The sequence below is a fragment of the Citrobacter sp. Marseille-Q5395 genome (genome assembly GCF_947057495.1).
GTDB lineage: Bacteria > Pseudomonadota > Gammaproteobacteria > Enterobacterales > Enterobacteriaceae > Citrobacter > Citrobacter murliniae.
In genome coordinates this window covers 57,672-115,342 of record NZ_CAMSEL010000015.1, presented here as the reverse complement: position 1 = coordinate 115,342, position 57,671 = coordinate 57,672, and the positions used below count along the sequence as shown (strand labels likewise).

The following is a 57,671-nucleotide window of genomic DNA, read 5'->3' as shown; positions in this document are numbered from 1 at the left end:
CATTAAATGCAGCACAATCAGTTGTGGCTGGGTGCGCTCGGTTGCCAATACCTGAGCGGTCATCTTCAACAGCGCTTCATCACGGGTGTTTTTATCGGCTTCGAAGTCACCGTTTTTGAGGAAATGTACTTCGTCGGCCCGCTTCGCGATGCTTGCTATCGCTGTATCATATTCTCCAATCTGCCCCTGATTAGAGAACCACCATGTCTGGAAGCCAGCGCGGTTAGCCAGGGTGACAAAGTTGTCCTGGAACTGAGGCTTATTATCGACCACCCGATTCAGTGTTAAGCCAAGTGACTTCTGCGTTGAACCGCTCGCGGCAATGTAATCGGCAAAGATATAGCCATTAACGCTACTGGCAAATGGGGTATTATCCCAGTGACCGCCAAACGCACCTAGCGCATCGCGTCGGGCGCTCTCACCAATCACCACGACATAGGTATGGTATTTGGGTTTTACCCCTGTCACTGTCCAGCTATCTTTGACGCTTGCCAGTTTCGCCATCCGCTCCTGTTCATCGAGCACTTCGTTGTTGTTAACGATGACGTCTTTAGCAAAACGAAATACCGGGTAGCCAGTGTCTTTCAGTTTAAATACACCACCCCAGGCCAGGTTTTGCACGGGAGTAACAAAGAACGCCACGATGCTAAACAGCAAGCACAGGCTATCGAGCTTATTCCAGCGTGGTCTGTTCATCTCTTTTTTACGGCGAACGGCGATAACGCCAAGCGCAAAAATAAATACCCCAACCAGGTAGTTGTACCAGGGGAAGATCGTCAGGATCTCGGTGGACTCTTCCATGTTGGTCGAGTGCAGCGCCAGCAAGGTATTAAAGTTTGGCGAGCCGTAAGCCTGGCCGAACGGAAAGTACATCGCCGCAATCAATGAGCAACTGCCAATCAGCACTTTCTGCGTGCGCGGCGCATAACGCCAAAGTAGCAGCAATATACAGGTAAAAGCGGCGCTATAGAGCAGGCTAAGCGGGTAGCCCAGTGCAAGGTTGATCAGCAGAGACTGTAAGAAATAAAGGCCAGTCCACGGGCTAATAGCCCGGCTACGAGCAATAAGTGAGTCTTTGAGGGTTAAATTCATATGTCACTGTTGCAAAAACGCCATGTGCTTACCCTGGCGCAAAGGGTCATTGCCTGCCTGAGAGAGCGAGAAGAGGGATGAGGTCCGCATCTGCGAGCCGCAATATACGCAGGGCTGCGAAAAGATAGAGTGTGCGCAGGAGAAGGTCAACTACTACAAAGAAATTGTTTTGGGATGGCAGTGGCAAAACGGACAAAAAGAAGGGTTATTGGGGCGTAATCTGTCACCGTAACTACGTTACAGCAGGAAAATGAAGCGGCGTACCGCGACGCCGCATTATTTACTTGAAGGTTTTTCCTGCTCTGGTTTGCTGTTAATCATGTCGCACAGCATAGAGATCAGCATCAACCGTACTTTAAAGGGAGAATGGCTAAACACGCGTATACACCTCTTGAATTCATTCATATGAACCTCCTGACTTCACGATCCCATCAGTCCTTGAGGGATGTCTTTATTATATACAGATATAGCACAGGCTATATTATATAGCTATTGCTAAAACGTTAATTTTTTGTGCCCACGCAACTCTGGTTTACAATGAGCGCTCTCTAATCAGATGCCGTTAACGCGTCACAGTAACGAGGAAGCAGAATGAGTCGTCGCGCAGGTACGCCAACAACAAAAAAAGTGACGCAATTGGTGAATGTTGAAGAACACGTTGAAGGGTTTCGCCAGGTCAGGGAGGCGCATCGACGCGAACTGATTGATGACTACGTTGAGCTGATTTCCGATCTCATTATCGAAGTCGGTGAAGCGCGCCAGGTGGATATGGCGGCACGTCTTGGGGTTTCCCAGCCCACCGTTGCCAAAATGCTGAAGCGCCTGGCGTCAGTAGGATTGATTGAAATGATCCCCTGGCGCGGTGTGTTTTTAACCGCAGAGGGCGAGAAGCTGGCTCAGGAGAGTCGCGAGCGTCATCAGATTGTGGAAAATTTTCTGCTGATGTTAGGGATCAGTCCAGAAATTGCCCGTCGTGATGCGGAGGGCATGGAACACCACGTGAGCAAGGAAACGCTGGAGGCTTTTAGCCGATTTACGCAACAACATGGAACAGGCTCTGAATGAGTTTTCCTTTACTACGCGCTTTGCAGCGCGATCGCTTTTTCCAGTTGCTAATCATCGTCGGGATTATTCTAAGTCTGTTGACGCCGTTTGCGCCCCGGAGCTGGCCGGGGGTAATTGACTGGCACACGATCATTACGCTCAGTGGTCTGATGCTACTCACCAAAGGCGTGGAGTTAAGCGGTTACTTTGACGTGTTAGGGCGAAAAATGACTCGCCGTTTCAACACGGAACGTCAGCTGGCAATATTTATGGTGCTGGCTGCGGCGTCACTGTCGACGTTTTTGACCAACGATGTTGCTTTATTTATTGTCGTTCCGCTGACGATTACCCTGAAAAAACTGTGCGCTATCCCGGTTAACCGCCTCATCATCTTTGAGGCGCTGGCGGTTAACGCCGGATCGTTGCTGACGCCGATAGGAAATCCGCAGAACATCCTGATGTGGGGACGCTCTGGCCTTTCATTTGCGGCGTTTACCTGGCAAATGGCACCGCTTGCTGGCGCCATGATGCTGACGCTGGTGGTGCTCTGCTGGTTCAGTTTTCCGCATAAAGCCTTGCATTATCATACCGGTACATCTGCGCCTGACTGGCAACCTCGGCTGGTGTGGAGTTGTCTGGTGTTCTATATCGTCTTTTTGACGGCTCTGGAATTGAAGCAGGAACTCTGGGGGTTGGCGATTGTGGCTGCGGGGTTCACGGTCCTGGCTCGTCGCGTGATACTCAGCGTGGACTGGACGTTATTGCTGGTGTTTATGGCGATGTTCATTGATGTACATTTGCTGACGCAATTACCCCTGTTGCAAGGGATAGCTAACCAGATTGGGGCGCTCTCAGCGCCGGGGCTATGGTTGACGGCAATCGGCTTGTCACAGTTTATCAGTAATGTTCCCGGTACGATTTTGCTGTTGAACTATGTGCAACCGACGCAGTTGCTGGCCTGGGCTGTTAATATTGGCGGTTTTGGCCTGTTGCAGGGATCGCTGGCGAATATTATTGCATTACGGATGGCAAACGACCGGCGTATCTGGTGGCGTTTTCATCTGTACTCGGTGCCGATGCTGATATGGGCGATGCTGGTAGGATATGGATTGTTGTTGCTGATGTGATAGCGGCAAAGAGGCAATAAAAAAGGCGGATGATTCATCCGCCTTTTTCGTTTCTGGTCTGCTTAGTTCAGACGAACCGGCATACCGGAACGGTTTTGTACTGCCTGCTCAACGACGGACTGATCAACATCAGACTGACCGGTGATGCTGGTAATGCTCTTGTTCAGGGTAATCGGAACAATTTCCCCGCCTTCGAACTGCGCTTCAGTGGTTGACAGTGGGTTATGCACCTCAATGTAACGGCTACCATCTGGTTCAGTGGTGGCTTTCACTGGTTCATCGATAAACTGTACGCGAGTGCCGACCGGAACATTTTCAAACAGGAATTTGATGTCTTCGTTACGCAGACGCACGCAGCCGTGGCTGACGCGTAGGCCGACGCCGAAGTTAGCGTTGGTCCCGTGGATAGCGTACAGACGACCGATATACAGTGCGTACAAGCCCATCGGGTTATCCGGGCCTGCCGGAACTACGGCTGGCAGAGGTTCACCCGCAGCGCGGTACTCAGCGTGCATTTTCGCCGTTGGCGTCCAGGTTGGGCCCGCTTTCTTACGTTCCACTTTGGTGGTCCAGTTGATAGGCGTGTCTTTGCCTAACTGGCCGATACCAATTGGTAAAACGATCACGGTATTGGTGCCTTTTGGATAGTAGTACAGACGCATTTCAGCGCTGTTGATAACAATACCTTCATGTACGGTATCCGGCAGAATCAACTGCTGCGGAATGTTCAGTACGGTACCGCCTTTCGGCAGGAAGGTGTCCACGCCTGGGTTTGCTTCCAGCATGTTGGACAGACCCATCTGGTATTCAGCCGCATAATACTCCAGCGGTTGGGTATTACCTTCAGGGATGGTGATGACCTGGTTCTGGCCAATCAAGCGACTACCATCGGTAGGCAGCGGATACGTGACGGCTGAAGCGGTATTACAAAAACCAACTACCGCGAGCGCCGCCGCGAAAAGCGTTGTCAATTTCATATTCATTTTTGCGAGATTCTGAAGCCAAGCAGGCTAGTGGGTTGAGATTTATGTAGTGTTGGGCACGCATTATATGTGCATTCTGAGCAACAAGGAATTCGGATGTGTACTAAATCACATTTTTTTCCGTTTGCTTTCACTTTATCCCTTCAGCACGAAGGCGCGATCTTATTTTAGAGTTATGGCATAATAAGCGGTTTGTCACATATTTCTTTCAGGATACGCCAGTGTTAGTTTCCAGCAACGTCACCATGCAGTTCGGCAGTAAGCCGCTGTTTGAAAATATTTCCGTCAAATTTGGCGGCGGCAACCGTTACGGCCTGATTGGCGCGAACGGTAGCGGTAAATCCACTTTTATGAAAATTCTCGGCGGCGATCTTGAGCCGACGCTGGGTAACGTTTCACTCGATCCGAATGAACGCATCGGTAAGCTGCGTCAGGATCAGTTTGCTTTTGAAGAGTTCACTGTGCTGGACACCGTTATTATGGGGCACGCTGAACTGTGGGAAGTGAAGCAGGAACGCGATCGTATCTATGCGCTGCCGGAAATGAGCGAAGAAGACGGCTATAAAGTTGCCGACCTCGAAGTGAAATACGGCGAGATGGACGGTTACTCCGCAGAAGCACGTGCGGGCGAATTGCTGCTGGGTGTGGGTATTCCGGTAGAACAACATTACGGACCGATGAGCGAAGTCGCTCCTGGCTGGAAACTGCGTGTGCTTCTGGCACAGGCGCTGTTCTCTAACCCGGATATTCTGTTGCTCGACGAACCAACGAACAACCTGGATATTGATACCATCCGCTGGCTGGAGCAGACGCTGAACGAGCGTGACAGCACCATGATCATCATTTCGCACGACCGTCACTTCCTGAACATGGTCTGTACGCACATGGCGGATCTGGACTACGGCGAGCTGCGTGTTTACCCGGGCAACTACGACGAATATATGACGGCGGCAACGCAGGCTCGCGAGCGTCTGTTGGCAGATAACGCCAAGAAAAAAGCGCAGATTGCCGATCTGCAATCTTTCGTCAGCCGCTTCAGTGCTAACGCGTCGAAATCTCGTCAGGCGACCTCTCGTGCGCGCCAGATTGATAAGATCAAACTCGACGAAGTGAAGGCCTCCAGCCGCCAGAACCCATTCATCCGTTTCGAGCAGGATAAGAAACTGTTCCGTAACGCGCTGGAAGTGGAAGCGCTGGCTAAAGGCTTTGATGAAGGCCCACTGTTTAAAAACTTCAACCTGCTTTTGGAAGTGGGCGAGAAGATTGCCATCCTGGGCGCTAACGGCGTGGGTAAATCAACCATGCTGAAAACGCTGGTGGGTGAACTGCAGCCGGATAACGGTACGGTGAAGTGGTCTGAAAACGCGCAAGTAGGTTACTACGCGCAGGATCACGAATATGAGTTTGAAAACGATCTGACCGTATTCGAGTGGATGAGCCAGTGGAAACAGGAAGGGGACGATGAGCAAGTTGTACGTAGCTTCCTCGGTCGCCTGCTGTTCAGCCAGGACGATATCAAAAAGCCTGCGAAGGTGCTGTCCGGTGGTGAAAAAGGGCGCATGCTGTTCGGTAAGCTGATGATGCAGAAACCGAATATTCTGGTGATGGATGAACCAACCAACCACCTGGATATGGAATCGATTGAATCGCTGAACATGGCGCTGGAAATGTATCAGGGCACGCTGATCTTCGTTTCTCACGACCGCGAGTTCGTGAGTTCGCTGGCAACTCGCGTGATTGAAATTACGCCGGAACGCGTAATCGACTTCACCGGTAACTACGAAGATTATCTGCGTAGTAAAGGGATCGACGGCTAAACATTGTGGCCCGGTGGCGCTACGCTGACCGGGCCAATAGTCTGCCTTGTAAGCCGGGTAAGGCGAAGTTGCCACCCGGCATTCAATTACACCACCCACTCACTCCCGTCTTTACCATTCACCAACAGTTGGCGTTGTTCCCCTATCGGTAACGAAACTTTCAGCGCTTTCCACGCCGGACGATAATCGCCACGGGATTTAACCTTGAGGTTAATGGTTGAACTGTCACATATCATCTCCCATTCAACCCACAAGGCATTACCGTTCTGATAGCCCCAGCTTTCACCATCGTCTTCAAACAGCAGACCTGTTGCCGTTCCCACACCTTTGACTGGGAACAACTTCAGCTCACGCTTATTGTCTTCCTCTACACTGACGTGACTGATACGTTCGCTGACTGGCAAACCGGCACCTGCACGCACCAGTAGCGGCAGTTTTTCCAGCGGGGCATCGCGGGTGATCCACTGACCGCCGGAGAACCATTCGTGGGTGTAGAAATCGTACCAGCCGGTTTCATTGTCCGGTAACCAGACGCGACGCTGGCGTTGGCCCGCCTCAACCACGCTGGCGACTAAAATATCGCGGCCAAGCAGAAAGTCATCGCACTCTTCGAATGTCTGCTCATCGTGTTCATGGTCGAGGAACGTAGGACGCAGCATTGGTTCGTCGTCGGCATGCGCCTGCCAGAGCAGCGTATAAAAGTAGGGCAGCAGACGGTAACGTAGTTCAATCGCGCTGCGAATGGCCGGGGTGACGGCTGGGTACATCCAGGGTTCATTGACTGTATGGTCATCATTCCAGGAATGGATAGTAAAGCGTGGGTGCATCACGCCGTTTTGTATCCAGCGTACAAACAGTTCGGCATCTGGTTTGTTGCCTGAAAAACCGCCAACGTCGTGACCGACGTTATACAGCCCGGAAAGACTCATCCCCAGCCCCATCCGCGTGTTATAGCGCAGTGTGTCCCAACTGGTACGGTTATCGCCGCTCCAGGTTTGCACGTAGCGTTGCATTCCGGCGCAGCCTGAACGCGAGATCAGATAGGGACGTTTTTCCGGGGCAAATCGCTGTTGTGCTTCCAGCGAGGCGCGCATCATGAGCAGTGGCATCACTGGTCGAATGTGCTTGATAGCAATCTCCTGACCAAAGCCGTTGCAGCGTGCTTCACCGTCCCAGACTTCAAACTCGTTGTTGTCGTTCCAGGTCGAGTCGATGCCCATTTCCAGCAGTTGGGTAGTAACTCCTTCCTGCCACCACTGAATGGTTTGTGGGTTGGTAAAGTCGAGGTTAGACCCTTCGTCATCCCAGAAACTTGAGCGTTCCGGCGTATTCGTTTCTGAATCACGAATGAACAGGCCCTTTTCGGCGACTTCGTTATAGCGTGGGTGGTCTTGCAATAAGCACGGTTTGATGTTTGCCGCGAGTTTCAGTCCAGCTTCATGGAAGGCGCGGGACATCACTTTCGGCTGCGGCACTTTATCGTAGTTCCAGTTGAAGACGTAGCGCTTACCATTGATCGAGGTATAGCCGGAAGAGAGCTGGAATGAATCGCACGGTATTGCATGCTTATCGCACAGGCGAATGAAGTTCATTAGCTGATTCTGTGCATCCGGGGCGTCAGTGTAATGCATCGTCGAGCCGCTATACCCCAGGCTCCACTTAGGTCCGAACAGGGTTTTTCCGGTCAAACGTACAAACGCTTTGGTGACGTCCAGGACGCGTTTTCCGGTAAACATGTAGTAATCAATATCACCAGCTTCTGCCTGCCAGCGGCGATACGCGGTGTGATAGTTGTCGATTTCATTTCCCAGATCCAGCCAGCAACTGCTCAGATTGTCATAAAACAGACCGTAGCTCACATCATCACGACGGGTAATAGTAAACGGAATATGTTTGTACAACGGGTCGGTGCTGACAGCGTTATAACCCATTGCATCAAGATTACGCATTTCATAGCGTTTGCCATTGCGCTGCAAATTACCTGCTTTTTCACCTAAGCCATAAAAACGCTCATCTTTGCGACGACTCAGGTAGTGTGCCACGCCATCTCCGTGCGCATTTAGCAGGTAGGCACTGGTTGCGCGATCGCTGGCAAGCGGTTGCCATTCTCCGGCGTCATTACGATAGTGCCATTCCAGCCACAGGGGGTGATGTACAGTGACCCGTAGCTGTTTAGTGCTGATTGTCACCGTTTCATCCTGTTGTTCCAGAGTCCACGCAGGGCAGGTAAAACCGCTTAAATCATCGCGATGACGCCCCTCCCAGGGGACATCTTGCTGCGGGGCGATGCTCCAGGTTCTGTCCAGCGCCAGTTCACCTTTGCGTCTAATCAGTACGCGGAACAGATTGTCTTCCAGTACGTACAGGCACAGGTGGTGCTGGTTATCCACCAGCAGTTCCAGATGATGAGCCGACTGCTTATTAACGGTCCAGGTCTTCAGGGTTTTCATATGCAATACATCCACTATCAAGCGCGCTTGGCGCGACGTTCAGCAATAAATGCCACCAGGAAAATAGCGCCAATCAGGTCGAAGAAACCCATGGCGATGAATAGCGGGTTAAAGCCGATTTTGTCAGCGGTAACCCCAATTAAAAGGGAGAACAGGAAGCTGGCGATCCATGCCGCCGAACCACGCATGCCGTTCACGGTCGCCATCTGGCCTTTATCAAACGACTCTACGACCAGCGCACTTAACATGCAGGAGATGATCTGATGCCCGAAGCCGCCAATGGACATCAGGATCACGGCAATAATCGGATCCCGGGTGAGCGCTACCACGGCAAGTGAAATCATCAGGAATGCGCCGGTGACAGAACTGGCGATGGTTGAGTTAACTCGTGAACAGCCGAACAGGCGGGTATAGAGTTTGGTCAGATAACCACTTGCTACGCTACCCAGGTCGGCGGCGAGAAACGGTAGCCAGGCGAATAAGGCAATCTGCTTCAGATCCATATCGTATTCTTTGGCGAAGTAGAGCGGCATCCAAAAACTGAACACTGCCCAGGCCGGTTCGGCCATAAAAGCAGGGATGGCAATACCGTAAAAACGTTTGTTTTTAGCGACATCTTTCAGAGAGGTGAAAAAGGGCAGTTTTACCGGGGCGGCTTCATTATCCTGCTTGATCCAGGCCAGCTCGTCTTTGCTAAGATTCGGGTGCTGTTCCGGATTATGGTAGAACACCCACCACAGAATGACCCACAGCAGCGCCAGCACACCAGTGAACATGAATGCGCCCTGCCAGCCAAATGAGGCGTGCGCGAAATAAATAATTGGTGGAGCCAGCATTGCGCCAATCGAGAAACCCACACCAGCCCAACCGGCAGCAACAGGACGTTCAGCTTTCGGGAACCATTCGCCAAGGGTTTTGGCGTTGGCTGGGGTGGCGGCGGCTTCCGCACCGCCCATAAAGAAGCGCAGGATCGCCAAATGCAGCCAGCTACCAGCACCCGCGTGAGCGATACAAGCAATAGCCCACAAGCATGCGCAGACCATAAAGCCGAGCTTCAGACCGATTACATCAATTAACCAGCCGCACAGAGGTTGAAAAAGTGTATAGGCAAGCTGGAAGGCACCGACAATCCAGGAATATTGTTCGGTGGTAATACCCAGGCTCAGTTTTAGCTCCGGAGCCAGAATACCCAAAGAGTTTCGGGTGATGTAGTTAACCGTCACGCCAAGTAAAAAAAGCACCAGCACATACCAGCGCAAATTTTTAATCACCCGGCGAGTTTTATTTGCCGCAACCGTGTTGTTAATGTCCTGACTCATTTTTTCTCTCCACAAGACGGACGATGTAGGGGGAAATCCATTTCGATTGATATATATCTATCACTTTGATAGTTAATTGTTTTTTTTAATTAATACTGATATCAAACTAGTATGGAAGCGTTGTGCAAATTAACCTTAAGCGAGAAATTTGGTCGGTAATAGCAGAATTTGTGCAAGCTTTCTCATAACCATGCATCTGAATTTGGCATCATGCTTTCGAGGTCAGTTACTGCTTAATCTGAACGCTGTGAAAATTTTTTCATTTACCTGGTGGACCGAGATCACAAAATGGATAAAAGGTTAAAAATCGCAGAAATTGCAGCCCGGACGCAGCTCTCTATCAGCACTGTTTCCCGCGTTCTCGCAGGGAAGGCCAACACCAGCGAAAAAGCGCGGAGTAAGGTGCTGGCATGTGCGCGGGAACTGGGGGTGATGGAGGGAATGGCTGCGGGTCGACTGCTGCTGAATAATCTGTTGGTTTTTGCACCGCAACGGGCATTCGATGAGCGGTCTGATATCTTTTATTTCCGCGTTCTGCAAAGTTTAAGTAAAGGCTTGGCTTCCCATGAAGTACGGCTGCGTTACTGCGCGCTGGAGGAGTTGGATAGTGATGCACAGCTTTTCCTGACACGCATCAATGAGCCGGAAACGCAGGCGGTGATTTTGCTGGGCATTGACGATCCGCATATTCATGATCTTATGGTTGATGTCGGCAAACCGTGTGTGTTGATCAATTGTCGCGACAGGCATGTTCGTTTGCCTGCAATCGCTCCCGATCATCGTGCGGTTGGCGAACTGGCGGCCGAATACCTTTTTGAAATGGGACATCGGGAAATCATCAACGTGCTTTGTCTGCGTCGTTACACCATGGAGCTTCGGCTGGCAGGGATCCGCGATGCGTGGCAATCGCGAAATCTGAAATTTAATGACAAACGCGATCTACTGGTGGTGCCCAGTTTCAGTGCAAAAGAAACGGAGCTACAAATAAGCGAATGGCTGAAGCAGACGTCGGCGAAAACGCTACCGACCGCGTTTCTGGTTGGCGGGGATTTTATGGCGGCAGGGACGATCAGTGCCCTGCAAAAGCACGGGCTACGGGTACCACAGGATGTCTCGGTGATGAGCATTGATGGCTTTAATCTGGCGGCAGTTCAGGATGTTCTCTTAACTGCAGTACACGTTCCACGTGATGAGTTGGGCATTGAGGCGGTACATATGCTCCAGCAACGGCTGGTGCGACCCGATGCCCCGATTGGCACTCTGTTGCTTAATGGCGCGTTGACAATACGTGAATCAGTCCGGCGGATACGTCAGGGAAAACGACGCACCGCCGTAGAGAGAGAAGGCCTGTATGATGATTAAATCATTCCCAGTGCGCGTTTGCCGTGGATATTCAAATCCTCCAGCCTAAAGCGTCCTTCCCAGTCGGTTTCATAATCTTCGCGCGGAAAATCGCCCGGTGATGCGCCTTTTTCCAGTGCCGCCTTCACCTTATGGGCGTAGGCGAGATTTTTCTCGCACATCGGTGCGGCGGGAATGTACATCACATTACCCCAGCCCTGTTGATTTTCTACAGGGGCTACGGAGTGGATCACATCGCAATGCCACCAGACGGAATCTCCGGCCTCCAGTTGTGGAATGCTGGTTAGCGCTTCGATCAGCAGCGGATGCCATTGTTCTGAAACTGGCAGCACTCTTCCTGGCGCTACGCCGCACAGTTCATCTTCCGGGACATCGTCCAGAAGTGGCCGCAACAGGATATAGGCCATGGCTTCAGGAACAGGCACTACGTGCAACAGCCCCTGGCCTGGCAGCATATCGGACAACGCTGTCCAGCCCTGGAATGTACGAAACACCGAACATTTGGTCGTGTTATCCACCGTGTACTCTTCGACTTCAGTGCGGTGCGCCGCATGCCACGGATCGTATTTCGCCAGATTGCCATTAAAGACGTTGGCGAAAACGCGCTGATAGGCCGGAAGCAGCCAGCGTTCCAGTGCACCTGAGTCAGTATGTGCTCCAAGGCCTTTAGAGGTGGTTCCCGGTGGGCGGCGGCGAATACGGTCCGGATAGATGACGCTGACGTCCGGGTTAAACCACTGTTTACCCTCGCTTTCAAACGTCCACAGCCGGTTGAGAAGCGACTGCGCATTAGCCATCTCCTCGCTCTGGCGGGCCTGCATTTGCGCCTGTGACCAGTAAATCGGATAGATCTCAGGACGTGATGCGCTCAGGGTACCGAAGAAATTGTCTCCCGGTCCTTTGTAGACCTCATCAAAGCGGTTGCGGTCCAGATAGTCCAACATTGACTGATCCCAGCCGAGAGCCTGTTCGCGGGGGAAATGGCCTTTGATAACCGCGCATCCGCGACGTTTAATCAGCTCACGCTGTTCTGATGTGACAGTACCCGCTTTGATATCGGCATAAGAGAGCATCGGCCAGACGGCATCACCCTGCGCTTTGAGGGCGTTGATCTCTGCCACCCTCGTGGCAATGGTATCGCTAAGCTGATTGAAGATCTGTTGGACATCACCAAGTTGCGCCCGCAGTTCCTGCTTCATCTGACGGATTGCTGCTTTATGATCAGCAGGCAATGTGTCGCTGGTAAAAGTAAAAGCCATAACCACCTCACATAAATCTTCATTCGAAACTAATTTAACTTACATATGACAATATAAGTTATAAATAAGTTAATGCAAGTTTAATAATTTGATGAGGGGCGCAGAATGCAAAAAGAGAGAAAACCGGAGTGGAGTACTCCGGTAGACAGGCTCAGGCGTTAAAGGGGGAGGTGTTATCCAGCACGGCCTGAATCACGTTCAGAGCACCCTGATGGTTGTTATCACTGGTCTGATAACGGGCAATGGATTTGATGCTCTCGGCTGCGTTTGCCATGGCGAAAGAGTAGCGTGCCATTTTCAGCATTTCTGCATCGTTGCCGCTGTCGCCAATTGCTACCACGTTCTGCGGAGACAGGTTCCAGCGTTTTAGCAGGCGGCTGATACCATTCGCTTTGTGCAAACCTGGAATAATCAGGTCAATAAAGCCAAAGCCGCTGGTGACGGGCTTCATAATGCCGTCCAGCGAGGTATGCAGATGGTCAATTACCAACGGGATTTGCTGATCGGGCAGATTTAGTGAGAACTTAAACAGCACATCATCGATATCCTGATAATCTTTTACCGGTTTCAGCCGGTGATAGTGTTTCGACATCAGGGAGACAAAGGCGTCCGGCGCATTTTCACTGACGTAGGCGCTTTGCAGACCGCAGGCTACGAAGTTGAGCTGTTTATCTTTTAGCAGCTCGCCAATGACGATACGGGATTCATGGCGGGTAAGCTCGCCGTGAAACAGCTGGTTACCATGCTCATACACCAGCGCACCGTTCTCTGCGACAAAAGAGATTTCATCTTTGAGTTCCGGGAAAAAGGAAATGAGCTGGTAATACTGGTTACCGCTGGCGACGACAAATTCAATGCCTTGTTTTTTCAATTGCTGATACTGCGCCATAAATCGTTCACGATCGTATTGCTTGGCGTCGTCGAGAAAAGTTCCGTCCATATCGGTGACGATAACTTTGATGGTCATAAATGCTCCTGGCTTTCACTGCAACCAGCAACATTCTAATAACAATGTGACCTACAGCACAAATTTAATTTCGAATGAAAGTTTCCACTTCGTCTTTCACGCCACAGGTGCGTTGGCAGTGGTGGTTCGCCCCAGTCGCTTACTGATGTAAGCTCCTGGGGACGTACCGCCTTGCCGCGTTCCTGCAACTTGAAATCCATTGGGGAATGGTTCAAGACTGGATAAACACGGTAGTTATCCGAGTGGTGCTACAGCATATGTTCCGTACGGGCGATGATATCGTCCTGCGCATCCGGAGACAGGGCAGTGAAGAAGGCGGAGTAGCCAGCGACACGCACCACCAGATCACGATACTGATCCGGATGTTTTTTGGCTTCCAGCAGCGTTTCACGGGAAACGATGTTGTACTGGATATGCCAGCCTTTGTGCTCTTCAAAGAAGGTGCGCAGCAGGATCATTAGTTTCTGCTTATCAGACTCATTCTCCAGCGTCGCTGGATTCAGTTTCTGATTGAGCAGTACGCCGCCGAGAATCGAGCCGGTAGGCAACTTGCCAACCGAACCAATAACCGCAGTCGGACCGAGATGATCGGTGCCGGAGGCCGGGCTCGCGCCTTCCGCCAGCGGAGTATGGGCTTTACGGCCATCCGGCGTCGCCATGGTTGCTGCACCAAACGGCACGTTTGCGGAGATGGAAGAAGTACCGGCATAGTAATTGCCACCAACCGGGCCACGACCGTAACGTGGGTTATGGTACTGTTTCAGTTCGTCGATATAGGTCTGATAAGCGCGGGCCAACAGAGTATCGACGCTGTCATCATCATTACCGTATTTTGGCGCACCGTTGATCAGACGCTGGCGTAACTGCTCATGAGTCAGACCGTCAAAGTCATCTGCCAGTGCGGCAGCCAGCTGTTGCTGACCAATAACCCCCTGATCGAAGACTAATTTTTTCACTGCCGCCAGACTGTTGCCGAGGTTAGCAATACCGACCTGCAAGCCAGATACCCAGTCATACTTTGCGCCGCCTTGCTTAATGCTTTTTGCACGCTCAATACAATCGTCTACCAGTGCGGAGCAGAGAATGTCATGAACATTTTCCTCCAGCATGGTATCGACTACGTACTCAATCTCGATGGATTTACGTGTGTAATAGCGGATCTGCGTATCCCAGGCAGCCATTACTTCGTCGAAATTATCGAAGTTACCCGCGGAGAGTGCTTTTTCCTGTGGCAGGAACACTTTCCCGCTGGTGGCATCACGACCACCTTCCAGTGCAGCCAGCATTACGCGGGCAAAGTTGATAAAGCTCATTCCGGTGCAGCGGTAGCCCCACTTACCGCCAACGGCGGTTTCGATGCAGCCAATCGCCGCATAGTCGTAAGCGTCCTGAGGTTCAATACCGAGCTTAATGAATTCCGGGATGACGATTTCATCATTGTTAAAGGCCGGCATCCCGAAACCGCAGCGAATTACCTGTACGCAGGCATCAAGGAAATCGTTACTCATTCCCGCGTGATAGCGCACGCTGAGGTTTGGCTGAGTTGAACGAAGACGACCGCAAGATTCCAGAATGGCATAAGAGAGCGGATTGACCGCATCTGTTGGTTGACCGTTAAGCAGATTTTGCCCGCCAATGGTAACGTTTTGATATAACGGGCTGCCTGCTGACGCTTTTGAGTGGGACCCGGAGCGGATTTTGTTCACTTCCAGCAGTTTCAGCCAGCAGCTGTGCAGCAGTTCAATGGCATGCTCACGATCCAGTGACTGGTTCAGCTCCACGTCACGACGATAGAACGGATAGAGATACTGGTCCATGCGACCAAACGATACCGAGTGACCGTTTGATTCAATTTGCAGAATCAACTGGATGAAGTAGCACAATTGCAGCGCTTGCCAGAAGGTCTGCGGTGGCTGGTGGGCAATAACATCGCAGTTTTCCGCTATTGCCAGCAGTTCATCGCGGCGACTTTCGCGGGTCTCAGTGGCCGCCATTTCACGCGCCAGGTCGGCAAAACGCTCAATGTGCAGACTCACCGCGTCGAGGACGATATCAATGGCTTTCAGGAACTGATCGCCATGCAGGTCTTCCAGGCAGGTGAGGTTAATGCGGGCACGGCGCTCGTCGACTTTGTGGCGCAGACCATCAAGACCTTTTTCCAGCACCAGCGGGAAGTTTACCGCCAGATGCGCATCACCAGAGGTCATGTTGCCTTCGGCTTTGATAATACCGGTTTCCAGCAAACCTTTTTGTTCGTCGGTGAACATACCGTAGCAGCGATCCTGCACGGTCTGACCACGCCACCACGGGCAAATTTCATGCAGTACCCGCTTGTTTTCTTCGCTAACCGCAAAGCCTGCGCCTGGTCGATCCGCCAGGTCGTCGATCTCTTTTTCAATCCAGGAAACGGTATATTCCGGGAAGATAGGCGCGGCGCGCACTTCGCTTGCCTGGTTACCTATAATCAGCTCGTCATGCTTGATCCAGATTGTTCGTTCCGCCAGATGATGCGCCAGTGCCAGCGCGCGCCGAACCGGGACAGGCTTATCCAGATGTTGCTGATACATCTCGGTGTAGTGTTGGGCACGCTCAGTACAGACTGGCGGTTTCACGATGTGGATCAGGGCCGTTTTGTGCGCTTTGATACGATCGCTGAGTATATCCAGTTTCAGTGTGGTCATGGCGGTTATCCTCGTAGGGTCGCGGTTAAACCTTTATGGCAGGCATACTGCTCGGCAAATTCAAGCAATGCAGGCGCATCAAGCGGTTTATCCGGGGCGTTGTAGGGTTGACTGAGTAAGTGGTATTTGTTGATGCCCAGGGTGTGGTAGGGCAAAAAATGAATCTCACCGACGTGAAGTTCATCGGCGGCAAAATCGGTAATGGCTTTGATGGCTGCTTCGTCAGCGTTGAATCCCTGAATTAACGGCACGCGGATAATCATTTTTTTACCGGCCGCGGCCAGTTTTTTCAGATTTTCCAGTACGCGTGAGGCGCTACCATCGGTCCACTGTTTAAACGGCGCATCGGCCACATGTTTTAGATCGGCAAGAAACAGATCGATGTCTGGTAATGAAGGTTCAATATACTTCCACGGTACATGCAGACAGGTTTCGACGGCCGTGTGAATACCTGCGTCGTGGCTGGCTTTCAATAATTCTGCCGCCAGTTCCGGCTGCATAAACGGTTCGCCGCCGGAAAGCGTTATCCCGCCACCGCTGCGATCGTAAAACGGTTTATCGCGCAGCACGGTGGACATGATTTCTTCCACACTTTTGACTTCGCCGCAAACGGTCAGTGCCTGAGTTGGGCAGCAGTGGGTCAGTGCAGCGATCGCTTCATCACTTAGTTTTTCGCGATGGATTAACAGGCCGTTCAGCGCACGCTCAATCACCGCGGGTGCGGCCTGAGCACACAGGTCGCACCCGTCCAGGCACAGACGCGCGTCGTATAACAGATCCTGTGTACGGGCGCGACTCTCTGGATTCTGGCACCAGCGACAGCCCAGGGAGCATCCTTTAAGGAACACTACGGTACGGATACCGGGACCATCGTGAGTGGAATAGCGCTGAATATTGAAAATCATAAGCGGCCTCTTTTCTTTCATATAAAGATTAAATTACTTTCGAATGAAAGTTATATTGACGTGCGTCAACTAACTGCGAGGTTTTGCCGTGCTACCTTTTATCCAGGCAAATATTCGTTGAGGAAAGGTTATGGAACTCTATTTAGATACGTCTGACATTGACGCGGTGAAAGCCCTGGCGCGTATTTTTCCGCTGGCAGGAGTGACCACAAACCCGAGCATTGTGGCAGCAGGCAAGAAGACGCTGGAGATGTTACTACCGGCTTTGTATGACGCGATGGGAGGCCGGGGGCGTCTGTTTGCTCAGGTAATGGCGACGACCGCTGAGGGTATGGTTAGCGATGCGCGTAAACTTCGGGCCATTATTCCTGATATCGTGGTGAAAGTACCGGTCACAGCAGAAGGTCTGGCGGCGATTAAGTTACTGAAGGAAGAAGGGATCCCGACGCTGGGCACGGGAGTATATGGTGCGGCACAGGGATTGTTAGCTGCGCTGGCGGGAGCAGAATACGTTGCACCTTATGTTAACCGCGTGGATGCGCAGGGGGGCGATGGGATTCAGATGGTGGCCGATCTGCAGAACTTACTGAAAATGCACGCTCCGCACGCCAAAGTTCTGGCTGCCAGCTTTAAAACGCCACGTCAGGCGCTGGATTGCCTGCTGGTCGGCTGCGAAGCCATCACACTGCCGTTGGATGTTGCTCAGCAGATGATAAGTTCCCCGGCTGTTGATGCCGCTGTAGCCAAGTTTGAGCACGACTGGCAGGGGGCGTTTGGTCGGACATCTCTTTAAGCCGAATATGCCGGGTTGGCCCGGCATTTCTGCGTACACTATCCCGCAAAAATGAATCCGTTACAGTTGAGGCGGTTTATCTCCGAACTGTGTTCGTATATCCGATAAAGTCTGGGTGTTATCCGTCACGATGGCGAGTACAGTCGCGTCATTATGTGAATGAGGTGACGGACCACCATGAAGAAATCGCCCACCTCCACACCGCACGATGCGCTATTTAAAACATTTTTAAAGTATCCGGAGACTGCCCGCGACTTTATTGAAATTCATCTTCCCTCCAGGTTACGTACATTATGCGATCTCACGACATTAGAACTGAAACCCGCCAGTTTCATCGAAGAAAACTTGCGCGCCTATTATTCCGATGTGCTCTGGTCGATGAAAACCAGTGAGGGTGATGGTTATATCTATGTGGTGATTGAACATCAAAGCAGTCCCGATATTCATATGGCGTTTCGCCTGATGCGTTATGCGATAGCGGCAATGCAAAGCCATCTCGACGCTGGGCATGACACGTTACCGTTAGTGGTACCGATGCTGTTTTATCACGGCATCGACACGCCTTACCCTTTCTCGTTGTGCTGGCTGGATGAGTTCGATAATCCGGCGTTGGCACATCAGCTTTACCTGTCGGCATTTCCATTAGTGGATATCACAGTCGTTCCGGATGATGACATCATGCAGCACCGACGCGTAGCGCTTCTGGAGTTGATGCAAAAACATATTCGTCGGCGTGATCTGATGGGGCTGGCAGACAAAGTGGCCTCGCTCCTGACTACTGGAACCACTAATGACAGCCAGCTAAAAGCGCTGTTTAATTACCTGCTTATCCAGCACGGACACAAACCGAGATTTAGTCGATTTATGCGTAAACTGGCGCAGCAGGTACCCGGATACAAGGAGAGTACAATGAACATTGTAGAAAAAATACACAGGGCGGGACAGAGGAAAGGGCTGCGGGAAGGTATGCAACGTGGTCTTGAAAAAGGTCTAGCCGAAGGGCGCCGTGAGGAAGCGTTGCGTATTGCTGGCTCAATGCTGGAAGACGGTCTTCCACGGGAGTTGATCGTCAGAATCACCGGGCTTTCTGAGGATGATGTTAAATCACTGAGGCATTGAACACTGGCTTTATGCAGCCCCGGCGAGTGTGTGTCACCGGGGGCTACATATTACTGCCCGCACACCTCGCAGCCTGGGTTACGCATTAGCTTCATTTCGCGAAACTGGCAGGTCATTGCATCGTACATCACGATCTTTCCTGTCGCTGGTTTACCGTAGTTTGCCAGTAACTTAATTGCTTCCATTGCCTGCAATGAACCGATCACGCCAATTAGCGGAGACATCACCCCGGCTTCCACGCAGGTTAAGGCGTTTTCGCCAAACAGTCGGCTCAGGCAGCGATAGCAGGCCTCTCCGTCCTGCCAGGTAAATACGCTGATTTGCCCTTCCATGCGAATTGCCGCACCGGACACAAGTGGAATCTTAGTGGCAAAACAGGCGGCATTTAGCTGATTACGCACCGCGACATTATCGGTACAATCCAGCACCAGATCATGCTCAGCAATTAGCGTATGAATAGCGGCGTCATCCAGCAGCGCATTGATTGGCGTAATCGTAATATGTGGATTGATCCGCGCCAGTGCGTCTCGAGCAGACTCTACTTTTGGCATCCCTACCGTAGCATCGCTGTGAAGCGTCTGGCGCTGGAGGTTAGAAACTGAAACGGTATCAAAGTCGAGCAGGGTCAAATGCCCGATACCCGCACCTGCCAGGTACTGGGTAGCAGCACAACCAAGTCCTCCCAGACCAACGACCAGTACCCGCGCCTCTTTAAGCGCTTCCTGACCTTCAAAATCAAAGCCGCGCAGGATGATTTGCCGGTTATAGCGCATCATCTCCTGGTCGCTGAGTTCTGCCATTACAGGCCTCTAAACAGTGCGTTAAACGGTTCGACCTCTACCCACTCTCCGGCCTCCACGTTACCGCGGTCGCGCTCCAGTACAATAAAACAGTTACCCTGGCTGAAGGAGCTAAAAATATGCGAGCCCTGATGACCGGTGGTGGTGACCTCCAGTTCGCCTTCTGCCGTGCGCTGCAATACTCCGCGTTGGAAATCCAGGCGCCCTGGTGTTTTTTTCAGGCGTGATGCGGTGCGCACGCGCTGGCGAGGTGGAAGCCCGCTGGCCGTATTACCACTGAGTTTCGCTAAAAGTGGCTGCACCAGTTGATAGAAGGTGAGGGCTGCAGAAACCGGGTTGCCCGGCAGACCGCAAAACCAGCTATTGCTTAGTTTACCGAAAGCAAATGGCTTGCCTGGCTTGATCGCCAGCTTCCAGAACGCGATCTCTCCCAGTTCTTCCAGTATGGTTTTGGTGTAGTCTGCTTCACCCACAGAAACACCGCCGGAACTGATAACCACGTCGGCCTGGCTGTCAGCTTCGATAAACGCCGCGCGTAACGCATTTGGATCGTCGCGGATAATGCCTAAGTTGATTACTTCGCAGCCCAACTGTTGCAGCATGAGATGCACGGTCAGGCGGTTGGTGTCATAAATTTGTCCGTCGCCCAGCGGTTGGCCTGGCAACTGCAATTCATCACCGGTGGAGAAGAGTGCTACGCGCACTTTGCGAACCACCTGGACCTCAGCTATACCCAGCGATGCCAGCACGGGGAGTTCAGCCGTCGTCAGGCGAGTTCCTGCGGGAAAGACAACAGCGCCGTTGGAAATATCTTCGCCGCGCCGACGGATATTTTGCCCGGTGCGGACATCCGCAGTAAAACGGATGCCGCCGTCAGTTTGTTCGGTTTGTTCCTGCATCACCACCGCTTCACAACCGGCAGGAACCGGTGCGCCAGTCATAATACGAATGCAGGTTCCCGCTGGCCATTCACCATGGTAAGGCTGACCGGCAAAGGCTTTACCTGCAACAGTGAGCGGCTGACCGGATTGTAGATCCTCTACACGTACCGCGTAGCCGTCCATTGCCGAGTTATCAAATCCCGGTACATCACAAGGGGAGACTACGTCAGTTGCCAGAATACGACCGAAGCATTGAACCAGGGGCAACGTTTCGACTGCGGTGAGTGGGGTAATAGACGACAGCATCTGAGTGAGTGCCGTTTCGAGCGGCATCAGTCCGGTGGTAAATTCCATGAGAAGACTCCTGCGAGGCAAAATCGAATCTGGCCATTATGTCAGAAAACAGGCGTCGACAGTATGCCACCTCAGTCTTAGGTGCGGGGCTTTATCTTTACATGACGTCTGCATCTTTCTATATTCAAAAATCGAATCAATAACTCACAGAATTTCTGATATTTATAACCCCGATACCAGCCACCTTAATGGACGATAAAAATGAGCAAAGCAGTCATTGCAATTCACGGTGGTGCTGGCGCAATAACCCGCTCACAACTGAGTCAGGAGCAGGAGTTACGTTATATACAGGCGCTGTCAGATGTCGTTGAGGTGGGGCAACGGATGCTTGAAGCGGGTCAAAACGCGCTGGATGTCGTCACCGAAGCCGTACGCCTGCTTGAAGAGTGCCCTCTGTTCAATGCCGGAATTGGTGCGGTGTTTACCCGTGATGAAACCCATGAGCTGGATGCTTGCGTTATGGACGGTAATACGCTGAAGGCGGGAGCTGTTGCCGGGGTTAGCCACCTGCGAAACCCGATCCTTGCTGCTCGTCTGGTGATGGAGCACAGTCCGCATGTCATGATGGTGGGGGAAGGGGCGGAAAATTTTGCCATTGCGCAGGGAATGACGCGCGTTGCTGCCGATATTTTCTCTACACCAGAGCGTTTTGCACAGCTTGTGGCGGCGCGTGCGGAGGATGAGACGATACTTGATCATAGTGGTTCGCCATTGGACGAACGCAATAAAATGGGGACCGTCGGTGCGGTAGCGCTGGATCAGTACGGCAATCTGGCTGCGGCGACATCAACGGGTGGTATGACCAATAAATTGCCGGGGCGCGTCGGTGACAGTCCGCTGGTCGGTGCGGGGTGTTATGCCAATAATGCCAGTGTTGCTGTCTCCTGTACGGGAACTGGCGAAGTATTTATTCGTGCGCTGGCGGCTTATGACATTGCGGCGCTGATGGATTATGGCGGTCTGAGCTTATCAGAGGCGTGCGAACGCGTGGTGATGGAGAAATTACCGGCGTTGGGCGGCAGCGGTGGGCTAATCGCCGTCGATCATGAAGGTAACGTCGCTTTACCGTTTAATAGTGAAGGCATGTACCGTGCCTGGGGATATGCCGGCGATACGCCAACTACCGGTATTTACCGGGAGAAAGGAGATACCGTTGCCACACAGTGATGAGCTTGATGTCAGCGATGTGCTGGCGGTCAGCAACCTGAATATTGCCTTTGAGCAGGAGCAGCAACGTATCAGCGCGGTGCGTAATCTGTCATTTCGCCTGAAGCGTGGAGAAACGCTGGCGATTGTTGGCGAATCCGGTTCAGGGAAATCAGTAACTGCTTTGTCACTAATGCGTCTGATAGAACAGGCGGGCGGTGAAGTAAGTTGCGATGAGATGCTGCTTCGGCGACGTAACCGACAGGTAATTGAGCTCGGTGAACAAAGCGCCTCGCAGATGCGTCATGTACGCGGTGCGGATATCGCGATGATCTTCCAGGAGCCGATGACGTCACTCAACCCGGTGTTTACCGTTGGCGAACAGATTGCCGAGTCTATTCGCTTACATCAGGGCGCAAATCGTGAAGATGCGATGGCGGAGGCCAAACGAATGCTCGACCAGGTGCGTATTCCCGAGTCGAGGGCCATTTTATCGCGCTACCCGCATCAGCTTTCCGGCGGCATGCGTCAGCGGGTGATGATTGCGATGGCGCTCTCTTGCCGTCCTGCGGTATTGATTGCTGATGAGCCGACAACTGCGCTGGATGTCACTATTCAGTCGCAGATCCTTCAGCTGATCAAAGTGTTACAGCAGGATATGTCCATGGGGGTGATATTTATCACCCACGATATGGGGGTTGTTGCCGATATAGCCGATCGTGTGCTGGTAATGTATCAGGGGGAAGCTGTAGAAACCGGCAGCGTTGAACAGATTTTTCACGCCCCCCAACATCCCTACACTAAAGCGCTTCTGGCAGCCGTACCGCAGCTTGGAGCGATGAGCGGGCATGACCTTCCGCGTCGGTTTCCGCTTATTTCCCTGCATGATCCTGACCATATTGAACCAGAGACTGAACAGGACACCGTGGTTGAGGGGGAGCCGATTTTGCGGGTACGCAATCTGGTGACGCGTTTTCCATTGCGTAGCGGCATTCTTAATCGCGTAACTCGCGAAGTTCATGCAGTAGAAAACGTCAGCTTTGATCTCTGGCCCGGTGAAACGCTATCGCTGGTTGGGGAGTCAGGCTGCGGTAAGTCCACCACCGGGCGCGCGTTGTTGCGTCTGGTGGAGTCCCAGCGTGGGGAGATAACGTTCAACGGCCAACGTATTGATACGCTGGCGGCCAGCAAGCTGCAGCCGCTGCGCCGGGATATACAATTTATCTTCCAGGACCCTTATGCATCACTGGATCCTCGCCAGACGGTGGGATATTCGATTCTGGAACCGCTGCGGGTTCATGGTTTACTGCAAGGCGATGCAGCGGCAAAACGCGTGGCATGGTTGCTGGAGCGTGTTGGGTTGCTTCCTGAGCATGCCTGGCGTTATCCGCATGAATTTTCGGGCGGGCAGCGTCAGCGTATTTGCATTGCCCGGGCGCTGGCGCTGAATCCGAAAGTGATTATCGCCGATGAGTCTGTTTCCGCACTGGATGTCTCAATTCGTGGACAGATTATCAACCTGTTGCTCGACCTGCAGCGCGAAATGGGTATTGCATACCTGTTTATTTCTCACGATATGGCGGTAGTAGAGCGTATCAGTCACCGTGTGGCAGTGATGTATCTGGGACAAATTGTAGAAATTGGGACCCGGCGGGCGGTGTTTGAAAATCCTCAACATCCCTATACCCGAAAATTGATGTCGGCAGTACCAGTCGCCGACCCATCTCATCACCGGCCGCAGCGCGTACTGCTGTCGGATGATATCCCCAGCAATATCCGCAAACGCGGTGAAGAAATCTTCCCCGTCTCACTCCAGTTAGTTGGGCCGGGGCATTATGTTGCGCGTTCGCAAGCGGATAATGCGCTTTCGCGTTTATAACAGGCAGGCAGGGTTCAGGAGAATAACATGACAAAAATTGTTGCTCGAAAATGGCTGGTTGCTCTGGGGGTAGCCTCTGCACTGGCTGCGTCTCCTTCCTGGGCTGCCAAAAATGTGGTGGTGGCGGTAGGGTCTAATTTCACTACGCTCGATCCGTATGATGCGAACGATACGCTGTCACAGGCGGTGGCGAAGTCGTTTTATCAGGGATTGTTCGGTCTTGATAAAGAGATGAAACTGAAAAACGTGCTGGCGGAAAGCTACACCGTTTCCGCTGATGGCCTGACGTACCTCGTCAAACTGCGCCAGGGCGTGAAGTTTCAGGATGGGACCGACTTCAATGCCGCTGCGGTAAAAGCCAACCTTGATCGAGCCAGTAATCCGGAAAACCATCTTAAACGCTACAATTTGTATAAGAATATTGATAAAACCGAGGCCGTCGATCCGTCTACGGTGAAGATCACGCTAAAACAACCGTTCTCTGCATTTATCAATATCCTGGCGCATCCGGCAACGGCGATGATTTCACCAGCAGCACTGGAAAAGTACGGCAAGGAGATTGGTTTCCATCCTGTTGGTACCGGCCCTTATCAACTGGATACCTGGAATCAGACCGATTTTGTTAAGGTGAAGAAGTTCCCAGGCTACTGGCAGCAGGGATTGCCAAAGCTTGATACGATTACCTGGCGTCCGGTAACGGACAACAATACCCGTGCGGCAATGTTGCAGACGGGTGAAGCCCAGTTTGCTTTCCCGATCCCTTACGAGCAGGCTGCGTTACTGGCGAAGAACAAAAATCTGCAACTGGTTGCCAGCCCGTCAATAATGCAGCGTTATATCAGTATGAACGTCACGCAAAAACCGTTCGACAACCCGAAGGTGCGTGAGGCGCTGAATTATGCCATCAACCGTCAGGCGCTGGTGAAAGTAGCTTTTGCCGGTTACGCGACGCCAGCGACAGGTGTTCTTCCTCCGGCGATTGCCTACGCACAAAGCTATACGCCGTGGCCTTACGATCCGGCAAAGGCACGTGAATTGTTAAAAGAGGCGGGTTATCCCAACGGGTTTACCACCACACTGTGGTCGTCGCATAACCACAGCACCGCGCAGAAAGTTCTGCAATTTACGCAGCAGCAGTTAGCGCAGGTGGGCATTAAAGCACAGGTCACGGCGATGGATGCCGGACAGCGAGCCGCCGAAGTTGAAGGGAAGGCGCAGAAAGAGAGTGGGGTGCGGATGTTCTACACCGGCTGGTCAGCGTCTACGGGCGAGGCTGACTGGGCGCTGTCGCCGCTGTTTGCTTCACAAAACTGGCCGCCAACCTTGTTTAATACGGCGTTCTACAGTAACAAGCAGGTGGACAGCGATTTATCGGCAGCATTGCAGACCAACGATCCGGCGCAAAAAGCGCAGTTGTACAAAGACGCGCAAGATATCATCTGGAAAGAGTCGCCGTGGATCCCGTTAGTGGTGGAAAAACTGATCTCTGCGCACAGTACAAATTTGACCGGATTCTGGATTATGCCGGATACCGGATTTAGTTTTGATGATGCGGATTTGCAATAAGCTATTCATTTGGCCCCTGAATAACGGGGGCCGCCGAAGGGAGTCTGATGCTTAACTATGTTTTCAAGCGCCTGCTGGGGCTAATTCCAACCCTGTTGATTGTCGCGGTGCTGGTGTTTTTATTTGTCCACCTGCTGCCAGGCGACCCTGCCCGACTGATTGCCGGGCCGGAGGCCGACGCTGAGGTTATTGAACTGGTGCGCCAGCAGTTGGGTCTGGACCAGCCGCTGCATGTTCAGTTCTGGCATTACATCACTAACGTTTTGCAGGGCGATTTCGGGACATCAATGGTCTCCCGTCGGCCGGTGGCTGAAGAGATTGCCAGCCGCTTTATGCCGTCCCTGTGGCTGACGATCGCCAGTATGGCGTGGGCGGTTTTATTTGGTATGACGGCGGGGATCATCGCCGCCGTATGGCGCAACCGTTGGCCGGACAGGGTGAGCATGGCGCTGGCGGTAACGGGGATATCTTTCCCGGCCTTTGCGCTTGGTATGCTGTTGATGCAGATATTCTCCGTTGAGCTGGGCTGGTTACCAACCGTTGGCGCAGACACCTGGCTGCATTATATCCTGCCTTCCATCACTCTCGGTGCAGCGGTGGCGGCGGTGCTTGCACGTTTTACCCGTGCCTCGTTTGTCGATGTGCTTAGCGAAGATTACATGCGCACTGCTCGTGCGAAAGGGGTAAGTGAAACCTGGGTGGTGTTAAAACACGGTCTGCGAAACGCAATGATTCCGGTCGTTACGATGATGGGATTGCAGTTCGGTTTTTTGCTTGGTGGCTCAATTGTGGTTGAGAAAGTGTTCAACTGGCCCGGGCTTGGGCGATTGTTGGTAGACTCTGTTGAAATGCGAGACTATCCGGTGATTCAGGCCGAGGTTCTGTTATTTTCTCTGGAGTTTATTCTTATTAACTTAGTGGTGGATGTGCTCTATGCCGCCATTAATCCCGCTATCAGGTACAAGTAAGGATGCGATTTTTTAACTGGCGCCGGCAGGCGATTTTAAATGCGATGCCCCTCGTGAAGCCTGAACAGATCCGTACGCCATGGCATGAGTTCTGGCGTCGTTTTCGTCGCCAGCACGTGGCGATGATCGCCGGGATATTTGTGCTGGCCTTGATCCTGGTCGCGATATTTGCCCGCTGGCTGACGCCGTTTGATGCCGAGAATTACTTCGATTATGACCGTCTGAATGACGGCCCGACGATGATGCACTGGTTTGGCGTCGATTCATTGGGTAGAGATATTTTCAGCCGCGTGTTGGTCGGTGCGCAAATCTCGCTGGCTGCGGGAGTCTTTGCCGTCTTTATTGGCGCGGCGATAGGGACGGTATTGGGACTGGTGGCGGGCTATTACGAAGGCTGGTGGGATCGGCTGATTATGCGCATCTGCGATGTGCTGTTCGCCTTTCCTGGTATTTTGCTGGCAATTGCGGTGGTGGCGGTGCTGGGAAGTGGCATTGCTAACGTCATCATTGCTGTCGCAGTCTTCTCCATTCCGGCCTTCGCCCGTCTGGTGCGAGGGAATACGCTGGTACTTAAGCAACAGACGTTTATTGAGTCGGCGCGTAGCATCGGTGCCAGCGATATAACTATCATCTTCAACCATATTCTGCCGGGAACCGTCTCCTCGATTGTGGTCTTTTTTACCATGCGTATCGGGACATCGATTATTTCAGCCGCGAGTTTGTCATTTCTTGGGTTAGGTGCTCAGCCGCCAACGCCGGAGTGGGGGGCTATGCTTAACGAAGCGCGGGCAGATATGGTGATCGCGCCGCACGTGGCGATTTTCCCGGCAGTAGCTATATTCCTGACGGTACTGGCGTTTAATATGTTGGGAGATGGCCTGCGCGACGCGCTGGACCCTAAGATAAAGGGATAAACCGTAGGCCTGATAAGATGCTTTAGCATCGCTATCAGGCATTGCCAGATGTCAGCATAAATGGCTTATCCGGCCTACGGTTCTGTTACGTGTGTTTAGACGCGGGAGCCCCACAGATCGTATTCGTCTGCGTTTTCAACTTTCACGCGGATGATATCGCCTGGTTTCACGTTGGTTTCCCCATTCATGTACACCGCGCCGTCGATTTCAGGTGCGTCTGCCATGCTACGGCCAATGGCGCCTTCTTCGTCAACTTCATCAACGATGACCATAATTTCGCGACCTACTTTTTCCTGCAAACGTTCAGCAGAGATCTGCTGCTGAAGTTGCATAAAGCGGTTCCAGCGCTCTTCCTTCACCTCTTCCGGGATTTGATCCGGCAGATCATTTGCGCCAGCACCCTCAACCGGGCTGTACTTAAAGCAACCAACGCGATCCAGGCGCGCTTCTTTCAGGAAGTCGAGCAGCATCTGGAAGTCTTCTTCTGTTTCACCCGGGAAGCCGACGATGAATGTCGATCGCAGAGTCAGCTCAGGGCAGATTTCACGCCATTGTTTAATACGCGCTAATTGTCTGTCCACAGAGCCAGGTCGCTTCATCAGCTTGAGAATACGCGGGCTGGCATGCTGCAGTGGGATGTCCAGATACGGCAGGATTTTACCTTCCGCCATCAGTGGAATTACGTCGTCAACGTGCGGGTACGGGTAGACATAATGCAAACGGGTCCAGATACCCAGTTTTGACAGTTGCTCACACAGGTCAACCATGCTGGTTTTTACTGGTTCGCCGTTATGAAAACCAGTGCGATGCTTCACATCCACGCCGTAAGCAGAAGTATCCTGGGAGATTACCAGGATCTCTTTCACACCAGCATCAACCAGGCGTTTAGCTTCGCTGAGTACGTCGCCGATCGGACGGCTCACCAGATCACCACGCATAGATGGAATAATGCAGAATGTGCAGCGGTGGTTACAGCCTTCAGATATTTTCAGATAGGCGTAGTGACGCGGAGTCAGTTTGACGCCCTGCTCAGGTACCAGGCTCTGGAAGGGGTTATGCTTCGGCTTTGGCACATAGTGGTGAACATGCTCAAGAACCTGTTCGTAGCTATGTGGCCCGGTGATTTCCAGCACCTTCGGGTGAACTTCACGGATCTGATCGACTTTCGCGCCCAGACAGCCGGTGACAATCACCTTGCCGTTTTCGTTCAGCGCTTCGCCAATCACTTCCAGTGACTCTTGTACCGCACTGTCGATAAAGCCGCAGGTGTTAACGATAACCATATCCGCGTCGTCGTAGCTCGGTACAACATCATAACCTTCAGTACGAAGTTCAGTCAGGATGCGTTCGGAATCGACGAGGTTTTTCGGACAACCTAGTGATATAAAACCAATTTTTGCCATTTTCTTATACTGTACATTGCTCGTAATCGGGGGATTATACAGATGCCTTCACGCTACATCTATATCTGATAGCGAGAAGACGAACAGAATAAAGGGGAATTAATAGAATATCTGCTGGTGAAAGGTGTTTAGAGAGTCTAATTCCGGCTTTAAGTGCTACTTCTTGGCTATAGAAACGCATTGGCGTAAATTTTATTCCGTCGAGCGTTATCAATGAGGTTAAATTTGAAAGATATTGTTTTGCAGGCCAAACTTGAAATGGCTAAAACACTTTATGCTAATGGCGTGAGTTTATATTATATCTCTCTCGCGACAGGTCTAACCTGGCGTATTTTAATGGCAGAATTAAGTTTTATTACTCGCCACGAAGTTATCCTGCAAAAAAGTAAAACTCGAAAACCTGAGCTTTAAATAATTCGCCTGTCGATGTCTCATCCTACAATATTCTGAAAGGTAATGTTGATATGTATATTTCGCCACTTCCGGTCGCTGCAGATTCTGATGTTGATAAACTTAGAGATGATATTGCGAATAAACTCTTATTTACGATTGGTAAGGATCCCGCAATCGCGACAAAACGGGAGTGGCTAAATGCAACGTTATACGCCGTGCGCGATCGAATGGTCGAACGCTGGCACCGCTCTAACCGGGCCCAGTTTTCTCAGGATGCCCGCCAGGTTTACTATTTATCGATGGAATTTCTGATTGGACGCACTCTTTCCAACGCGTTGCTTTCTTTAGGTCTGTACGATGAAGTGAACTGCGCGCTTGAAGCTATGGGGCTGGATCTGGAAGAACTGATCGATGAAGAAAATGACCCTGGGTTAGGTAATGGCGGTCTCGGACGTCTGGCTGCCTGTTTCCTCGATTCGCTGGCGACGCTTGGGCTGCCGGGATGCGGATATGGTATTCGTTATAATTACGGTATGTTCAAACAAAATATCGTAAATGGAGTACAAAAAGAGTCTCTGGACTATTGGCTGGAATACGGGAATCCGTGGGAATTCAAACGACATAATACGCATTATAAAGTGCGTTTCGGTGGTCGCATTCAGCAGGAAGGGAATAAAACCCGGTGGATTGAAACCGAGGATATTCTGGCTGTGGCGCACGATCAAATTGTGCCCGGCTACGCGACAGACACCACCAATACATTACGCTTGTGGAATGTGCAGGTTAACAGCGAGGTTAATTCTGGCAAACTGAATCTGAATGATGATTTTTCTATTGAAGTGGAAAACAAATACCACTTTGAGAGGATCTCGCGGGTGCTATACCCGGACGACTCTACCGATGCTGGCCGTGAATTACGCTTACGACAGGCTTATTTCCTGGCGTCCGCAACAGTTCAGGATATTCTGAGTCGTCATTATCAGTTGCACAAAACCTACCATAATCTGGCAGATAAAATCGCAATCCATCTTAATGATACTCATCCGGTACTGGCGATCCCTGAACTGATGCGTTTATTGATCGATCAGCATCAGTTTTGCTGGGAAGATGCGTTTGATGTGACCTGTCAGATCTTTTCCTATACCAATCATACCCTGATGAGCGAAGCGCTGGAGACATGGCCGGTGGAGATGCTGAGCAGACTCCTGCCTCGTCATTTACAGATTATTTTTGAAATTAACGAGCGGTTCCTGAAATCGGTGAGCGATAAATATCACGATAATAGTGAGTTACTAAAACGTGTATCGCTGATTGATGAATCTAATGGTCGCGTGGTGCGTATGGCCTGGCTGGCCGTTGTTGTCAGCCATAAAGTCAATGGCGTGTCGGCATTGCATTCAAAACTGATGACGGAATCCTTGTTTGCTGATTTCGCACGTATTTTCCCTATGCGTTTTACTAATGTGACTAATGGTGTTACGGCCAGGCGTTGGCTGGCCCTGGCGAATCCTCCACTTGCCAGCGTGCTGGATGAGCATATTGGTCATACCTGGCGTACCAAACTTATTCAGCTTGGCGAATTGAAGCAGTACATCGATTATCCGTCCGTGAATGAGGCGGTGCATCGGGCGAAGCGGGAAAATAAACAGCGGTTGGCACACTACATTGCCACACAATTTGGTGTGGTAGTGAATCCTGATGCTTTGTTTGACGTGCAAGTAAAGCGTATCCACGAGTACAAGCGGCAATTACTGAATGTGCTCCACATCATCACCCGTTATAACCGCATTAAAGCTGCGCCGGATGCCAATTGGGTACCTCGTGTGAATATTTTTGCGGGAAAAGCCGCTTCGTCGTACTACATGGCGAAACAAATTATTCGCTTAATTAACGATGTGGCGCAGCGGGTCAATAACGATCCGCAAATTGGTGGCAGGTTGAAAGTGGTGTTTATACCGGATTACAGCGTCAGTCTGGCGCAATTGATCATTCCGGCCGCAGATCTGTCTGAACAGATTTCGTTGGCCGGTACTGAGGCTTCCGGGACCAGTAACATGAAGTTTGGGCTTAATGGCGCGTTAACAATCGGTACGCTGGACGGGGCGAACATTGAGATGCGGGAGTATGTCGGCGAAGATAACATCTTTATCTTTGGGAATACGGCACAAGAAGTAGAAGCCTTACGACAAAGCGGTTATAGCCCCAGAGCTATTTTTGAGAACGATATTGAGCTGCACCAGGTACTGACTCAAATAGGTACTGGCATGTTCAGTCCACAGGAACCAGGGCGATATCAGAATATACTGGATTCGTTGATTAACTTTGGCGACCATTATCAGGTTTTAGCGGATTATCGTAGCTATGTAGATTGCCAGGATGCGGTGGACGATTTGTATTGTAATCCTCGTGAATGGACGACAAAAACGCTGCATAATATTGCCAATATGGGTTACTTTTCTTCAGACAGAACGGTACAGGAATATGCTGATAACATCTGGCGTATTACCAAAATACACGTTTAACCTTTAATGACTACAGGTGCCCTTCCAGGTTTTCAGGACCGGGAGGCGCTTGTAATTCAGCCAGAATGGGAGCCAGTATCTTATGGGTACTGGTTTCTTTACGCGATGAAGCATAAATACTAAATTGCGGTAACGGGAATGGTGTATTTATTTTTTTTAACCCGTAAAGTTTTGCGTGAGTGTTAAATACTTTTTCCGGGATCACGCCTACACATTGTGTATTAGATACAATGGTGAGTATTGCTGTAAAAGAAGAGGTTAGCAGGCAGCGCTCTCCAGTTCTGAATTTCTTATCAACGATGCTTCTGTGGTAAATAATCTTTTCATTTTTTGTGTTATAGCCGACGAGATTTGCGCGTCGGAACATTTCTTCACTAATCGAATTCTCATACAACGTATTATTCTGTGAAGCGGCCAGCACCAGGCGCATATCACATATTTTTTGGCAGGAGATCCCCCCTGATTCAACCGAAAAGGTTGAAAAAACAACATCCGCCTGCCGCATGTTTAACAACTCAATAATGCTTTGCTCATTTAAATCGGCGGTAAGATGCAGGAGGCTAATATCAGCGTCAGTGTTGATTATTTTGGCTGTGACATCGGGAATAACGATCGGAGAAATAAAAGATTCAGTGTACAGAGTGAGTCTTTTTTTTGTTGCCGGGGACGAATGTGGCATCAGCAGTGAGAGTTTATCGATAATTGGGATCGTATTGTCATAAAGCTCGTCGGAATAGACTGTCGGCAACAGAGCATTGCCGCTGCGGACAAATAAGTTATCCCCCATTAATTCGCGTAGCTTCCTTAATGATTGGCTGACGGCAGAGGGCGAAATATTCAGCATGTCAGCGACCCTGCTGATACTGCCTACGCTATAGATCAAACAGAAAATCGTCAGCAGATTGAGGTCTATCTTTGATAGCGTGCGTATTTTTTCTGCATCATTTGCTTTTGACATAGTCCCCTCATGCTAAGCGTCGCGCAGTAATCCCACAGGTATAGCAAAAAATGACCGGTAAGTCAGAGATCTGAGGGAGGTTGTCTCTCCGTGAGCACAACGACTCTGTCCGCTGCTACAGGTTGTAACATTGTAAATTATGTTAATCAATTAGGGTTTATTGATATAGAGCATCAATTTGTTCAAAAAACAACCATACTATTAAGTTGCACTATGGTTGGAAAGAGGAGGAACAAAGTATGGTTGTTGACAGACTGAGAACCGATCTTCTCAACAAGTTGATAAACGCCCGCATCGACCTCGCCGCTTATCTGTTGTTGAGGAAGGCGAAAGGCTACATGTCAGTCAGCGAGAACGATCGTCTGCGTGATGGTTTTTTTGCACTGAATCGCGAACTACACGATCAATCACAGCTCCACGGTATGCATCTTGATCAGGAAGAGTGGAATGCCCTTCATCGTGCTGAAGGGGCGTTAGCCGCCGCCGCTGTTTGTCTTATGAGTGGACATCATGACTGTCCAAATTTTATTGCTGTTAACGCAGAGAAACTTGAAAACTGCCTGACAACGCTGACGCTGAGTATCCAAAGCTTGCAGAGCTACTCAACATTGGAACACGTCTGAACCAGGGGGAGAACGCTCCCCCTTTTCGTTAATATTATGTAAAAGTAGCAGGATATCTCCTCCTGCTGGCTACGCTTTATGCAGAGCCATTAAGGAGGTGTTATGCGTCGACTCTTTCTCTGTGTTGCCTCGTTTGCGTTACTTTCCCCTTTTGCCGGTGCTGAACTGTCTGCTGTGAAGGTTGAAGTGTTGCAAACCAAACTTGACCATCCCTGGTCACTTGCTTTTTTACCTGATAATCGCGGCATACTCATTACGCTTCGGGGAGGACAACTTCGACTCTGGCAACCCGGTAAGGGGCTTTCAGATCCGCTGACCGGTGTGCCAAAGGTTTGGGTAAATGGCCAGGGAGGATTACTCGACGTGGTGTTAGCGCCGGATTTTGAACACTCCCGGCGGGTTTGGCTCAGTTATGCTGAAGCCAACCATGAAGGGAAAGCAGGGACAGCCGTAGGCTACGGACGACTGAGTGATGACCTCAAGCATCTGGAGGGATTCAAGGCGATTTTTCGCCAAATGCCTAAACTCTCAACCGGAAACCATTTTGGCGGACGCATGGTGTTTGATGGCAAAGGTTATCTGTTTATTGGACTGGGAGAGAATAATCAGCGTTCTACCGCTCAGGATCTGGATAAGTTGCAAGGCAAGGTTGTGCGTCTGACCGAGCAGGGCAAAATTCCGTCAGACAATCCCTTTGTGAATCAGGCTGGTGCTCGTCCTGAAATTTGGTCGTACGGCATTCGTAATCCGCAGGGCATGGCGATGAATCCCTGGAGTGAGGTGTTGTGGTTAAATGAGCATGGTCCACGCGGAGGCGATGAAATTAATGTCCCCGAAAAAGGTAAAAACTATGGCTGGCCGATAGCGACCTGGGGTGTTAACTACAGTGGTTTTAAAATTCCGGAATCACAGGGCGAAATAGTCGACGGTACTGAACAACCCGTCTTTTACTGGGAAAAATCTCCCGCAGTCAGCGGAATGGCTTTTTATAACCGCGATACCTTCCCGCAGTGGCAGCAGAAACTGTTTATTGGCGCGTTGAAAGAACAGGACGTGATCGTGTTAAGCGTCAATGGGAATAACGTGACGGAGGACGGACGCATTTTGCGGGAAAGGGGGCAACGGATCCGTGATGTGCGTGTCGGACCAGACGGTTATTTATATGTGTTAACCGACGAGTCCGACGGGCAATTACTTAAGGTGAGTCCCTGAACATTGCATCATTGACGCTATTAGCTGACTGGGATCATGACCACTTTCTGGAATGCCGGACGCTCGGTGAGCTGCTGATACCAGCGTTCAAGATGAGGTCGGTGGGTCCAGCTCAGGCCGACGTTAAACAGGTTATAGATGAACGGTGCTACGGCAATATCGCCGGTACCAAATTCAGCCCCGGAGAACCATGGTTGGTTTGCCAGCGCGTCGTCAAGAATGCTAAACAGGTTATCGCAAACCTTCGCCCCTGCGTCGATGGCTGCCTGGTCACGTTGTTCAGCCGGTGTTCTGACCAGACCGAATAAAATCACCCGGTGTGCAGGACTCAACGTCTGGTTAGCCCAGTCCATCCATTTTTCGCCTTCAGCGCGCTTTGCCGGAGCATCAATCCACAAACGCTTTTGCCCGTACTGGGCAGCCAGATAGCGGACAATGGTGTTGGATTCCCACAGTAATACGTCGGTTTCATCATCGCGCAGTAGCGGAACCAGGCCGTTGGGATTCATTGCCAGATAGTCCGCATCGTGGTTAATGCCATGCTGCCCGCCCGCCAGGATTTGGGTATACGGTAGTTCCAGTTCTTCGAGCGTCCACAACACTTTCTTTACGTTGGTCGAGTTATTTCGACCCCACAGTGTAATCATAGTAACTCCGTAAATTAATTGAGCAGTTTTATGTCTGCATTCGGCATCTGACAGGTTCACATGGTTGGGTAAACCTAATATTTACGCAACAAGGTGTAAAAAAATCGTGATGGGGGCAGCGCAGCGCAATGTTATTGCATAAACTTTAAAAACTTTACCAACTTACGGTTTCTTTAAGCTCGTTAGTGCGTTATTACTCACCGCACTTATTTTACACGTCATCCATCAGGCCTCTTCTGCGTTGGTTGGGCCGATGCAGTTTGTGTAAACACGGTGTGTTATGACGTGGTTTTTTGGAATGGATACTCGGGTGGCATTTATGACGCAATACTTCTCTTCCCTTCGCAGCCTGGCTGCAGGTTCAGCACTCTTATTCCTTTTTGCACCAACCGCACAGGCGGTGGAGCAACCAACGGCCCCGCCGAGCGTGGATGCGCGGGCGTGGATCTTAATGGATTACGCCAGCGGCAAGGTTCTGGCGGAAGGCAATGCTGACGAGAAACTGGACCCAGCCAGTCTGACTAAAATTATGACCAGCTATGTGGTTGGTCAGGCGCTGAAGGCGGGGAAAATTAACCTGACTGACATGGTGACCGTGGGGAAAGATGCCTGGGCGACGGGCAACCCGGCCCTGCGTGGATCTTCGGTGATGTTCCTGAAGCCCGGCGATCAGGTAGCGGTGTCCGATCTGAATAAAGGCATTATCATCCAGTCCGGTAATGATGCCTGTATCGCTCTGGCAGATTACGTGGCCGGTAGTCAGGAATCCTTTATTGGTTTGATGAACGGTTACGCGCAAAAACTGGGACTGACCAACACCACTTTCCAGACGGTACATGGTCTGGATGCGCCAGGGCAGTTCAGTACCGCGCGTGATATGGCGTTGCTGGGCAAAGCGTTAATCCACGATGTGCCAGAAGAGTACGCCATCCATAAAGAGAAAGAGTTTACCTTCAATAAAATTCGTCAACCGAACCGCAACCGCCTGTTGTGGAGCACCAACCTGAATGTTGATGGTATGAAAACGGGTACCACTACAGGTGCGGGATATAACCTGGTGGCCTCCGCGACGCAAGGTGATATGCGCCTGATCTCCGTGGTGTTAGGGGCGAAAACCGATCGTATTCGTTTCAATGAGTCAGAAAAACTGCTCACGTGGGGCTTTCGTTTCTTTGAAACCGTTACACCGATCAAGCCGGATGCAACTTTCGTGACCCAGCGCGTCTGGTTTGGTGATAAGAGTGAAGTCAATCTGGGGGCTGGAGAAGGCGGATCTGTGACTATCCCACGTGGTCAGCTTAAAAACCTGAAGGCCAGCTTTACTCTGACTGAACCGCAATTAACCGCTCCGTTGAAGAAAGGCCAGGTTGTCGGAACTATCGACTTCCAGCTTAACGGGAAATCTATTGAACAGCGTCCGTTGATGGTGATGGAAGCGGTTGAAGAGGGCGGATTCTTTAGCCGGATGTGGGACTTTGTGATGATGAAGTTCCACCAGTGGTTTGGTGGCTGGTTCTCTTAATTTCAGTCATTGCCGGATGGCGTTATCGCTGTCCGGCAAACCCCATCAATACATCAGCTTAATATGCTGTGCTTTAGCGTAATTAACAAATTCATCGTCAGGACGGTTATCACTGATGATGGTATTAAAGCGTTTTAATTCTCCCATCCGTGCGGGACGCACCTTGCCAAATTTACTGTGATCTACCACCAGAACGTGATATTGCGCCATCGACATCGCCCAATGTTTAACCGGTAACTCTTCCAGGTTAAAACAGGTCGCGCCCTTGTCAATATGAACGCCAGCGGCGGAGTAAAAGGCAATATCCGGGCACAGGTTATTCAGTGTTTCCTGGAAATCGAGTGGTTTGAAAATCGCATTGCTGGCATGGAATTCACCCCCACACAGGATGACGCGACACTGTGGTTTTTCCTGTAGTGCCAGAAACGTATTCAGCGAGTAACAGATAGCTGTGAAGGGCAGTTCATTATCTATCGCTTCGATGATCCACGGCGTAGTTGTACCGCAGTCAAAAAAAATTGTCTGATGCGCCTGAACGAGGCTTGCAGCCTGCTGCGCGGCGCGCCGTTTTTCATCCACCAGGCGGGATTTTTGGTCGCTGATTAGGTAGTGGCTGGCGCTGCGGGGTTCCAGAACAATATAACCCCCAAGCAATACCACAGGGGCATTGTTATTGTTCAGATCGCGACGGATGGTCATCTCAGATACGCCCAACAGCGTCGCGGCTTCTTTAAGGTGTAATTTATCGCTGCGTTTCAGTGCCTGCAGCAATTGACCAATACGCTCGTCGCGTCGTGTTTCCATATTTCCCCTGATGAGTAGAGTATGCGATCAGTATCGCGCGCTTAATACTACTCTTTTTACCAAGGGTTAGTCACGCACCCAGCCCTTACGGATGGGCAGGGCGAAGCAGGTGCGATAGCACGCTTGCAAACCGTTATACAGAGGGGCGCCAAATCGTTGCCAGATCATCTGTGCACTCAAGCAGCCGATCAGGCCTGCCAGCAATCCGCCCAGCATATCCAGCGGCCAGTGTACGCCGAGGTAAACCCGCGACCAGGCAATTGCGACAGCGATGACCATCAACAGTGCGCCAGACCAGAGGCGATGCCAGAACAAAAACGCCAGCGCAAAGGTAAAAATGACCGTACCGTGATCGCTTGGGAAAGAGTCATCAGGCGCATGGTGCAGGAAGTTGTAACCGATATGGTTAACGAACGGACGATCGTGTGGGAACAGATGGCCCATCAGCCACGAAATGGTTAAACCGACGATCAGCGCGATCGCCATTTTTATAACCAACTGACGCTGAATGATAACACGGCTACGCGGGCCCCAAAGCCAGAGTACAACGGCTAATATCGGTACGATATTGATCAGATCTTTGGCGATAAAAATGGCAAGCGAGATCGCCCACTGCGCAGAGTCTGGCGTGGCGTTGATCAGGTAAAAAAGCGAGTTATTCAGATTTTCCAGCATAACATCCAGACTCAGTACAGTGTTTAAAAAAAGGGCGAGCAATGCGCCTCATATCCGTATCAGACAGATCATAAAATCGCGGCCACCTGAGAAAAAGTGGTTTTGTCTTATTTATCTGTTAAATGAAGAGTTTTAATACAGCTATTGAGATTTAATCACCATGATAACGACTTCAACTTAAATTAACCTTAACGCGGGAGGATATTGTGAAAACGAGTGTAAAAATGTGCGCATTTTGCTTTCAATTCACATAATTCACTATCACCAGTTCGGCGCATTTATTACACTTTGCGCGTTTTTTCATTTGTTAAGAGACTGCATGCAGAACCGTTTATCTTCAGGCGCCCGTTTGGGGCGTCAGGCATTACTTTTCCCTCTCTGTCTGGTGCTTTACGAATTCTCTACTTATATCGGTAACGATATGATCCAGCCCGGAATGTTGGCAGTAGTGGAGCAATATCAGGCTGGATTAGATTGGGTTCCAACTTCCATGACTGCTTATCTGGCTGGTGGCATGTTTTTGCAATGGCTGCTTGGGCCGCTGTCGGATCGCATAGGCCGTCGCCCGGTGATGTTAACCGGTGTTGTCTGGTTCATTATTACCTGCCTGGCGACGCTGTTTGCGCAGAATATTGAGCAATTTACCTTCCTGCGTTTTTTGCAAGGGATCAGCCTGTGCTTTATTGGCGCGGTGGGCTATGCCGCAATTCAGGAATCCTTTGAAGAGGCGGTCTGTATTAAAATTACCGCACTCATGGCGAATGTGGCGCTGATTGCACCTTTGTTGGGGCCGTTAGTCGGAGCCGCCTGGGTGCATGTTCTTCCGTGGGAAGGGATGTTTGTTCTGTTTGCGGCACTGGCGGCCATCGCCTTTTTTGGCTTACAGCGCGCGATGCCTGAAACGGCAACCCGGCTGGGTGAAAAGCTATCCATTAAAGAGCTTGGCAAAGATTACAAACTGGTGCTTAAAAACGTGCGTTTTGTCGCCGGAGCACTGGCGCTGGGCTTTGTCAGCCTGCCGTTACTGGCCTGGATTGCGCAGTCCCCGATTATCATTATTAGTGGTGAACATCTCAGCAGCTATGAATATGGTCTGTTACAGGTGCCAATTTTTGGTGCGCTGATTGCCGGGAATCTGGTGCTGGCTCGTCTGACTTCGCGGCGCACAGTGCGATCGCTGATTATTCTGGGCGGTTGGCCAGTTGCTGTGGGGTTGATTATCGCTGCGGCAGCCACGGTGGTTTCTTCCCATGCTTATCTGTGGATGACGGCAGGTTTGAGTATTTATGCTTTTGGTATAGGTGTGGCGAATGCAGGTCTGGTGCGCCTGACACTGTTTGCCAGCGAAATGAGCAAAGGGACTGTTTCAGCCGCAATGGGCATGCTACAGATGCTGATTTTTACCGTCGGTATTGAGTTGAGCAAACATGCGTATCTGATCGGTGGAAACGGCTTATTTAGCCTGTTTAATCTGGCAAGCGGTATAATTTGGCTGGTCCTGATGTTTATCTTCCTGAAGGATAAACGGGTCGGAGATTCCCGGGAAGGATAGGATTTCAATGCCTGATAGTTGTTCGCTATCAGGCATTCAAAGCGTTAGTGATGGTCGTCGATTTGATGTTCGATAATCATCCCTTCGCCAACGCTGGCAACATGACGTGCATAAGGATGCGCACGATAAACGGGAGCAGGTGCGGGGGCCGGTGCAACATAGACCGTTTGCGGTGCGGTCGTGACGCTTACCGCCTGTGGAACACTCACGGAAGAAGGGACCACCACCACTTTATACCCGTCTGGCACATCAACGGTTACGTTCTGCGCCATTGTCGTTCCCGCAACCCCCAGCAACAATGCTGCCATCAGTACACTTTTCTTCATCATCAGTTCACCTGAAATGTTCACTGGAGGTAATTATCCAGCGGGTTAATTTGATGCGGATTATGAAGAGATCATCCCAACGTTTTGTTGCCGTCCGTGCTAAGAGATTATTGTGTAAACGGCGCTTCGTTTTTGAGCACACGATCGATAATATCCAGCACGCCTTCTTCGTTATTTGAACCCGCGCGATATTTTGCCGCCGCGACCACCGTGTCTTTGGCGTTTGCCATCGCAAAACTAAAGCCCGCCTGGCGCAGCATCTCAATATCATTTCCACCATCGCCAAATACCACGACTTCATCGTCGGTAATATTCCAGCGTTTTTGTAGCAGACGCAGACCGTTTGCCTTATGCACTCCTGGAATAATTAAATCAATGCTGCCGTAGCCCGTATGAACCGGAACCATAATATCGCCAATTGCGTTATGGAGGTCCGCCTGAACCTGGGGGATACGATCGTCTGAGATATTCAACCCGAATTTGAAGAATACGTCGTTGATGTTGTCAAAGTTATCTACAAATTCAAGACGATGATAGTACATAGCCGCGACCGATTTTAGTTCATCACTGTATTGCTTCAGTGTGTAGGCGCTGCTTTTCCCGCAGGCAATAATGTCGATGTCCGTTCGCGTCAATAAATGTTCCACGACGACATCAAAATCATCCTTTGCCAGCTCACCGTTAAATACATCTTCCTCTTCGCTGACCACCCAGCCGCCGTTTTCCGCCACAAATGAGATTTCGTGAGCCAGTTCGGGGAAAAAGGAGATTAACTGGTAATACTGGTTACCGCTGGCGACAACAAAGCGGATCCCTTGTTTTTTCATCTGATGATACTGCGCCATGAACCGCTCACGGTTGTAGGTCTTTTGGTCACTTAAAAAAGTACCGTCCATATCTACCGCAATTAACTTGATACCCATTAGCCGTTCTCCATCGCAGTTTGAGTTTTTGAATCTGGTTTGGCGACAGCTTTCGCCACGATAGCCGCTACCAGCACCAGTGCCAGCACGACTAACATTGCGCTGCGTAATCCGTAGTGTTCACCCAGATAGCCCAACAGCGGCGGTCCAACCAGGAAGGCCAGGTAGCCGGTAGTCGCAACCACGCTCACGCGGGTTGGGGCATCGGGACCGGTATCACTGGCCGCCGAAATAGTCAGTGGGAAGCCAAGCGATGCGCCAAGTCCCCACAGGATGACGGAAACGCCCGCTAACCACGAGCTATCAACAAAAATAATCAGGCTAATCCCAAGCGCCCCCATTAGCGCGCTGGCACGCACGACAGCGACGCGGCTGTAACGGTCGATAAACCAGCCGCCAGTGAACCGTCCGACGGTCATTCCCAGCGTAAAACCGGCATAAATCAATGAACCGGATGTCGGGCTAAAGCCATGTCCGTCCACCATCAATAGCGGAAGCCAGTCGTTGGCGGAACCCTCGGCAAAAGCCATTGCCAGAACCACTACGCCGATGAGCAACAACTGGATATCACGGTAAAAAGGTAGCCCCTTTTCGCTCGAATGAGATCCGTCGGTAGCATTTTTGCCCGTGCCGTCAGGAATGGCTTTTATGGCGATGAATATTGGGGTAATCGTGACTACCGCCGCCAGCAGAATATGTACAGTCGCCGGTATGCTAAGGGCGGTAAGAATCATCCCGACGCCGGCACCGGCAAGAGTTCCCAGGCTGTAAAAACCATGCATCATCGGCAGAACGGTTTTGTTCATTTCGCGCTCAACTGCCGCGCCTTCAACGTTAATGGCAACTTCTGCGGCACCAAAGCTGGCACCAAATACGGCCAAACCAAATGCAAAAAACCATGGTGAGTGCAACCATAGCGCCAGGCTGAGGACCATCATTCCTGTGACTGCGCAAGACATGGTGGTGCGAATCACCTTTCGTGTGCCAAATCGTTTCACCAGCCAGGCCGAACATAGAATGCCACTCATCGAACCAATAGAGAGTCCAAACAATACTGCGCCCATTTCCGCAGTGGAAATGGAGAGGATATCTCTGATGGCTGGGGTACGCGTTGCCCAGGAAGCCATTAATAATCCTGGTAAAAAGAAGAATGTGAATAGCGCCCTGGTACGGCGTCTTAGGGCTTTGCGTGATGAGATGCCTGTCATGAATTCGAGCCAAAGAGAAGAGGAAAGAAGACAACATTAGCAAGGTTGTGTACATTTGTACATAAATGTACTCAGAGGAAATACAGTGCGACGCGCGAACGATCCGCAACGGCGGGAAAAAATAGTTCAGGCTACTCTGGAAGCGATAATAACCCATGGTATTCATGCGGTTACACACCGCAAAATCGCAATAATTGCTCAGGTACCCTTGGGTTCTATGACTTATTACTTTTCGGGAATGGATGAGCTTTTAATGGCGGCATTTGGTCGTTTCACTGAAACCATGTCGCAGCAATATCAGGCATTCTTTGATGACGTTTCAAATGCGTCGCAGGCCTGTCATGCCATTACCAGTATGATCTACAGTTCACAGGTCACCACGCCGGACAATATGGAGCTAATGTACCAGCTTTATGCTTTTGCCAGCCGAAAACCAGCACTGAAAATGGTGATGCAAAACTGGATGCTGCGCAGTCAGCAAACGTTAGAGCAGTGGTTCGATCCGGCCACGGCTCGGGCTCTGGATGCGTTTATTGAAGGGATGACTCTGCACTTTGTGACGGATAAAACGCCACTGTGTCGAGAAGATATTCTGGTTATGGTTGAACGTATTGCAGGGCTGCCGCAGGCGTGATTTTCTTAAAACGAACTGTCGAGGCGGGTAATCGCCTGACGTAAAAAGTCGATGACTCTCCGGGTTTCTGTTGTCAGCGGTTGATTCGCATTTGTCACGGTCCCGACATCCATATACGTAATAAAATCATCAATCGTTCTGCGCATGACGCGTAATCCGTCCAGCGACCAGGGGCGATATACCAGATCTGACAAAATAGTTATTCCTCTGCCTTTGGCGACCAGGCTGCGTATCGCCTCAAAAGAATTACTGCGAAAACAGATGTCAGGCGCGTAGCCACGCTGTTGCCAGTAGTCTGTGATGACGTCGGGATACTTGTCGGTTTCCAGCAGTAAAAACGGTAGCTTCACGACATCTTTCAGACGGATTGCTGGCTGGCTTTGCAACGGGTGCCCGATTGAGCTCCACAGGCGTCGTTGTGAGCGAATGAAGGTTTCGATTTTCAGGTCAGCGTCGTGGCTGATATTCGAAGTCAGTAGCAGGCAAAAATCAACGTTCTTTTGTCGCAGCGCCTGAACTAACTCTGGCGCTGTATCTTCATGAAAAATGATCTCCAGCAGCGGAAAACGGCGTTCAATGTCATCAAGTATATCCGGGATAAGATAGGCGGAGAGCGTTTCGGCAACCCCAATACGCACCGTACCGCAGAGGAGATCACTCCTGTCATGCAGGGCGTCAACGGCGGCCCGGCTACTGTTGATGATGTTACAGGCATGAGCCAGAAAGCGCTCACCCTCAGCGGTTAGCTTCACACCTTTGGGATATCGTACAAATAATTGTGCGTCTAATGCTTCTTCCAGGTTCCGCATGGCGATGGTCATCGATGATTGAGAGATATGACAACGTGCTGCTGCTTTGGAAATTTGTAATGTTTCGGCGAGCGCGATGTAAAACTCAAGTTGCCTTAGCGTGAATTTCATAGTTTTAATCTATGCACATGGATGAAAACGTTATATTAGCATTCATTCGGACACCGCCGTAGCCTTGTTGTTATACCGTGAATGTAACAAAAAGGCTTATTTATGCCCTATATTTTACTCAGTCTGGCAGCCTGTTTTTGGGGCGGGAATTATGTAATCGGCCACATACTGGTCGCTGACGTTAATCCTGTTGTTTTATCTGCGGTGCGCTGGATAGCTACCGCACTATTATTGATGACGCTTTATTTTCGCCAGGTTACAGAGCAGTGGCCGGCGATGAAAAAAAACATGAGTACTATCGTTTTCCTCGCGTTATGTGGTCAGGTCCTTTTTCCGTTGACCTTGTACATCGGCCTACAATATACGACATCTCTGAATGCGGCGATTTATATGTCGACCACACCAGCAATAGTCCTGCTAATCAATAAACTCTTTTTCAAGGAGAGGATCTCTTTGCGTAATATTGCTGGTGTGATACTCAGTACTGTTGGCGTTATCTGGCTAATATTGCAGGGTAATCTGATGCATCCGGAGGTGTTTAGTCATCTGAACCAGGGCGATATATGGACTATGGGCTCAGCGCTTAGTTGGGCTGTCTACTGTGCTTTTCTGCGAATTAAACCTCGTGAGGTTAAGGGAAATGCATTCGTCGCTGTGAGTGCACTGATAGGCGCAATTGTTCTTCTTCCGGTGCTAGCTATAGAACTGATGCGTGATGGTGTTCCGGACTGGAGTGGTTATGTGAATTCTGCAGTTATTTCCGGGGTCATGTACCTTATTATTTTTCCGTCCTGGCTGTCGTATTTACTCTGGAACAAAGGCATTAGCGCCATCGGGGCCACGCGTGGAGAAATATACTCACACCTGATCCCTTTGAGTGGAGGATTATTTAGCGTGGTATTTTTGCATGTGACGCTACATTCGTATCATCTGGTCAGTGCGCTGGTTATCGTCTTCGGTATTGCGCTCTGTTCACGCCCGGCAGTGCACAGGATAACGGAGCAACATACGGTGTGAGGGGGAAGAGCTACATTAGCTGACGGTGGCGCCACTTGTTACATTCACCACCGTAGCAGTCATTGCACTGGCATGATCTGATGCCAGAAATGTTATAACTTCGGCGATTTGTAACAGAGTGGGCAGACGTTTGAGCATAGTGCTTTGTGCGGCGCCACCCAGCCATTGTTCCACGGTTAACCCCATTGACTGAGCTTTTGTGGTGAATATTTCCTCTGTGTAAGAGCCGGCCTGTATCGCATCCACAATTGCATGCGATCGCACGCCGAGGACTCGAATATTCTGTGGGCCGAGTTCACTGGCGAGCGCTTTAATAAAGGCTTCGGTTCCCGCGCAGCCAACGATGTGGCCCAGATGTCCTGGCATTGCCATCGGTGCCGCAGGAGCTACGATGGTGATAATACTGCCTGCACGTTCACCGCCCATATACGGAGTGACGGCCTTTGATATATTGAATTGTGCGGAGAGAAAAGGGGTGATGCCACTCATAAACTCAGCCAGAGATAACGCTTCTATTCTTTTGCCCTGTTCGTGCATAAAGCCAGTTGCGTTTACCACCACGTCAATACCACCGGCTTGCTGAGCCAGTTGCGCAATATGTTGAGTTGTGGACTGTTCGTCAAGTACATCGACGATGAAGATTTCAGCCGTGCCACCGGCCATGCGGATGCTGTCGGCAGCGCAGTCTAGCTTTCCCTTGCTACGTGCACCAAGGAACACATTCGCCCCTTCACGCGCCATAGTGCGTGCAACCGTACTACCGATCGCGCCACTTCCGCCGAAGATCACTACGTTTTTGCCTGAAAGCAACATTATGAATCTCCATCGCCAGAAAGCATCAATCAAAAGTATGTGCCATAAACGGCATGCTGCAAATTGCGCGGATTATGGGGGGATTGTGGTATTTGAGGGGCGGGAGCTGAATTTCAGGCAACAAAAAACCCATCAACCTTGAACCAAAACGGCGGGGTTGATGGGCTCCACAAATTGGGGACATCAAAGAAAAGCAGTGGCAATAGTTATGACTGACACCTTGAAGAAAAGTTCTGCTTACCTGCAAAAAATTTTCACTTAAGGATAATTATCAGTCTTAACCGAGGCCTGGCCAGACAATGACAATAAGTGTCCCTGCCAGCGTCAGCAGGACGTTAGCAATTGCATAAGTGCCCGCATAACCTAAGGCCGGAATGTTACTGCGCGCCGTGTCGCTAATGATTTCCATTGCCGGAGCACAGGTACGCGCTCCCATCATGGCCCCAAACAACAGGGCGCGGTTCATACGCAATACGTAAGCACCAAACAAGAAGCAGATAACCACCGGAACCAGACTGACAATCAAACCGGCAATCAGCATTTGACCACCCACGGCACCGAGGCCGTTGCCAATACCGCTGCCAGCGCTTAAACCGACGCCTGCCATAAATACCATCAGGCCAAACTCTTTCACCATATTCAGCGCACCCTGCGGAATATAGCCAAACGTAGGATGGTTGGCGCGCAAGAAGCCAAGCATGATCCCGGCGAACAGTAATCCGGCTGCATTCCCAATGCCGAAGCTGAAATTACTGAACTGGAAGGTGATCATCCCAATCATCAGACCGATGATAAAGAAAGCGCAGAAGGCAAGGAGATCGGTCACCTGACTATGGATTGAAATAAAGCCGATACGATCAGCAATGGTTTTGACACGACGGGCATCACCGCTGACCTGCAATACGTCGCCTTTATTGAGTACAACGTTGTCATCGATTGGCATCTCAATCTGGCTGCGGATCACGCGGTTAAGGAAGCAACCGTGATCGGTTAGTTTCAACTGTGCCAGACGACGGCCGACGGCATTGTGGTTTTTGACAACAATCTCTTCGGTGACGATACGCATATCGAGCAGATCGCGATCGAACACCTCTTTGCCATTACGAAAACTTGGGTCGAGACGGGCATGCGCATCCGGGTAACCCACCAGGGCAATCTCATCACCCATTTGTAGCACTGCGTCACCATCAGGATTCGCCAAAATGCCGTTGCGACGGATGCGTTCAATATAACAACCAGTCTGGCGATAGATGCCCAGCTCACGGAGATTTTTACCGTCAGCCCATGCGACCAGCTCCGGACCGACACGATAGGCCCGAATCACGGGCAGATACACCTTACGGTTGGCGTCAGTGTCCAGACCGCGTTCACGTGCGATTTGTTGTGCGCTGGTTTGCAGATCCTGATGTTGCAGTTTCGGCAGGTAGCGTGCGCCGACGATCAGGCTGACCAGTCCAATAAGATAGGTGAGGGCGTAACCCAGGCTCAGATTATCAAGGGCACTTGAAAGCTGCGTACCTGCCATTCCTGAATGCCGCAATGTGTCACCTGCGCCTACCAGCACAGGTGTAGAGGTCATTGAGCCAGCCAGCATACCGGCTGTCAGGCCGATGTCCCAGCCAAATAGCCGACCCAGCCCCAGGGCGATCAGCATTGCACTACCGACCATTACCAGAGCAAGCATTAGGTAATTTTTACCATCGCGAAAAAAAATGGAAAAAAAGTTGGGACCCGCTTCCACTCCGACACAAAAAATAAACAGCATAAAGCCGAGATTTAATGCATCAGTGTTAATACTAAAGTGCTGCTGCCCTAATAATAGGGAGACTACCAAAACGCCAATGGAATTACCGAGTTGGACTGAGCCCAGACGTAATTTACCCAGACACAGGCCCAGCGCCAGGACCACAAATAATAACAGGATGTAATTCCCATTTAACAAATCTGCGACGTTTATATTCACGGAGGCTAACTTCTTGTTTACTAGTAAGCTATTGAAAGAAATGGCAATTTACGCTAATGTTTTTGCCAGAAATTAAGGGGCGACAGCTTCGTATACAGCCCCAAATAAAAGCAGCATAACAATATATGTGGCTAGTTTAATCTCATTACGTATCAACGGCTATAAGAATCGTGTGGGTGTGTTTTTGGCATGGAATGCCGAGTAACTTTATCTGACTGGACGCCTTTGGGCGAAAAGAGTGTTCGATAGAGAAAAAGTCAGGAGGAACGGTTGAAACATAAGCAAGGTTGGGCGGGTGCGATCTGCTGCTTTGTGCTTTTTATTGTGGTGTGTCTTTCATTAACGCTAAACGTGAAAGGGGCATTTAAAGCGGCTGGACATCCTGAAGTCGGGTTGTTGTTTTTTATATTGCCAGGTGCAGCGGCAAGCTTTTTCTCCCACCGTCGGGAGGTGCTCAGACCCCTTCTTGGTGCAATGTTGGCGGCACCATGTTGCCTGTTGCTGATGCGGTTCGTCTTTATGCCCACGCGTTCGCTGTGGCAAGAACTGGCATGGCTGTTTAGTGCGGTGTTTTGGTGCGCGCTTGGCGCATTGTGTTTTTTATTTATCAGTAGCTTATTTAACCAACATCAACGACGTAAAAAAAACTAACGACGCCCTCCAGCGGAGGGCGTTGAAACACTAATCAGGCGAACAGGTTCGCATTTTCTTTTGCCCACGCTTCAAAATCCGTGCAGCCGCCGATGTGTTTTTGATCGACAAAAATCTGCGGTACGGTTTCAACAGGCTTACCTACCGTTTTTTCCAGATCCGCTTTGGTAATACCTTCAGCGTGGATATCAATGTAGCGGTAGTTAAAATCGTCATGCTCATTGCTCAATTTTTCTGCTAATTCTTTTGCGCGCACGCAATACGGGCACCCTGGGCGACCAAAAATAACAGCAAACATCTCTTTCTCCTCGAACTTATCAGGCCGGATGGCGAATTACCGTTATGATGCCGCGATTTACGATAGATGGAAAGCAGGTTGAGCCTGTTGCTTTGATATCCTTAGTCTATACCCTTTGTCTTTCAGGCTACATTTTGTGGTCTGCATCCGTTCACACCTGCCATAGAGTTATCTATGCTGCTGGAGATCACGGGCTTGCCGCTTCAGTACAACCCGAAATTCATAGTGTATACACTAAGCACCACTTCACCGGGAGGCCACTTATGCGCACAATTGGTGTGTTACCCAGGAGCGTATTGATTCTGGAAATGATTGGTATGGTATTGTTAGCGCTGGCGTTGCTGTCGCTTAACGATTACCTCACCTTACCCGCGCCGTTTAACAGCTCAGTAGCCTGCGTTGTGATGATCTTTTTGGGTGTATTGCTGATGCTTCCTGCGGCGGTGGTGTTGATGTGGCGCATTGCACGACTGCTTGCGCCGCAGTTGATGTCGCGTTCATCCGACGCGACTTCCCATTCAGTCAGAGATAAAAGAGATGACTCCAACCATTGATTTAATTCGCGGTCACCGCTCCATTCGCCATTTCACTGACGAGTCGATTTCGGATGCACAACGAGATGCGATTATTGCTGCTGCCCAGGGAACTTCAAGTTCCAGCTTTTTACAATGCAGTACAATAATTCGGATTACCGATAAAACTCTGCGCGAATCGCTGGTTACCTTGTCTGGAGGGCAAAAACATGTCGCCCAGGCTGCTGAGTTCTGGGTGTTTTGCGCTGATTTCAATCGTCATTTACAGATCTGCCCGGATGCTCAGTTAGGGCTGGCGGAACAACTGCTGCTGGGCGTGGTTGATACGGCTATGATGGCGCAAAATGCGCTAACGGCCGCGGAATCGTTGGGACTCGGAGGCGTCTATATTGGTGGCCTGCGCAATAATATTGAGGCAGTCTCCGAGCTCCTGAAACTCCCGCAGCACGTCTTACCGTTGTTTGGTCTTTGTCTCGGCTGGCCTGCCGATAACCCGGACATCAAACCGCGATTGCCTGCTGCAATCGTCGTGCATGAAAATCAGTACCAACCGCTCGATAAGGACATTCTGGCGCAATATGATGAACAGCTCGCGCAGTACTATCTGACCCGTGGCAGTAACACGCGTCGCGATACCTGGAGCGATCACATCCGCCGTACCATCATTAAAGAAAGTCGCCCCTTTATCCTGGAATATTTGCATAAACAAGGTTGGGCGACGCGCTAAAGATTCTAACCCGGTGTATGATACGTCAGCTTTTACCAGGTCTTTCAGAGAGGTGCAGGGTGAAAATTGCCATTTTGTCCCGGGACGGAACGCTCTATTCGTGTAAACGCCTGCGTGAAGCGGCGATGCATCGCGGCCACCTGGTAGAAATTATCGATCCCCTTTCTTGCTATATGAACATTAGCCCGGCGGCTTCTTCTATTCATTATAAGGGCCGCCAGCTACCCCATTTTGACGCAGTCATCCCAAGGATTGGCTCGGCCATTACTTTTTATGGAACTGCTGCGTTACGTCAGTTTGAGATACTGGGCAGCTATCCGCTGAATGAATCGGTAGCAATTACCCGTGCGCGCGATAAGCTGCGTTCGTTACAACTGCTGGCGCGCCAGGGGATAGATCTCCCCATCACCGGGATTGCACACTCGCCGGATGATACCAGCGACATGATTGATATGGTCGGTGGGGCACCGTTGGTGGTGAAGTTGGTCGAAGGCACACAGGGCATCGGTGTAGTGCTGGCCGAAACGCGTCAGGCTGCAGAGAGCGTTGTGGATGCGTTTCGTGGGTTGAATGCCCATATACTGGTTCAGGAATACATTAAAGAAGCGAAAGGCCGCGATATCCGCTGTTTCGTTGTAGGTGACGAGGTTGTGGCCGCCATTGAGCGTCGGGCGAAAGATGGTGATTTTCGTTCTAATCTCCATCGTGGCGGAGTTGCCAGTATTGCAAATATCACGTCTCGCGAAAGGGAGATCGCCATCAAAGCCGCTCAGACAATGGGGCTGGATGTGGCGGGGGTTGATATTCTGCGCGCAGATCGCGGGCCACTGGTCATGGAAGTCAACGCTTCTCCTGGATTGGAAGGCGTGGAGAAAACTACAGGGATAGATATTGCTGCGCGGATGATCCAGTGGATCGAACGTCACGCAACACCTGAATTCTGTCTTAAAATCGGCGGTTAAGCGCAATATCGATTGCGATCGTGGTATGACACGGTCTTTTTGCGTAAGCTGTGCCGGTAATTTTTTCATCGTAAGAGGTCGCACATTATTATGACATCACTGGTCGTTCCCACTCTGGATACGTTGCGTCAATGGCTCGACGACCTGGGCATGAGTTTTTTTGAATGCGATACCTGTCAGGCGCTGCATTTACCACACATGCAGAACTTCGACGGCATCTTTGATGCGAAAATTGATTTGGTAGATAACGTCATTCTGTTCTCTGCAATGGCGGAAGTCAGACCTTCTGCACTGCTGCCGCTTGCGGCCGATCTGTCTGCTATTAATGCCAGTTCGCTGACGGTGAAAGCGTTTTTAGATATGCAGGATGATAATCTGCCAAAGCTGGTGGTTTGCCAGTCTTTATCCGTTATGCCTGGCGTGACTTTCGAGCAGTTTGAATGTTTTGTTCGTCAGAGTGAAGAGCAGATATCGATGGTGATCCTTGAGGCCGGGGCACACCAGCTGTTGTTTAACGCCGAAGAAGATGCGCAAAATAGCAGCACCGAAAACCATTTCCTCCATTAATTCTTTCTTAGCAGTGACACATTTAACGCAGCCGCTGCCATAGCGGTTGCGTATTGCATTTTTTTATTCTGCATTTAACCTTTTATTAAAGAATTATTCACTTCAATTCTTTGCCTTCCGCTTTATGTCATAGACAAAACCTGCATAAAAAATTGATAAAAGACGTTTTTTAATCTGAGCTATATCCTTGAATCCTGGCTAAAGTTATTCTTGCGAGGCTCTTAAACGTCATCCTTCATCTGCCCCTGTGAGCTGACTGATAGCCACTATGCATAGTGAATGATTTCGCGTTGATCAGCGAGCCATAGCGGCATGGGGAGAAGCCCTTCTTCTCATCGGTGCCCAATGAAAAAATATGCACATTTCTTGCATATCGTGGAGTGTGACTTTTTTGTTCGTTTGTTAACGAACTTTCAGAAGGAAAGAGATTATGACCGCCTTAAATAAAAAATGGTTATCAGGCCTGGTTGCGGGTGCTCTGATGGCTATCTCTGCCGGCACGCTCGCTGCTGAACAAAAAACACTGCATATTTATAACTGGTCTGATTATATCGCTCCGGATACGGTGGCGAATTTTGAAAAAGAGACCGGGATTAAAGTGGTTTATGACGTATTCGACTCCAACGAGGTGCTGGAAGGTAAGCTGATGGCTGGCAGCACCGGTTTTGATCTGGTGGTACCTTCAGCCAGCTTTCTTGAGCGTCAACTCACTGCGGGAGTATTTCAGCCGCTGGATAAAAGTAAACTTCCTGGCTGGAAGAACCTCGATCCCGAACTGCTGAAACTGGTAGCGAAACACGATCCTGACAATAAGTTTGCCATGCCGTATATGTGGGCAACCACCGGTATTGGTTACAACGTGGATAAAGTTAAAGCGGTGCTGGGGGCTGATGCTCCGGTTAATAGTTGGGATCTGATCCTTAAACCGGAAAATCTTGAAAAACTTAAAAGCTGCGGTGTTTCTTTCCTGGATGCGCCCGAAGAAGTATTTGCCACTGTGCTGAATTATTTGGGGAAAGATCCAAACAGTACCAAAGCAGATGATTACACCGGGCCGGCGACGGACCTGCTGTTGAAGCTGCGTCCGAACATTCGCTACTTCCACTCTTCTCAATACATTAACGATCTGGCTAACGGCGATACCTGCGTAGCAATCGGCTGGGCAGGGGATGTATGGCAGGCCGCTAACCGTGCTAAGGAAGCGAAAAATGGTGTCAATATTTCCTTCTCAATTCCAAAAGAAGGGGCGATGGCGTTCTTCGACGTTTTTGCGATGCCTGCGGATGCTAAAAACAAAGATGAAGCATATCAGTTCCTCAACTACCTGCTGCGTCCGGATGTGATTGCCCATATTTCCGATCACGTGTTCTACGCGAATGCTAACAAAGAAGCGACGGCGTTGGTCAGCCCTGAGGTTCGGGACAATCCGGGTATCTATCCACCTGCGGATGTAAGAGCCAAGATGTTCACGCTGAAAGTGCAGGATCCGAAGATCGATCGTGTACGTACCCGTGCCTGGACGAAGGTGAAAAGCGGGAAATAACCCGATGTTTGGGACATGACCCGGCGGTACTTGTGCCCGCCGGGGCTGCATTGATACCCGAACACGTATAACCCGGCAATACGCACCATTGTGGTGCGTTATTTGCACCGTTTTTTTGTTTTATGCCGGAGAGCACTTGAGTGAATGATGCAACCTCCCGCCCACAGGCGAAGACCCGTAAAGCGCTGACCCCGCTCCTTGAAATTCGTAACCTGACCAAGTCATTTGATGGCCAGCACGCCGTCGATGATGTCAGCCTCACAATCTATAAAGGTGAAATATTTGCCCTGCTTGGCGCATCCGGCTGCGGCAAATCGACCCTGCTACGCATGCTGGCGGGGTTTGAACTGCCGACTACCGGGCAAATTATGCTGGATGGTGTTGATTTAGTGCATGTCCCGCCTTATCTGCGCCCGATAAATATGATGTTTCAGTCCTACGCGCTGTTTCCGCACATGACGGTGGAGCAGAACATTGCCTTTGGCCTTAAGCAGGACAAGTTGCCGAAAGCTGAAATTACCAGTCGCGTGAACGAGATGTTAGGCCTGGTGCATATGCAGGAATTTGCCAAACGCAAACCGCACCAGCTTTCCGGCGGTCAGCGTCAGCGTGTGGCGCTGGCGCGAAGCCTGGCAAAACGTCCGAAGCTGTTGCTGCTGGATGAGCCGATGGGGGCTCTGGATAAGAAACTACGTGACCGTATGCAACTGGAAGTGGTTGATATCCTCGAGCGTGTAGGGGTTACCTGCGTGATGGTGACACACGATCAGGAAGAAGCCATGACGATGGCGGGTCGCATTGCGATTATGAATCGTGGCAAGTTTGTACAAATCGGCGAGCCTGAAGAAATATATGAGCATCCGACCACGCGTTACAGCGCGGAATTTATCGGCTCAGTAAACGTTTTTGAAGGTCTACTGAAAGATCGTCAGGAAGATGGTCTGGTTATTGACTCCCCTGGGTTGGTTCATCCGCTGAAAGTGGATGCCGATGTTTCCATTGTTGATAACGTGCCAGTGTATGTTGCGCTGCGCCCGGAAAAAATCATGCTCTGTGAAGCCCCTCCGGCTGATGGCTATAACTTTGCGGTGGGCGAAGTCGTACACATTGCCTATCTCGGTGATTTGTCTGTATACCACGTACGTTTAAAAAGCGGCCAGATGTTGAGCGCCCAGTTACAAAACGAACATCGCTATCGCAAGGGGCTACCGACCTGGGGCGATGAAGTACGTTTGTGTTGGGATGCGGACAGCTGTGTGGTGTTGACGGTTTAAGGAGTGAAGATGAGTACACTTGAACCTCCGGCTAGTGTGGACAAAGCGGGCCGTTTCACGCTGTTTATGTCGCGGATGCAGATGAAGCACGGGCGCAAGCTGGTGATTGCGCTGCCGTATGTTTGGCTGGTGCTCCTGTTTTTGTTGCCGTTTTTGATTGTTTTTAAGATCAGCCTGTCAGAGATGGCGCGGGCTATTCCCCCGTATACTGACCTTGTAGGCTGGGTTGATGACCAATTATCCATTACGCTCAATCTGGGCAACTTCCTGCAGCTAACGGATGATCCGCTCTATTTTGATGCTTATCTGCAGTCTTTGCAGGTGGCGGGGATTTCGACGATCTGTTGCCTGTTGCTGGGCTATCCATTGGCATGGGCCGTGGCGCACAGTAAACCGTCAACGCGTAATATTTTGCTATTGCTGGTGATCCTGCCGTCCTGGACCTCTTTTTTGATTCGCGTGTATGCCTGGATGGGGATCCTGAAAAATAACGGGGTATTGAACAATTTCCTGATGTGGCTCGGCGTTATCGATCAGCCACTGACGATCCTGCATACCAATCTGGCAGTTTATATTGGGATTGTTTATGCCTATTTGCCATTTATGGTGCTGCCAATATACACCGCATTAACGCGTATTGATTATTCGCTGGTGGAAGCTGCGCTGGATTTGGGAGCCAGACCGTTGAAAACCTTCTTTAGCGTGATTGTGCCGTTGACCAAGGGAGGGATCATCGCCGGTTCAATGCTGGTGTTTATTCCGTCGGTGGGAGAGTTCGTGATCCCTGAGCTGCTTGGTGGCCCGGACAGCATTATGATTGGTCGCGTGTTGTGGCAGGAGTTTTTCAACAATCGTGACTGGCCGGTGGCATCCGCTGTCGCCATTATTATGCTGCTGTTACTGATTGTGCCGATCATGTGGTTCCATAAATATCAGCAAAAAAGCGTGGGGGAACACGGATGAATAACTTACCGGTCGTTCGCTCGCCGTGGCGTATTTTTATTCTGGTGTTGGGATTTACCTTCCTGTACGCACCGATGTTGATGTTGGTTATCTATTCGTTCAACAGCTCCAAACTGGTGACGGTCTGGGCTGGTTGGTCAACGCGCTGGTACGGCGAGCTTTTCCGCGATACTGCGATGATAAGTGCAGTTGGTATGAGCTTAACGATTGCAGCTTGTGCTGCGACGATGGCGGCGATCCTCGGTACTATTGCCGCTGTCGTGATGGTGCGTTTTGGTCGTTTCCGTGGATCTAATGGTTTTGCCTTTATGATTACCGCACCACTGGTTATGCCGGATGTCATTACCGGTTTATCGTTGTTGTTGTTGTTTGTGGCAATGGCACATGCGATTGGCTGGCCAGCGGATCGTGGCATGTTGACCATCTGGCTGGCGCACGTCACGTTCTGTACGGCGTATGTTGCGGTGGTTATCTCTTCGCGTTTGCGCGAACTGGATCACTCAATTGAAGAAGCGGCGATGGATCTTGGTGCGACGCCGGTGAAGGTCTTTTTTGTCATCACGTTGCCGATGATTATGCCAGCGGTAATTTCCGGTTGGTTGTTGGCCTTCACGCTGTCGTTGGATGATCTGGTGATCGCCAGTTTTGTGTCTGGTCCGGGAGCGACGACCCTGCCAATGCTGGTGTTCTCCAGCGTACGTATGGGGGTCAATCCGGAGATTAACGCGTTGGCTACGCTCATCCTTGGTGTGGTAGGAATTATCGGATTTATCGCGTGGTATCTGATGGCGCGAACAGAAAAACAGCGGTTACGCGATATCCAGCGTGCAAGACGCAGCTGAAAAAACTAAAATCTGCCAACCTGTCTACACGGTGCAGCGTTTCCCGTTGCACCGTTTTCACGGAAGACGACGCGTTGGGATTTTTTAAGAAATCATCCACATCACATGCACGCCTGAACGTACCTGCTCTGGTGCAGGTGGCGGCGCTTGCTATTATCATGATCCGTTGCCTCGATCTGTTGATGATTTTTAATACGCTTGGTGTTCGCGGGACGAGCGAGTTTATTCATCGCAGCGTGCAGACCTGGGATTTGACGCTGGTATTTTTGAGCAGCCTGGTGCTGGTTTTTATTGAAATTTACTGTGCATTCTCCCTGGTGAAAGGACGTAACTGGGCACGCTGGCTCTACTTGCTTACCCAGGTGATTGCCTCAGGTTACCTGTGGGCGGCGTCACTCGGTTACGGGTATCCGGAACTGTTCAGTATCGCAGGGGAGTCTAAGCGCGAAATATTCCACACGCTGGTGATGCAAAAATTGCCGGATATGCTGGTGTTGCTGCTTCTCTTTGTTCCTGCGTCCAGTCGGCGGTTCTTCCGTTTGCAATAACGTGTATAATCTTCGCCCCTGTTAATTTGAAGGTTTCCGTATGCAGTGCGCACTTTATGACGCCGGACGCTGTCGTTCCTGTCAGTGGATAACACAGCCAGTTGGCGATCAACTCTCCACTAAAACAGCCGATCTCCAGAATTTGCTGGTCGATTTTTCGGTCGGGGAATGGTGCGCACCGGTCAGTGGTGCGGAAAGCGCTTTTCGTAATAAAGCTAAAATGGTGGTCAGCGGCAGCGTGGAAAAACCGCTGTTGGGTATGCTGCATCGCGACGGCACGCCAGAGGATTTGTGCGATTGCCCGCTCTATCCCACTTCATTTTCCCCGGTATTTGCAGTGTTAAAGCCCTTCATTGCGCGCGCAGGGCTTACTCCTTACAACGTTGCACGCAAGCGGGGAGAGCTCAAATATATTCTGTTAACCGAAAGTCAGTTCGATGGCGGCATGATGCTGCGTTTTGTCTTACGTTCAGACGCTAAACTGGCACAGCTGCGCACTGCGCTGCCGTGGCTGCAGGAACAACTACCACAGTTGAAGGTGATTACGGCCAATATTCAGCCGGTGCATATGGCGATTATGGAAGGGGAGATGGAAATCTTCCTGACAGAACAGCAGGCGCTGGCAGAACGCTTCAACAATGTTCCGTTGTGGATACGCCCGCAGAGCTTCTTTCAGACCAACCCGGAGGTGGCCAGTCGTTTATATGCCACGGCCCGTAACTGGGTCCGTCAGCTTCCGGTTAACCATATGTGGGATCTATTTTGCGGTGTCGGGGGCTTTGGTCTGCATTGCGCTACGCCACAGATGAAACTGACGGGTATTGAAATCGCGCCAGAGGCGATCACCTGTGCAAAACAGTCTGCCCAGGAACTCGGGCTACAGAACCTGCATTTCCAGGCGCTGGACTCGACTCAATTTGCCACGGCGCAGGAAGAAGTGCCTGATCTGGTGCTGGTTAATCCGCCGCGTCGTGGAATTGGAAAACCACTGTGTGATTTTCTCTCCAGAATGGCGCCACGTTTTATTGTGTATTCCAGCTGTAATCCGCAAACGATGGCAAAAGATATTCGCGAGCTGTCGGAATACCACATTGAACGCGTGCAGATATTCGATATGTTCCCTCATACCGCCCATTATGAAGTGTTAACGTTGTTCAGCAGACGATAATTCATTTTAATCAACGAGAATGCCGGATGCGCTGCTTGCATCGTATCTGACATG

General features: G+C 50.7%; 53 protein-coding genes (1 of these 53 only partly in view). 30 read left to right on the top strand and 23 right to left on the bottom strand.

Annotated features, from left to right (window positions below; genetic code table 11):
* Positions 1 to 1,092 carry the 5' portion of a phosphoethanolamine transferase gene (locus OH663_RS17320; RefSeq protein ID WP_200010665.1) on the bottom strand. Its footprint begins 495 nt before the window's first position, so the window shows 1,092 of its 1,587 coding nt (coding positions 1-1,092); it begins with the start codon at positions 1,090 to 1,092; its stop codon lies off the left edge, out of view.
* A gap of 276 nt (positions 1,093 to 1,368) precedes the next feature.
* Positions 1,369 to 1,497 (bottom strand): manganase accumulation protein MntS, encoded by a 129-nt coding sequence (gene mntS, locus OH663_RS17315; protein ID WP_045441191.1) that lies wholly within the window; start codon positions 1,495 to 1,497, stop codon positions 1,369 to 1,371.
* A 186-nt stretch (positions 1,498 to 1,683) separates the two neighbouring features.
* Here mntS and mntR point away from each other — a divergent pair, with 186 nt between their 5' ends.
* Both mntR and OH663_RS17305 read left to right on the top strand, forming a co-directional pair.
* A complete protein-coding gene (gene mntR / locus OH663_RS17310) occupies positions 1,684 to 2,157 on the top strand; it encodes a manganese-binding transcriptional regulator MntR (protein WP_045441192.1) in 474 nt (157 codons plus the stop codon).
* Complete coding sequence (locus OH663_RS17305) at positions 2,154 to 3,263, top strand: anion transporter (protein WP_200010667.1); 1,110 nt, start codon at positions 2,154 to 2,156, stop codon at positions 3,261 to 3,263. The genes mntR and OH663_RS17305 overlap by 4 nt, the downstream gene beginning before the upstream one ends.
* Positions 3,264 to 3,325: 62 nt before the next feature.
* Here OH663_RS17305 and ldtB read toward each other — a convergent pair whose 3' ends face one another.
* Positions 3,326 to 4,246 (bottom strand): L,D-transpeptidase, encoded by a 921-nt coding sequence (gene ldtB / locus OH663_RS17300; protein ID WP_045441194.1) that lies wholly within the window; start codon positions 4,244 to 4,246, stop codon positions 3,326 to 3,328.
* 221 nt (positions 4,247 to 4,467) lie between these two features.
* Between ldtB and OH663_RS17295 the strand changes: the two genes are divergently transcribed.
* A complete protein-coding gene (locus OH663_RS17295) occupies positions 4,468 to 6,063 on the top strand; it encodes an ABC-F family ATPase (RefSeq protein WP_048221791.1) in 1,596 nt (531 codons plus the stop codon).
* Between the two features lie 86 nt (positions 6,064 to 6,149).
* On the opposite strand, the gene OH663_RS17290 is transcribed toward OH663_RS17295, so the two are convergent.
* Together OH663_RS17290 and OH663_RS17285 are read right to left on the bottom strand one after the other, a co-directional pair.
* A complete protein-coding gene (locus OH663_RS17290) occupies positions 6,150 to 8,513 on the bottom strand; it encodes a glycoside hydrolase family 31 protein (RefSeq protein WP_200010669.1) in 2,364 nt (787 codons plus the stop codon).
* Positions 8,514 to 8,530: 17 nt separating this feature from the next.
* Entirely contained in the window at positions 8,531 to 9,832 is a 1,302-nt protein-coding gene (locus tag OH663_RS17285) for an MFS transporter (protein ID WP_045441197.1), read from the bottom strand.
* 288 nt (positions 9,833 to 10,120) lie between these two features.
* On the opposite strand from OH663_RS17285, the gene OH663_RS17280 reads away from it, so the two are divergent.
* The gene (locus tag OH663_RS17280; RefSeq protein ID WP_045441198.1) at positions 10,121 to 11,194 is read left to right on the top strand and encodes a LacI family DNA-binding transcriptional regulator; all 1,074 of its coding nucleotides are present in this window, start codon (positions 10,121 to 10,123) and stop codon (positions 11,192 to 11,194) included.
* Here the strand turns inward: OH663_RS17280 and OH663_RS17275 are convergent.
* The 4 genes from OH663_RS17275 to OH663_RS17260 form a co-directional block, all read right to left on the bottom strand.
* Positions 11,191 to 12,453, bottom strand: coding sequence for a DUF1479 domain-containing protein (locus OH663_RS17275; RefSeq protein ID WP_045441199.1), 1,263 nt, complete (start codon positions 12,451 to 12,453; stop codon positions 11,191 to 11,193). The two genes, OH663_RS17280 and OH663_RS17275, sit on opposite strands and share 4 nt — an antisense overlap.
* 151 nt (positions 12,454 to 12,604) lie before the next feature.
* A complete protein-coding gene (locus OH663_RS17270) occupies positions 12,605 to 13,420 on the bottom strand; it encodes a Cof-type HAD-IIB family hydrolase (RefSeq protein WP_200010671.1) in 816 nt (271 codons plus the stop codon).
* A 248-nt stretch (positions 13,421 to 13,668) separates the two neighbouring features.
* Complete coding sequence (locus OH663_RS17265; protein ID WP_200010674.1) at positions 13,669 to 16,101, bottom strand: glycyl radical protein; 2,433 nt, start codon at positions 16,099 to 16,101, stop codon at positions 13,669 to 13,671.
* A gap of 5 nt (positions 16,102 to 16,106) precedes the next feature.
* Entirely contained in the window at positions 16,107 to 17,006 is a 900-nt protein-coding gene (locus OH663_RS17260) for a glycyl-radical enzyme activating protein (protein WP_200010677.1), read from the bottom strand.
* A 130-nt stretch (positions 17,007 to 17,136) separates the two neighbouring features.
* On the opposite strand from OH663_RS17260, the gene fsa reads away from it, so the two are divergent.
* Positions 17,137 to 17,799, top strand: a complete 663-nt coding sequence (fsa, locus tag OH663_RS17255; protein ID WP_200010680.1) for a fructose-6-phosphate aldolase — start codon at positions 17,137 to 17,139, stop codon at positions 17,797 to 17,799.
* Between the two features lie 177 nt (positions 17,800 to 17,976).
* Complete coding sequence (locus OH663_RS17250) at positions 17,977 to 18,918, top strand: Rpn family recombination-promoting nuclease/putative transposase (protein WP_200010683.1); 942 nt, start codon at positions 17,977 to 17,979, stop codon at positions 18,916 to 18,918.
* A gap of 50 nt (positions 18,919 to 18,968) precedes the next feature.
* Here OH663_RS17250 and moeB read toward each other — a convergent pair whose 3' ends face one another.
* Positions 18,969 to 19,718 (bottom strand): molybdopterin-synthase adenylyltransferase MoeB, encoded by a 750-nt coding sequence (gene moeB, locus OH663_RS17245; RefSeq protein ID WP_045441205.1) that lies wholly within the window; start codon positions 19,716 to 19,718, stop codon positions 18,969 to 18,971.
* Positions 19,718 to 20,953 (bottom strand): molybdopterin molybdotransferase MoeA, encoded by a 1,236-nt coding sequence (moeA, locus tag OH663_RS17240; protein ID WP_263525784.1) that lies wholly within the window; start codon positions 20,951 to 20,953, stop codon positions 19,718 to 19,720. The genes moeB and moeA overlap by 1 nt, the downstream gene beginning before the upstream one ends.
* 201 nt (positions 20,954 to 21,154) lie before the next feature.
* On the opposite strand from moeA, the gene iaaA reads away from it, so the two are divergent.
* The 5 genes from iaaA to gsiD are packed head-to-tail and all read left to right on the top strand — an operon-like array spanning position 21,155 to position 27,426.
* On the top strand, positions 21,155 to 22,120 hold the full coding sequence (gene iaaA / locus OH663_RS17235; protein WP_200010686.1) for a beta-aspartyl-peptidase: 966 nt from the start codon (positions 21,155 to 21,157) through the stop codon (positions 22,118 to 22,120).
* A complete protein-coding gene (gsiA, locus tag OH663_RS17230) occupies positions 22,107 to 23,978 on the top strand; it encodes a glutathione ABC transporter ATP-binding protein GsiA (RefSeq protein ID WP_048221784.1) in 1,872 nt (623 codons plus the stop codon). The genes iaaA and gsiA overlap by 14 nt, the downstream gene beginning before the upstream one ends.
* 27 nt (positions 23,979 to 24,005) lie before the next feature.
* Positions 24,006 to 25,544, top strand: coding sequence for a glutathione ABC transporter substrate-binding protein GsiB (gene gsiB, locus OH663_RS17225; protein ID WP_200010688.1), 1,539 nt, complete (start codon positions 24,006 to 24,008; stop codon positions 25,542 to 25,544).
* A gap of 47 nt (positions 25,545 to 25,591) precedes the next feature.
* Positions 25,592 to 26,512 (top strand): glutathione ABC transporter permease GsiC, encoded by a 921-nt coding sequence (gene gsiC, locus OH663_RS17220; protein WP_045441210.1) that lies wholly within the window; start codon positions 25,592 to 25,594, stop codon positions 26,510 to 26,512.
* Between the two features lie 2 nt (positions 26,513 to 26,514).
* Positions 26,515 to 27,426, top strand: coding sequence for a glutathione ABC transporter permease GsiD (gsiD, locus tag OH663_RS17215; protein ID WP_200010690.1), 912 nt, complete (start codon positions 26,515 to 26,517; stop codon positions 27,424 to 27,426).
* 95 nt (positions 27,427 to 27,521) lie between these two features.
* Here the strand turns inward: gsiD and rimO are convergent, their stop codons facing one another.
* On the bottom strand, positions 27,522 to 28,829 hold the full coding sequence (rimO, locus tag OH663_RS17210; protein WP_045441212.1) for a 30S ribosomal protein S12 methylthiotransferase RimO: 1,308 nt from the start codon (positions 28,827 to 28,829) through the stop codon (positions 27,522 to 27,524).
* A 225-nt stretch (positions 28,830 to 29,054) separates the two neighbouring features.
* Here rimO and OH663_RS17205 point away from each other — a divergent pair, with 225 nt between their 5' ends.
* Both OH663_RS17205 and glgP read left to right on the top strand, forming a co-directional pair.
* Positions 29,055 to 29,240 (top strand): glycine cleavage system protein T, encoded by a 186-nt coding sequence (locus OH663_RS17205; RefSeq protein ID WP_231593081.1) that lies wholly within the window; start codon positions 29,055 to 29,057, stop codon positions 29,238 to 29,240.
* 53 nt (positions 29,241 to 29,293) lie between these two features.
* Positions 29,294 to 31,744, top strand: coding sequence for a glycogen phosphorylase (gene glgP, locus OH663_RS17200; RefSeq protein ID WP_200010692.1), 2,451 nt, complete (start codon positions 29,294 to 29,296; stop codon positions 31,742 to 31,744).
* 10 nt (positions 31,745 to 31,754) lie between these two features.
* On the opposite strand, the gene OH663_RS17195 is transcribed toward glgP, so the two are convergent.
* Positions 31,755 to 32,702: a LysR family transcriptional regulator gene (locus OH663_RS17195; protein ID WP_045441215.1), complete on the bottom strand. Its 948-nt coding sequence runs from the start codon at positions 32,700 to 32,702 to the stop codon at positions 31,755 to 31,757.
* Positions 32,703 to 32,941: 239 nt separating this feature from the next.
* Here OH663_RS17195 and bssR point away from each other — a divergent pair, with 239 nt between their 5' ends.
* Both bssR and OH663_RS17185 read left to right on the top strand, forming a co-directional pair.
* Entirely contained in the window at positions 32,942 to 33,325 is a 384-nt protein-coding gene (bssR, locus tag OH663_RS17190) for a biofilm formation regulator BssR (protein ID WP_045441216.1), read from the top strand.
* Positions 33,326 to 33,427: 102 nt separating this feature from the next.
* A complete protein-coding gene (locus tag OH663_RS17185; RefSeq protein ID WP_200010697.1) occupies positions 33,428 to 34,537 on the top strand; it encodes a PQQ-dependent sugar dehydrogenase in 1,110 nt (369 codons plus the stop codon).
* 20 nt (positions 34,538 to 34,557) lie between these two features.
* Here the strand turns inward: OH663_RS17185 and OH663_RS17180 are convergent, their stop codons facing one another.
* Entirely contained in the window at positions 34,558 to 35,184 is a 627-nt protein-coding gene (locus OH663_RS17180) for a glutathione S-transferase family protein (protein ID WP_045441218.1), read from the bottom strand.
* Positions 35,185 to 35,503: 319 nt separating this feature from the next.
* Between OH663_RS17180 and dacC the strand changes: the two genes are divergently transcribed.
* Positions 35,504 to 36,706, top strand: a complete 1,203-nt coding sequence (gene dacC / locus OH663_RS17175; protein WP_048222747.1) for a serine-type D-Ala-D-Ala carboxypeptidase — start codon at positions 35,504 to 35,506, stop codon at positions 36,704 to 36,706.
* A 45-nt stretch (positions 36,707 to 36,751) separates the two neighbouring features.
* Here dacC and deoR read toward each other — a convergent pair whose 3' ends face one another.
* Together deoR and ybjG are read right to left on the bottom strand one after the other, a co-directional pair.
* A complete protein-coding gene (gene deoR, locus OH663_RS17170) occupies positions 36,752 to 37,510 on the bottom strand; it encodes a DNA-binding transcriptional repressor DeoR (protein WP_045441219.1) in 759 nt (252 codons plus the stop codon).
* 66 nt (positions 37,511 to 37,576) lie between these two features.
* A complete protein-coding gene (gene ybjG / locus OH663_RS17165; protein ID WP_200010699.1) occupies positions 37,577 to 38,185 on the bottom strand; it encodes an undecaprenyl-diphosphate phosphatase in 609 nt (202 codons plus the stop codon).
* 319 nt (positions 38,186 to 38,504) lie between these two features.
* On the opposite strand from ybjG, the gene OH663_RS17160 reads away from it, so the two are divergent.
* A complete protein-coding gene (locus tag OH663_RS17160) occupies positions 38,505 to 39,737 on the top strand; it encodes an MFS transporter (RefSeq protein ID WP_048221778.1) in 1,233 nt (410 codons plus the stop codon).
* Between the two features lie 44 nt (positions 39,738 to 39,781).
* On the opposite strand, the gene OH663_RS17155 is transcribed toward OH663_RS17160, so the two are convergent.
* From OH663_RS17155 to OH663_RS17145, 3 genes are all read right to left on the bottom strand, one after another.
* Complete coding sequence (locus OH663_RS17155; RefSeq protein ID WP_413814565.1) at positions 39,782 to 40,063, bottom strand: hypothetical protein; 282 nt, start codon at positions 40,061 to 40,063, stop codon at positions 39,782 to 39,784.
* Between the two features lie 107 nt (positions 40,064 to 40,170).
* A complete protein-coding gene (locus tag OH663_RS17150; protein ID WP_045441222.1) occupies positions 40,171 to 40,986 on the bottom strand; it encodes a Cof-type HAD-IIB family hydrolase in 816 nt (271 codons plus the stop codon).
* Entirely contained in the window at positions 40,986 to 42,194 is a 1,209-nt protein-coding gene (locus OH663_RS17145) for an MFS transporter (protein WP_263525783.1), read from the bottom strand. Before OH663_RS17145 ends, OH663_RS17150 begins: the two co-directional genes overlap by 1 nt.
* Before the next feature lie 85 nt (positions 42,195 to 42,279).
* Here OH663_RS17145 and OH663_RS17140 point away from each other — a divergent pair, with 85 nt between their 5' ends.
* Positions 42,280 to 42,828, top strand: coding sequence for a TetR/AcrR family transcriptional regulator (locus OH663_RS17140; RefSeq protein ID WP_200010702.1), 549 nt, complete (start codon positions 42,280 to 42,282; stop codon positions 42,826 to 42,828).
* 5 nt (positions 42,829 to 42,833) lie between these two features.
* On the opposite strand, the gene OH663_RS17135 is transcribed toward OH663_RS17140, so the two are convergent.
* Positions 42,834 to 43,748 (bottom strand): LysR family transcriptional regulator, encoded by a 915-nt coding sequence (locus tag OH663_RS17135; protein ID WP_045441225.1) that lies wholly within the window; start codon positions 43,746 to 43,748, stop codon positions 42,834 to 42,836.
* A 102-nt stretch (positions 43,749 to 43,850) separates the two neighbouring features.
* Here OH663_RS17135 and OH663_RS17130 point away from each other — a divergent pair, with 102 nt between their 5' ends.
* The gene (locus tag OH663_RS17130; protein WP_048221776.1) at positions 43,851 to 44,765 is read left to right on the top strand and encodes a DMT family transporter; all 915 of its coding nucleotides are present in this window, start codon (positions 43,851 to 43,853) and stop codon (positions 44,763 to 44,765) included.
* Positions 44,766 to 44,780: 15 nt separating this feature from the next.
* On the opposite strand, the gene OH663_RS17125 is transcribed toward OH663_RS17130, so the two are convergent.
* Both OH663_RS17125 and OH663_RS17120 read right to left on the bottom strand, forming a co-directional pair.
* On the bottom strand, positions 44,781 to 45,578 hold the full coding sequence (locus OH663_RS17125; protein WP_045441227.1) for an SDR family NAD(P)-dependent oxidoreductase: 798 nt from the start codon (positions 45,576 to 45,578) through the stop codon (positions 44,781 to 44,783).
* Positions 45,579 to 45,855: 277 nt separating this feature from the next.
* Entirely contained in the window at positions 45,856 to 47,541 is a 1,686-nt protein-coding gene (locus OH663_RS17120; RefSeq protein WP_045441228.1) for an aspartate:alanine antiporter, read from the bottom strand.
* A 270-nt stretch (positions 47,542 to 47,811) separates the two neighbouring features.
* Here OH663_RS17120 and OH663_RS17115 point away from each other — a divergent pair, with 270 nt between their 5' ends.
* A complete protein-coding gene (locus tag OH663_RS17115) occupies positions 47,812 to 48,192 on the top strand; it encodes an inner membrane protein YbjM (RefSeq protein WP_045441229.1) in 381 nt (126 codons plus the stop codon).
* A 34-nt stretch (positions 48,193 to 48,226) separates the two neighbouring features.
* Here the strand turns inward: OH663_RS17115 and OH663_RS17110 are convergent, their stop codons facing one another.
* On the bottom strand, positions 48,227 to 48,490 hold the full coding sequence (locus tag OH663_RS17110; protein ID WP_045441230.1) for a GrxA family glutaredoxin: 264 nt from the start codon (positions 48,488 to 48,490) through the stop codon (positions 48,227 to 48,229).
* 263 nt (positions 48,491 to 48,753) lie between these two features.
* Here OH663_RS17110 and OH663_RS17105 point away from each other — a divergent pair, with 263 nt between their 5' ends.
* The 10 genes from OH663_RS17105 (at position 48,754) to rlmC (ending at position 57,617) form a co-directional block, all read left to right on the top strand.
* Complete coding sequence (locus tag OH663_RS17105; protein WP_045441231.1) at positions 48,754 to 49,044, top strand: DUF1418 family protein; 291 nt, start codon at positions 48,754 to 48,756, stop codon at positions 49,042 to 49,044.
* Positions 49,028 to 49,750, top strand: coding sequence for a nitroreductase NfsA (gene nfsA, locus OH663_RS17100; RefSeq protein WP_045441232.1), 723 nt, complete (start codon positions 49,028 to 49,030; stop codon positions 49,748 to 49,750). Before OH663_RS17105 ends, nfsA begins: the two co-directional genes overlap by 17 nt.
* 59 nt (positions 49,751 to 49,809) lie before the next feature.
* Positions 49,810 to 50,712: a 30S ribosomal protein S6--L-glutamate ligase gene (rimK, locus tag OH663_RS17095; protein WP_045441233.1), complete on the top strand. Its 903-nt coding sequence runs from the start codon at positions 49,810 to 49,812 to the stop codon at positions 50,710 to 50,712.
* A gap of 90 nt (positions 50,713 to 50,802) precedes the next feature.
* Positions 50,803 to 51,279, top strand: a complete 477-nt coding sequence (locus OH663_RS17090; protein WP_045441234.1) for a type III secretion system chaperone family protein — start codon at positions 50,803 to 50,805, stop codon at positions 51,277 to 51,279.
* Between the two features lie 430 nt (positions 51,280 to 51,709).
* Entirely contained in the window at positions 51,710 to 52,822 is a 1,113-nt protein-coding gene (potF, locus tag OH663_RS17085) for a spermidine/putrescine ABC transporter substrate-binding protein PotF (protein ID WP_045441235.1), read from the top strand.
* A 140-nt stretch (positions 52,823 to 52,962) separates the two neighbouring features.
* Positions 52,963 to 54,096, top strand: a complete 1,134-nt coding sequence (gene potG, locus OH663_RS17080; protein ID WP_200010705.1) for a putrescine ABC transporter ATP-binding subunit PotG — start codon at positions 52,963 to 52,965, stop codon at positions 54,094 to 54,096.
* A 9-nt stretch (positions 54,097 to 54,105) separates the two neighbouring features.
* Positions 54,106 to 55,059, top strand: a complete 954-nt coding sequence (gene potH / locus OH663_RS17075; RefSeq protein ID WP_200010706.1) for a putrescine ABC transporter permease PotH — start codon at positions 54,106 to 54,108, stop codon at positions 55,057 to 55,059.
* Entirely contained in the window at positions 55,056 to 55,901 is an 846-nt protein-coding gene (gene potI / locus OH663_RS17070; protein WP_200010707.1) for a putrescine ABC transporter permease PotI, read from the top strand. Before potH ends, potI begins: the two co-directional genes overlap by 4 nt.
* Positions 55,902 to 55,921: 20 nt before the next feature.
* A complete protein-coding gene (locus tag OH663_RS17065) occupies positions 55,922 to 56,449 on the top strand; it encodes a YbjO family protein (RefSeq protein ID WP_144243096.1) in 528 nt (175 codons plus the stop codon).
* Positions 56,450 to 56,489: 40 nt separating this feature from the next.
* Complete coding sequence (rlmC, locus tag OH663_RS17060) at positions 56,490 to 57,617, top strand: 23S rRNA (uracil(747)-C(5))-methyltransferase RlmC (RefSeq protein WP_200010708.1); 1,128 nt, start codon at positions 56,490 to 56,492, stop codon at positions 57,615 to 57,617.
* The last annotated feature ends 54 nt before the right edge of the window (positions 57,618 to 57,671 follow it).

Bases quoted from the DNA above. Each gene is read 5' to 3' on its own strand.
- mntS (WP_045441191.1), bottom strand. From the start codon at position 1,497: ATGAATGAATTCAAGAGGTGTATACGCGTGTTTAGCCATTCTCCCTTT.
- mntR (WP_045441192.1), top strand. From the start codon at position 1,684: ATGAGTCGTCGCGCAGGTACGCCAACAACAAAAAAAGTGACGCAATTG.
- OH663_RS17305 (WP_200010667.1), top strand. From the start codon at position 2,154: ATGAGTTTTCCTTTACTACGCGCTTTGCAGCGCGATCGCTTTTTCCAG.
- ldtB (WP_045441194.1), bottom strand. From the start codon at position 4,246: ATGAATATGAAATTGACAACGCTTTTCGCGGCGGCGCTCGCGGTAGTT.
- OH663_RS17290 (WP_200010669.1), bottom strand. From the start codon at position 8,513: ATGAAAACCCTGAAGACCTGGACCGTTAATAAGCAGTCGGCTCATCAT.
- OH663_RS17285 (WP_045441197.1), bottom strand. From the start codon at position 9,832: ATGAGTCAGGACATTAACAACACGGTTGCGGCAAATAAAACTCGCCGG.
- OH663_RS17280 (WP_045441198.1), top strand. From the start codon at position 10,121: ATGGATAAAAGGTTAAAAATCGCAGAAATTGCAGCCCGGACGCAGCTC.
- OH663_RS17275 (WP_045441199.1), bottom strand. From the start codon at position 12,453: ATGGCTTTTACTTTTACCAGCGACACATTGCCTGCTGATCATAAAGCA.
- OH663_RS17270 (WP_200010671.1), bottom strand. From the start codon at position 13,420: ATGACCATCAAAGTTATCGTCACCGATATGGACGGAACTTTTCTCGAC.
- OH663_RS17265 (WP_200010674.1), bottom strand. From the start codon at position 16,101: ATGACCACACTGAAACTGGATATACTCAGCGATCGTATCAAAGCGCAC.
- OH663_RS17260 (WP_200010677.1), bottom strand. From the start codon at position 17,006: ATGATTTTCAATATTCAGCGCTATTCCACTCACGATGGTCCCGGTATC.
- fsa (WP_200010680.1), top strand. From the start codon at position 17,137: ATGGAACTCTATTTAGATACGTCTGACATTGACGCGGTGAAAGCCCTG.
- OH663_RS17250 (WP_200010683.1), top strand. From the start codon at position 17,977: ATGAAGAAATCGCCCACCTCCACACCGCACGATGCGCTATTTAAAACA.
- moeB (WP_045441205.1), bottom strand. From the start codon at position 19,718: ATGGCAGAACTCAGCGACCAGGAGATGATGCGCTATAACCGGCAAATC.
- moeA (WP_263525784.1), bottom strand. From the start codon at position 20,953: ATGGAATTTACCACCGGACTGATGCCGCTCGAAACGGCACTCACTCAG.
- iaaA (WP_200010686.1), top strand. From the start codon at position 21,155: ATGAGCAAAGCAGTCATTGCAATTCACGGTGGTGCTGGCGCAATAACC.
- gsiB (WP_200010688.1), top strand. From the start codon at position 24,006: ATGACAAAAATTGTTGCTCGAAAATGGCTGGTTGCTCTGGGGGTAGCC.
- gsiC (WP_045441210.1), top strand. From the start codon at position 25,592: ATGCTTAACTATGTTTTCAAGCGCCTGCTGGGGCTAATTCCAACCCTG.
- gsiD (WP_200010690.1), top strand. From the start codon at position 26,515: ATGCGATTTTTTAACTGGCGCCGGCAGGCGATTTTAAATGCGATGCCC.
- rimO (WP_045441212.1), bottom strand. From the start codon at position 28,829: ATGGCAAAAATTGGTTTTATATCACTAGGTTGTCCGAAAAACCTCGTC.
- glgP (WP_200010692.1), top strand. From the start codon at position 29,294: ATGTATATTTCGCCACTTCCGGTCGCTGCAGATTCTGATGTTGATAAA.
- OH663_RS17195 (WP_045441215.1), bottom strand. From the start codon at position 32,702: ATGTCAAAAGCAAATGATGCAGAAAAAATACGCACGCTATCAAAGATA.
- bssR (WP_045441216.1), top strand. From the start codon at position 32,942: ATGGTTGTTGACAGACTGAGAACCGATCTTCTCAACAAGTTGATAAAC.
- OH663_RS17185 (WP_200010697.1), top strand. From the start codon at position 33,428: ATGCGTCGACTCTTTCTCTGTGTTGCCTCGTTTGCGTTACTTTCCCCT.
- OH663_RS17180 (WP_045441218.1), bottom strand. From the start codon at position 35,184: ATGATTACACTGTGGGGTCGAAATAACTCGACCAACGTAAAGAAAGTG.
- dacC (WP_048222747.1), top strand. From the start codon at position 35,504: ATGACGCAATACTTCTCTTCCCTTCGCAGCCTGGCTGCAGGTTCAGCA.
- deoR (WP_045441219.1), bottom strand. From the start codon at position 37,510: ATGGAAACACGACGCGACGAGCGTATTGGTCAATTGCTGCAGGCACTG.
- ybjG (WP_200010699.1), bottom strand. From the start codon at position 38,185: ATGCTGGAAAATCTGAATAACTCGCTTTTTTACCTGATCAACGCCACG.
- OH663_RS17160 (WP_048221778.1), top strand. From the start codon at position 38,505: ATGCAGAACCGTTTATCTTCAGGCGCCCGTTTGGGGCGTCAGGCATTA.
- OH663_RS17155 (WP_413814565.1), bottom strand. From the start codon at position 40,063: ATGAAGAAAAGTGTACTGATGGCAGCATTGTTGCTGGGGGTTGCGGGA.
- OH663_RS17150 (WP_045441222.1), bottom strand. From the start codon at position 40,986: ATGGGTATCAAGTTAATTGCGGTAGATATGGACGGTACTTTTTTAAGT.
- OH663_RS17145 (WP_263525783.1), bottom strand. From the start codon at position 42,194: ATGACAGGCATCTCATCACGCAAAGCCCTAAGACGCCGTACCAGGGCG.
- OH663_RS17135 (WP_045441225.1), bottom strand. From the start codon at position 43,748: ATGAAATTCACGCTAAGGCAACTTGAGTTTTACATCGCGCTCGCCGAA.
- OH663_RS17130 (WP_048221776.1), top strand. From the start codon at position 43,851: ATGCCCTATATTTTACTCAGTCTGGCAGCCTGTTTTTGGGGCGGGAAT.
- OH663_RS17125 (WP_045441227.1), bottom strand. From the start codon at position 45,578: ATGTTGCTTTCAGGCAAAAACGTAGTGATCTTCGGCGGAAGTGGCGCG.
- OH663_RS17110 (WP_045441230.1), bottom strand. From the start codon at position 48,490: ATGTTTGCTGTTATTTTTGGTCGCCCAGGGTGCCCGTATTGCGTGCGC.
- OH663_RS17105 (WP_045441231.1), top strand. From the start codon at position 48,754: ATGCGCACAATTGGTGTGTTACCCAGGAGCGTATTGATTCTGGAAATG.
- nfsA (WP_045441232.1), top strand. From the start codon at position 49,028: ATGACTCCAACCATTGATTTAATTCGCGGTCACCGCTCCATTCGCCAT.
- OH663_RS17090 (WP_045441234.1), top strand. From the start codon at position 50,803: ATGACATCACTGGTCGTTCCCACTCTGGATACGTTGCGTCAATGGCTC.
- potF (WP_045441235.1), top strand. From the start codon at position 51,710: ATGACCGCCTTAAATAAAAAATGGTTATCAGGCCTGGTTGCGGGTGCT.
- potH (WP_200010706.1), top strand. From the start codon at position 54,106: ATGAGTACACTTGAACCTCCGGCTAGTGTGGACAAAGCGGGCCGTTTC.
- potI (WP_200010707.1), top strand. From the start codon at position 55,056: ATGAATAACTTACCGGTCGTTCGCTCGCCGTGGCGTATTTTTATTCTG.
- rlmC (WP_200010708.1), top strand. From the start codon at position 56,490: ATGCAGTGCGCACTTTATGACGCCGGACGCTGTCGTTCCTGTCAGTGG.